The 52,989-nt window shown below is 71.9% G+C and carries 60 protein-coding genes (2 of these 60 cut by a window edge); 29 read left to right on the plus strand and 31 right to left on the minus strand.

What is annotated here, in order from left to right; all coding sequences use genetic code 11:
- From ACLJQZ_RS36480 to ACLJQZ_RS36490, 3 genes are all read right to left on the minus strand, one after another.
- The coding region (locus tag ACLJQZ_RS36480; protein WP_410624783.1) for a transposase domain-containing protein at positions 1-485 on the minus strand (485 nt) is incomplete at its 3' end.
- Positions 486-535: 50 nt separating this feature from the next.
- On the minus strand, positions 536-943 hold the full coding sequence (locus ACLJQZ_RS36485; protein ID WP_410624785.1) for a VOC family protein: 408 nt from the start codon (positions 941-943) through the stop codon (positions 536-538).
- A gap of 23 nt (positions 944-966) precedes the next feature.
- Positions 967-1,512 carry a CGNR zinc finger domain-containing protein gene (locus tag ACLJQZ_RS36490; protein ID WP_410624787.1) on the minus strand — a complete coding sequence of 182 codons (546 nt, stop codon included), beginning with the start codon at positions 1,510-1,512 and terminating at the stop codon, positions 967-969.
- A 101-nt stretch (positions 1,513-1,613) separates the two neighbouring features.
- Here ACLJQZ_RS36490 and ACLJQZ_RS36495 point away from each other — a divergent pair, with 101 nt between their 5' ends.
- Positions 1,614-2,465, plus strand: coding sequence for an alpha/beta fold hydrolase (locus tag ACLJQZ_RS36495; RefSeq protein ID WP_410624789.1), 852 nt, complete (start codon positions 1,614-1,616; stop codon positions 2,463-2,465).
- 120 nt (positions 2,466-2,585) lie between these two features.
- Here ACLJQZ_RS36495 and ACLJQZ_RS36500 read toward each other — a convergent pair whose 3' ends face one another.
- The 5 genes from ACLJQZ_RS36500 to ACLJQZ_RS36520 form a co-directional block, all read right to left on the minus strand.
- Positions 2,586-2,987 (minus strand): hypothetical protein, encoded by a 402-nt coding sequence (locus ACLJQZ_RS36500; protein WP_410624790.1) that lies wholly within the window; start codon positions 2,985-2,987, stop codon positions 2,586-2,588.
- Positions 2,987-3,805, minus strand: a complete 819-nt coding sequence (locus tag ACLJQZ_RS36505; protein WP_247061439.1) for a heavy metal-binding domain-containing protein — start codon at positions 3,803-3,805, stop codon at positions 2,987-2,989. Before ACLJQZ_RS36505 ends, ACLJQZ_RS36500 begins: the two co-directional genes overlap by 1 nt.
- Before the next feature lie 9 nt (positions 3,806-3,814).
- A complete protein-coding gene (locus ACLJQZ_RS36510) occupies positions 3,815-4,612 on the minus strand; it encodes a heavy metal-binding domain-containing protein (protein WP_326946551.1) in 798 nt (265 codons plus the stop codon).
- A gap of 74 nt (positions 4,613-4,686) precedes the next feature.
- Positions 4,687-5,445, minus strand: a complete 759-nt coding sequence (locus tag ACLJQZ_RS36515) for a heavy metal-binding domain-containing protein (protein ID WP_410624792.1) — start codon at positions 5,443-5,445, stop codon at positions 4,687-4,689.
- 2 nt (positions 5,446-5,447) lie between these two features.
- Entirely contained in the window at positions 5,448-6,473 is a 1,026-nt protein-coding gene (locus ACLJQZ_RS36520) for a carbohydrate kinase family protein (protein WP_410624794.1), read from the minus strand.
- 116 nt (positions 6,474-6,589) lie between these two features.
- Here ACLJQZ_RS36520 and ACLJQZ_RS36525 point away from each other — a divergent pair, with 116 nt between their 5' ends.
- Together ACLJQZ_RS36525 and ACLJQZ_RS36530 are read left to right on the plus strand one after the other, a co-directional pair.
- Entirely contained in the window at positions 6,590-7,339 is a 750-nt protein-coding gene (locus ACLJQZ_RS36525; protein WP_247061443.1) for a DeoR/GlpR family DNA-binding transcription regulator, read from the plus strand.
- Positions 7,336-8,628: a 6-phospho-beta-glucosidase gene (locus tag ACLJQZ_RS36530; protein WP_410624796.1), complete on the plus strand. Its 1,293-nt coding sequence runs from the start codon at positions 7,336-7,338 to the stop codon at positions 8,626-8,628. Before ACLJQZ_RS36525 ends, ACLJQZ_RS36530 begins: the two co-directional genes overlap by 4 nt.
- Before the next feature lie 39 nt (positions 8,629-8,667).
- Here ACLJQZ_RS36530 and ACLJQZ_RS36535 read toward each other — a convergent pair whose 3' ends face one another.
- Positions 8,668-9,375, minus strand: coding sequence for an SDR family NAD(P)-dependent oxidoreductase (locus tag ACLJQZ_RS36535; protein WP_410624989.1), 708 nt, complete (start codon positions 9,373-9,375; stop codon positions 8,668-8,670).
- 226 nt (positions 9,376-9,601) lie between these two features.
- Here ACLJQZ_RS36535 and kstD point away from each other — a divergent pair, with 226 nt between their 5' ends.
- Positions 9,602-11,335, plus strand: a complete 1,734-nt coding sequence (gene kstD, locus ACLJQZ_RS36540; protein ID WP_410624798.1) for a 3-oxosteroid 1-dehydrogenase — start codon at positions 9,602-9,604, stop codon at positions 11,333-11,335.
- On the opposite strand, the gene ACLJQZ_RS36545 is transcribed toward kstD, so the two are convergent.
- The 5 genes from ACLJQZ_RS36545 to ACLJQZ_RS36565 form a co-directional block, all read right to left on the minus strand.
- Positions 11,332-12,360: an LLM class flavin-dependent oxidoreductase gene (locus tag ACLJQZ_RS36545; RefSeq protein WP_410624799.1), complete on the minus strand. Its 1,029-nt coding sequence runs from the start codon at positions 12,358-12,360 to the stop codon at positions 11,332-11,334. The two genes, kstD and ACLJQZ_RS36545, sit on opposite strands and share 4 nt — an antisense overlap.
- Positions 12,361-12,404: 44 nt before the next feature.
- On the minus strand, positions 12,405-13,574 hold the full coding sequence (locus tag ACLJQZ_RS36550; RefSeq protein ID WP_410624801.1) for a Glu/Leu/Phe/Val dehydrogenase dimerization domain-containing protein: 1,170 nt from the start codon (positions 13,572-13,574) through the stop codon (positions 12,405-12,407).
- Positions 13,575-13,594: 20 nt separating this feature from the next.
- A complete protein-coding gene (locus ACLJQZ_RS36555; protein ID WP_326955664.1) occupies positions 13,595-14,182 on the minus strand; it encodes a TetR/AcrR family transcriptional regulator in 588 nt (195 codons plus the stop codon).
- Positions 14,183-14,214: 32 nt separating this feature from the next.
- Positions 14,215-15,042, minus strand: coding sequence for a hypothetical protein (locus ACLJQZ_RS36560; protein WP_410624803.1), 828 nt, complete (start codon positions 15,040-15,042; stop codon positions 14,215-14,217).
- Positions 15,043-15,534: 492 nt separating this feature from the next.
- Positions 15,535-17,235: a TIGR03086 family metal-binding protein gene (locus ACLJQZ_RS36565; protein WP_410624805.1), complete on the minus strand. Its 1,701-nt coding sequence runs from the start codon at positions 17,233-17,235 to the stop codon at positions 15,535-15,537.
- An 85-nt stretch (positions 17,236-17,320) separates the two neighbouring features.
- Between ACLJQZ_RS36565 and ACLJQZ_RS36570 the strand changes: the two genes are divergently transcribed.
- Positions 17,321-17,965, plus strand: coding sequence for a TetR/AcrR family transcriptional regulator (locus ACLJQZ_RS36570; protein WP_410624807.1), 645 nt, complete (start codon positions 17,321-17,323; stop codon positions 17,963-17,965).
- 71 nt (positions 17,966-18,036) lie between these two features.
- Here the strand turns inward: ACLJQZ_RS36570 and ACLJQZ_RS36575 are convergent, their stop codons facing one another.
- Positions 18,037-18,243, minus strand: coding sequence for a hypothetical protein (locus ACLJQZ_RS36575; protein WP_410625009.1), 207 nt, complete (start codon positions 18,241-18,243; stop codon positions 18,037-18,039).
- Here ACLJQZ_RS36575 and ACLJQZ_RS36580 point away from each other — a divergent pair.
- Entirely contained in the window at positions 18,146-18,943 is a 798-nt protein-coding gene (locus ACLJQZ_RS36580) for a hypothetical protein (RefSeq protein ID WP_410624990.1), read from the plus strand. The genes ACLJQZ_RS36575 and ACLJQZ_RS36580 overlap by 98 nt on opposite strands.
- 61 nt (positions 18,944-19,004) lie before the next feature.
- Here the strand turns inward: ACLJQZ_RS36580 and ACLJQZ_RS36585 are convergent, their stop codons facing one another.
- From ACLJQZ_RS36585 to ACLJQZ_RS36595, 3 genes are all read right to left on the minus strand, one after another.
- Positions 19,005-19,769, minus strand: a complete 765-nt coding sequence (locus ACLJQZ_RS36585) for a trypsin-like serine peptidase (RefSeq protein ID WP_410624809.1) — start codon at positions 19,767-19,769, stop codon at positions 19,005-19,007.
- A 137-nt stretch (positions 19,770-19,906) separates the two neighbouring features.
- Complete coding sequence (locus ACLJQZ_RS36590) at positions 19,907-20,527, minus strand: rhomboid family intramembrane serine protease (protein ID WP_410624992.1); 621 nt, start codon at positions 20,525-20,527, stop codon at positions 19,907-19,909.
- 140 nt (positions 20,528-20,667) lie between these two features.
- Complete coding sequence (locus ACLJQZ_RS36595; protein WP_410624994.1) at positions 20,668-21,723, minus strand: methyltransferase; 1,056 nt, start codon at positions 21,721-21,723, stop codon at positions 20,668-20,670.
- A 239-nt stretch (positions 21,724-21,962) separates the two neighbouring features.
- On the opposite strand from ACLJQZ_RS36595, the gene ACLJQZ_RS36600 reads away from it, so the two are divergent.
- From ACLJQZ_RS36600 to ACLJQZ_RS36610, 3 genes are read left to right on the plus strand one after another with little or no spacing between them, the layout of a single operon-like run.
- Positions 21,963-23,090, plus strand: coding sequence for a sigma-E factor regulatory protein RseB domain-containing protein (locus ACLJQZ_RS36600; protein WP_410624811.1), 1,128 nt, complete (start codon positions 21,963-21,965; stop codon positions 23,088-23,090).
- Positions 23,087-24,004, plus strand: coding sequence for an ABC transporter ATP-binding protein (locus ACLJQZ_RS36605; protein WP_410624812.1), 918 nt, complete (start codon positions 23,087-23,089; stop codon positions 24,002-24,004). The genes ACLJQZ_RS36600 and ACLJQZ_RS36605 overlap by 4 nt, the downstream gene beginning before the upstream one ends.
- Complete coding sequence (locus tag ACLJQZ_RS36610; RefSeq protein WP_410624814.1) at positions 24,001-24,843, plus strand: ABC transporter permease; 843 nt, start codon at positions 24,001-24,003, stop codon at positions 24,841-24,843. Before ACLJQZ_RS36605 ends, ACLJQZ_RS36610 begins: the two co-directional genes overlap by 4 nt.
- Here ACLJQZ_RS36610 and ACLJQZ_RS36615 read toward each other — a convergent pair.
- Positions 24,833-25,639, minus strand: coding sequence for an esterase/lipase family protein (locus tag ACLJQZ_RS36615; protein ID WP_410624815.1), 807 nt, complete (start codon positions 25,637-25,639; stop codon positions 24,833-24,835). The genes ACLJQZ_RS36610 and ACLJQZ_RS36615 overlap by 11 nt on opposite strands.
- 102 nt (positions 25,640-25,741) lie before the next feature.
- On the opposite strand from ACLJQZ_RS36615, the gene ACLJQZ_RS36620 reads away from it, so the two are divergent.
- Together ACLJQZ_RS36620 and ACLJQZ_RS36625 are read left to right on the plus strand one after the other, a co-directional pair.
- On the plus strand, positions 25,742-26,086 hold the full coding sequence (locus ACLJQZ_RS36620) for a VOC family protein (RefSeq protein ID WP_247061458.1): 345 nt from the start codon (positions 25,742-25,744) through the stop codon (positions 26,084-26,086).
- 47 nt (positions 26,087-26,133) lie between these two features.
- Positions 26,134-28,488, plus strand: a complete 2,355-nt coding sequence (locus ACLJQZ_RS36625; RefSeq protein WP_410624818.1) for an ATP-binding cassette domain-containing protein — start codon at positions 26,134-26,136, stop codon at positions 28,486-28,488.
- Between the two features lie 75 nt (positions 28,489-28,563).
- On the opposite strand, the gene ACLJQZ_RS36630 is transcribed toward ACLJQZ_RS36625, so the two are convergent.
- Entirely contained in the window at positions 28,564-29,760 is a 1,197-nt protein-coding gene (locus ACLJQZ_RS36630) for a glycoside hydrolase family 64 protein (protein ID WP_410624820.1), read from the minus strand.
- A 195-nt stretch (positions 29,761-29,955) separates the two neighbouring features.
- Here ACLJQZ_RS36630 and ACLJQZ_RS36635 point away from each other — a divergent pair, with 195 nt between their 5' ends.
- Positions 29,956-30,126 (plus strand): hypothetical protein, encoded by a 171-nt coding sequence (locus tag ACLJQZ_RS36635; protein WP_410624822.1) that lies wholly within the window; start codon positions 29,956-29,958, stop codon positions 30,124-30,126.
- Here ACLJQZ_RS36635 and ACLJQZ_RS36640 read toward each other — a convergent pair.
- Entirely contained in the window at positions 30,123-31,073 is a 951-nt protein-coding gene (locus tag ACLJQZ_RS36640; RefSeq protein ID WP_410624824.1) for an MBL fold metallo-hydrolase, read from the minus strand. The two genes, ACLJQZ_RS36635 and ACLJQZ_RS36640, sit on opposite strands and share 4 nt — an antisense overlap.
- Positions 31,074-31,842: 769 nt before the next feature.
- Here ACLJQZ_RS36640 and ACLJQZ_RS36645 point away from each other — a divergent pair.
- From ACLJQZ_RS36645 to ACLJQZ_RS36660, 4 genes are read left to right on the plus strand one after another with little or no spacing between them, the layout of a single operon-like run.
- Positions 31,843-32,319: a PTS system mannose/fructose/N-acetylgalactosamine-transporter subunit IIB gene (locus ACLJQZ_RS36645; protein WP_410624825.1), complete on the plus strand. Its 477-nt coding sequence runs from the start codon at positions 31,843-31,845 to the stop codon at positions 32,317-32,319.
- Positions 32,320-32,326: 7 nt separating this feature from the next.
- Positions 32,327-33,955: a PTS system mannose/fructose/sorbose family transporter subunit IID gene (locus tag ACLJQZ_RS36650; RefSeq protein ID WP_410624826.1), complete on the plus strand. Its 1,629-nt coding sequence runs from the start codon at positions 32,327-32,329 to the stop codon at positions 33,953-33,955.
- A 9-nt stretch (positions 33,956-33,964) separates the two neighbouring features.
- The gene (locus ACLJQZ_RS36655) at positions 33,965-34,357 is read left to right on the plus strand and encodes a PTS sugar transporter subunit IIA (RefSeq protein WP_410624828.1); all 393 of its coding nucleotides are present in this window, start codon (positions 33,965-33,967) and stop codon (positions 34,355-34,357) included.
- Complete coding sequence (locus ACLJQZ_RS36660) at positions 34,354-35,652, plus strand: hypothetical protein (RefSeq protein ID WP_410624829.1); 1,299 nt, start codon at positions 34,354-34,356, stop codon at positions 35,650-35,652. Before ACLJQZ_RS36655 ends, ACLJQZ_RS36660 begins: the two co-directional genes overlap by 4 nt.
- Before the next feature lie 183 nt (positions 35,653-35,835).
- Here ACLJQZ_RS36660 and ACLJQZ_RS36665 read toward each other — a convergent pair whose 3' ends face one another.
- Entirely contained in the window at positions 35,836-36,603 is a 768-nt protein-coding gene (locus ACLJQZ_RS36665; protein WP_410624831.1) for a GntR family transcriptional regulator, read from the minus strand.
- A 233-nt stretch (positions 36,604-36,836) separates the two neighbouring features.
- Here ACLJQZ_RS36665 and ACLJQZ_RS36670 point away from each other — a divergent pair, with 233 nt between their 5' ends.
- Positions 36,837-37,187, plus strand: a complete 351-nt coding sequence (locus ACLJQZ_RS36670; RefSeq protein WP_410624833.1) for a hypothetical protein — start codon at positions 36,837-36,839, stop codon at positions 37,185-37,187.
- A 12-nt stretch (positions 37,188-37,199) separates the two neighbouring features.
- The gene (locus ACLJQZ_RS36675; protein ID WP_247061473.1) at positions 37,200-37,478 is read left to right on the plus strand and encodes a hypothetical protein; all 279 of its coding nucleotides are present in this window, start codon (positions 37,200-37,202) and stop codon (positions 37,476-37,478) included.
- A 1-nt stretch (position 37,479) separates the two neighbouring features.
- Here the strand turns inward: ACLJQZ_RS36675 and ACLJQZ_RS36680 are convergent, their stop codons facing one another.
- The 4 genes from ACLJQZ_RS36680 to ACLJQZ_RS36695 form a co-directional block, all read right to left on the minus strand.
- Positions 37,480-38,370 (minus strand): Kelch repeat-containing protein, encoded by an 891-nt coding sequence (locus ACLJQZ_RS36680; protein ID WP_410624835.1) that lies wholly within the window; start codon positions 38,368-38,370, stop codon positions 37,480-37,482.
- 62 nt (positions 38,371-38,432) lie between these two features.
- The gene (locus ACLJQZ_RS36685) at positions 38,433-39,665 is read right to left on the minus strand and encodes an RNA polymerase sigma factor (protein ID WP_410624837.1); all 1,233 of its coding nucleotides are present in this window, start codon (positions 39,663-39,665) and stop codon (positions 38,433-38,435) included.
- Positions 39,662-39,976 (minus strand): YciI family protein, encoded by a 315-nt coding sequence (locus tag ACLJQZ_RS36690; protein WP_410624838.1) that lies wholly within the window; start codon positions 39,974-39,976, stop codon positions 39,662-39,664. The genes ACLJQZ_RS36685 and ACLJQZ_RS36690 overlap by 4 nt, the downstream gene beginning before the upstream one ends.
- Before the next feature lie 3 nt (positions 39,977-39,979).
- Positions 39,980-40,309, minus strand: a complete 330-nt coding sequence (locus ACLJQZ_RS36695) for a YciI family protein (protein WP_410624995.1) — start codon at positions 40,307-40,309, stop codon at positions 39,980-39,982.
- Between the two features lie 409 nt (positions 40,310-40,718).
- Between ACLJQZ_RS36695 and ACLJQZ_RS36700 the strand changes: the two genes are divergently transcribed.
- The 9 genes from ACLJQZ_RS36700 (at position 40,719) to ACLJQZ_RS36740 (ending at position 48,502) form a co-directional block, all read left to right on the plus strand.
- Positions 40,719-41,699, plus strand: a complete 981-nt coding sequence (locus tag ACLJQZ_RS36700; RefSeq protein WP_410624840.1) for an ABC transporter substrate-binding protein — start codon at positions 40,719-40,721, stop codon at positions 41,697-41,699.
- A gap of 234 nt (positions 41,700-41,933) precedes the next feature.
- Positions 41,934-42,725 (plus strand): ABC transporter ATP-binding protein, encoded by a 792-nt coding sequence (locus tag ACLJQZ_RS36705; protein WP_410624842.1) that lies wholly within the window; start codon positions 41,934-41,936, stop codon positions 42,723-42,725.
- The gene (locus ACLJQZ_RS36710; RefSeq protein ID WP_410624844.1) at positions 42,718-42,924 is read left to right on the plus strand and encodes a hypothetical protein; all 207 of its coding nucleotides are present in this window, start codon (positions 42,718-42,720) and stop codon (positions 42,922-42,924) included. Before ACLJQZ_RS36705 ends, ACLJQZ_RS36710 begins: the two co-directional genes overlap by 8 nt.
- Complete coding sequence (locus tag ACLJQZ_RS36715) at positions 42,917-43,624, plus strand: ABC transporter ATP-binding protein (protein WP_410624846.1); 708 nt, start codon at positions 42,917-42,919, stop codon at positions 43,622-43,624. The genes ACLJQZ_RS36710 and ACLJQZ_RS36715 overlap by 8 nt, the downstream gene beginning before the upstream one ends.
- 37 nt (positions 43,625-43,661) lie before the next feature.
- Positions 43,662-44,513: a branched-chain amino acid ABC transporter permease gene (locus ACLJQZ_RS36720; RefSeq protein ID WP_323332191.1), complete on the plus strand. Its 852-nt coding sequence runs from the start codon at positions 43,662-43,664 to the stop codon at positions 44,511-44,513.
- Positions 44,510-45,595: a branched-chain amino acid ABC transporter permease gene (locus ACLJQZ_RS36725; protein WP_410624848.1), complete on the plus strand. Its 1,086-nt coding sequence runs from the start codon at positions 44,510-44,512 to the stop codon at positions 45,593-45,595. Before ACLJQZ_RS36720 ends, ACLJQZ_RS36725 begins: the two co-directional genes overlap by 4 nt.
- A complete protein-coding gene (locus tag ACLJQZ_RS36730; protein WP_410624850.1) occupies positions 45,582-46,895 on the plus strand; it encodes an ABC transporter substrate-binding protein in 1,314 nt (437 codons plus the stop codon). The genes ACLJQZ_RS36725 and ACLJQZ_RS36730 overlap by 14 nt, the downstream gene beginning before the upstream one ends.
- 63 nt (positions 46,896-46,958) lie before the next feature.
- Positions 46,959-47,543: a TetR/AcrR family transcriptional regulator gene (locus tag ACLJQZ_RS36735; RefSeq protein WP_410624852.1), complete on the plus strand. Its 585-nt coding sequence runs from the start codon at positions 46,959-46,961 to the stop codon at positions 47,541-47,543.
- A gap of 20 nt (positions 47,544-47,563) precedes the next feature.
- On the plus strand, positions 47,564-48,502 hold the full coding sequence (locus tag ACLJQZ_RS36740) for a GlxA family transcriptional regulator (RefSeq protein WP_410624854.1): 939 nt from the start codon (positions 47,564-47,566) through the stop codon (positions 48,500-48,502).
- 54 nt (positions 48,503-48,556) lie between these two features.
- Here the strand turns inward: ACLJQZ_RS36740 and ACLJQZ_RS36745 are convergent, their stop codons facing one another.
- Complete coding sequence (locus ACLJQZ_RS36745) at positions 48,557-48,994, minus strand: hypothetical protein (protein ID WP_410624856.1); 438 nt, start codon at positions 48,992-48,994, stop codon at positions 48,557-48,559.
- 163 nt (positions 48,995-49,157) lie between these two features.
- On the opposite strand from ACLJQZ_RS36745, the gene ACLJQZ_RS36750 reads away from it, so the two are divergent.
- On the plus strand, positions 49,158-50,279 hold the full coding sequence (locus ACLJQZ_RS36750; protein ID WP_410624858.1) for a Cmx/CmrA family chloramphenicol efflux MFS transporter: 1,122 nt from the start codon (positions 49,158-49,160) through the stop codon (positions 50,277-50,279).
- Here the strand turns inward: ACLJQZ_RS36750 and ACLJQZ_RS36755 are convergent.
- Positions 50,210-51,331, minus strand: a complete 1,122-nt coding sequence (locus ACLJQZ_RS36755) for an erythromycin esterase family protein (RefSeq protein ID WP_410624860.1) — start codon at positions 51,329-51,331, stop codon at positions 50,210-50,212. The two genes, ACLJQZ_RS36750 and ACLJQZ_RS36755, sit on opposite strands and share 70 nt — an antisense overlap.
- A 71-nt stretch (positions 51,332-51,402) precedes the next feature.
- Between ACLJQZ_RS36755 and ACLJQZ_RS36760 the strand changes: the two genes are divergently transcribed.
- Positions 51,403-52,089, plus strand: a complete 687-nt coding sequence (locus ACLJQZ_RS36760; protein ID WP_410624861.1) for a TioE family transcriptional regulator — start codon at positions 51,403-51,405, stop codon at positions 52,087-52,089.
- Here ACLJQZ_RS36760 and ACLJQZ_RS36765 read toward each other — a convergent pair.
- Complete coding sequence (locus ACLJQZ_RS36765) at positions 52,062-52,259, minus strand: hypothetical protein (RefSeq protein ID WP_410624863.1); 198 nt, start codon at positions 52,257-52,259, stop codon at positions 52,062-52,064. The genes ACLJQZ_RS36760 and ACLJQZ_RS36765 overlap by 28 nt on opposite strands.
- Positions 52,260-52,343: 84 nt before the next feature.
- A protein-coding gene (locus ACLJQZ_RS36770; protein ID WP_247061497.1) for a response regulator crosses the window boundary here: on the minus strand, positions 52,344-52,989 show its 3' portion. It continues 5 nt past the right edge of the window; 646 of the gene's 651 nt are visible here — the last part of the coding sequence; its start codon lies off the right edge, out of view; it ends in the stop codon at positions 52,344-52,346.
- Positions 52,982-52,989: the final stretch of a sensor histidine kinase gene (locus ACLJQZ_RS36775; RefSeq protein ID WP_410624865.1), read on the minus strand. Its footprint extends 1,195 nt past the window's final position; 8 of the gene's 1,203 nt are visible here — the last part of the coding sequence; the start codon falls outside the window, past its right edge — the gene reads right to left on this strand; the stop codon is at positions 52,982-52,984. The genes ACLJQZ_RS36770 and ACLJQZ_RS36775 overlap by 13 nt, the downstream gene beginning before the upstream one ends.

Consider the following 52,989-nt stretch of genomic DNA (forward strand, 5'->3'; position numbering starts at 1 on the left):
TTGCCTTCGCCGCGCCCGGATCCGGGACGACCGAACGCGTGCTCGTTCTCGTCGGTGTCGGGCACTGTGAAGGTGGTTCCGTCGACGGCCGTCAACCGCCAGTGCTGATACCACGCACCGATCGTTCCTTCCTCTGCTGTGGGACGTAATACCGCACGGACCACGGTTTCCAGGGGTTCCGGGCCCAAACGGCGGCGAGCATTTCCAATCGACCCGGTCGTGGGCACTCGATAGCCCTGTGTGCCCCGACCGAAGGTGGACATGAGAATTTTCATCGTCGACCGGTAGGACTCGTGTGGAAACAGGCACAGGGCGAGCACAAAATAGAACACTAGTCGGGCGGGCAGGGCGCGCGTCCGCTGTTCCCGGCGCCAGAATTGATCGATAACCCGATCGACCAATTCTGGCGGGAACGTCCGGGTCAGCACGCCGATCGCCGCCTGGTCGGCCAGACTGGCGCCGGCACCACCTGTCTCAAAATCCACAAGTGGGCAGGTTACCGGCCATGCGGCGTTCTAAACGACCGGCATTGGGGCTAGCCGCGGGCGGTGATCTGCTGGATCGCCCACTCGTTGCCGTCGGGGTCGGCGAAGAACACGAAGCCGACGTTGTTCAGGTCGGCCTTGCCGTCCCAGGGACCCGCGCCGACGACCTGGATGTCACCGACGTCGACGCCGCGCTCGACGAGCGTCGCGTGGGCTTTCGGCAGGTCGCCGACGACCAGCTGGAGCCCCTTCATCGAGCCCGGCGGCATGTCCGGCACGGCGCCACAGCCGAACACGACCGAGCAGCCCGAACCCGGCGGGGTCACCTGGACGATCCGGACGCCTTCGACGGGTGCTGTGTCGTGGTCGAGGTGGAAGCCGAGCTTGTCCGTGTAGAAGGCCTTCGCCCGGTCCACATCGGACACCGGTACCACGACCACTTCGAGCGTCCAGTCCATGGTGCGTCCCTCCGTCGGCGGGCTCACACAGTACGCCGCTCGACCACCAGCTGCTGGTGCCGCGCCGCGCGGACGCGGTCGCCGCACGTCGTGGAGCACCAGCGGCGGCGGGCGTGCTCGCGCAGGTAGAACCGGACGCAGCCGTGGGCCTCGCACGGCCGCACCAACCGGCCCAGGTCGCCGCCGGCGACGTCGATCGCGTCGCGGGCCAGGGCCGCGACGGCTTCGTCGACGCTGCCCGGCCGGGTGCCGCGCCACTCGCGGCGCGGGCCGGCGGCCCAGGTGAGCTGCGGCGCGGCGGCGTCGGCGCGGGCGGCCGCGTTCACCGCGTCGACGGCGGCCGCATCCGGCGCCCGGTCCTCGGCCAGCGCGGCCAGCAGCTCGCGGACCGCCGCGCGGAGATCCGTGAGCGGGGTGACGTCGGCCACCGACGTCACCCGGAGCCCGTGCGCGTGCAGCCAGGGGAGCGGGTCTTCGAGGTCGTCGACATCACCGCCGCCGCCGACCCGCTGGGTGTTGACCAGTGCCAGCGCGAGCGAGAGCTCCTCGCCGGGTGCCGCAGTGACCACGTTCGCCTCCCGAGTCCGGACTCCAGTTTCCCCGACCCGTTGACAGCCTACCGCGTCTCATGGATAAATGAGAAAGTAAACATGAGACGCGAGGAGCAATCATGACCGCCGTGCACCACCGCCACGCCACCGTCGCCGGCCACCGGCTCTTCTACCGCGAGGCCGGGCCCGCCGAAGCGCCCACGATCGTGCTGCTCCACGGCTTCCCGACGAGCTCGCACATGTACCGGCACCTGATCCCGGCGCTGGCCGACCGCTACCACGTCATCGCGCCGGATTACCTGGGCGCGGGTGCCTCCGACGCGCCGCCGGTCGGCGAGTTCGGCTACACCTTCGACGCGCTCGCCGAGCTCACGCAGGGCCTGCTCGACCAGCTCGGCCTGACCCGGTTCGTGCTCTACATCCAGGACTTCGGCGCGCCGGTCGGCCTGCGGATCGCCACGGCGAACCCGGACCGCGTCACGGCGATCGTCACGCAGAACGGCAACGCCTACGTCGAGGGCCTCGGCGACGGCCTCCCGCAGAAGCTGGCCGCCGGCACGCTGACCGGCGAGGACCTGCGCGCGATGGTCACCCTCGAGGCGACCAAGGCGCAGTACCTCGACGGTTCGCCGGACGCGGAGCTGGTCAGCCCGGACGTCTGGATCCACGACCAGGCGCTGCTTGACCGGCCGGGCGCCGCGGAGATCCAGATGGCGCTGCTCGCGGACTACCACCACAACATCGGCCTGTACCCGGAGTTCCACGAGTACTTCCGCGCCAGCCAGGTGCCGGTGCTCGCGGTCTGGGGCGGCAACGACGAGATCTTCATCGCCGACGGCGCCCGCGCGTACGCCCGCGACCTGCCGGACGCGGAGATCCACCTGCTCGACGCGGGCCACTTCGCCCTGGAGACGCACTTGGACGCGATCTCCGGCTACATCCGCGGCTTCCTCGGCCGGGTGCTGAGCTGACGCCCGAGCGCTGACAGCCGGATGCTGACGTCCGGTTCTGTCGTACCCCGCGGCTAGGCTGTGTATCCGGGGGTGCTCATCCCGCCCCCGGTACAACTTCCGTTGCGCGACAAGGACTTCTCAGCCGCCGAGGAGGCGTGAGAGCGCGTCCCGGGCTTTCGCGTCCTTCTCGGCCAGCGTCGTCAGCTCCTGGGCCAGCGCCGCCAGCCAGTCGTCGACCGCGGCTTCCTTGCGGCTGATCACCACGCCGCGCACCACCTGGCGGATCTCCGCCGCGACCCCGCCGTGCTTGCCCGCGCTCAAGACCAGGACCCGGTCCGGGGTGGTCACCTGCACCGAAACGACCTGCCCGTCACGCCCCGCGACGCGGTCGGCGAACGTCTTCCGCCGCGCCACCTCGACCATGCCCGCCGGGAGCGCGTCGCCCAGCGTTTCCGACAGGACCCGGTGGTAGGACTCGACGTCCGCGCGGTCGGTGCGCAGTGCCGCCACCAGCAAGTGGAACTCCAGCTCGGCGCCCATCAGTCGGTGAGGGGCAGCACGAGCTGCGGCTTGGCGATGTGGTGGTCCTCGCGCAACGGCTTCACCGCGGTGCCGATGGCGAAGAACTCCGTCGTGTGCCCGCCCCAGCGGTGCGGCAGCGAGAGCAGCTGCACGCCGACGATCCCTTCCGCCTCAAGCTGTTCCGCCTCGGTCTGCATCCGCGACATCGCGAGCTCGCGCGCGTCGTAGAGCGCTTCGGTGTACTGCGGGATCTCGACGTTCTGGCCGATGTTGCCCATCATCTGCCGGAACCGCTGGTGCGCGATGTGGTAGACGCAGGTGCCCATCACCATGCCCAGCGGCGCGTACCCGGCCTGCACGAGCGTCCAGAAGTCCTGCCCGGACAGGTCCGAGGTGAACGGCTTCCCGGTGTTGTTGCGCCACTGCCCGGGTTCGTCGGCCTTCACCGCGGTGCCGACGGCGATGAACTCGGCGAGGTCGCTGCCGAACTCCTTGAACTCGATCTCGAGCCGGACCGCGACGATGCCGTCCGCGCCCAGCACGTCCGCCTCCGCCTCCATCCGGGACATCGCGAGCTCGCGGGCGTGGTACATCGCCTGGGAAAGCCGGTCCAGCTCCTGGTTCTTGCTCCACCGGCCCATCTGGAACCCGACGTGGTAGATGCTCGACCCGAGCACCAGCCCGAGCGGCCGGAACCCGGCTTCGCGCACGAGCAGGAACTCGTTGACGCTCAGGTCCGACGTGAACAGGCTGGTCTTCTGGCCCGGTCGCATCTCGGCGAGCCGGCGCATCGCATCCTCGGGGATGTGCTGCCCGGCGGGGTCCGCGGTGGTCACGAAGCCTCCTCAGGAACGGTTCAACGGAAGGATCTTGAGCGCGCTGGTCGGGGCGGCGCGCCCGGTGTGGAAGCGGGCGATCGCGGTGCCGGTGACGGACGCGATGCCGGCCATCGCGACCTCCTGCACGGGCCAGGTCCGCAGGGTCATGCCGGAGACGATGCCGCCGTCGGCGCCGGCGTCGCGGATCGCGCGGGCGAACTCGGCCCGCGCGGCGGCCCGGACTTCGGTGACGACCCGCGTGGGCGCGTCCACTTCGGTGTTCCCGGCCCAGGTGGTCGTCTGGTACTGCATGTTGTAGTCGTACTGGGCGCGCCCGGCGATGCCGACCGCGAGACGCACCGGCACCCAGCCCGCCTGCATCAGCTTCCCGACGTCCTGGCCGGGCAGGTCGGTGGTGAACAGCCGCCGCGGCCGCTGCTTCGTCTCCGCGCGCACGGCGGTGCCGAGGGCGACGAACTCCTCCATCACGCCGTCGAGCGAGGTGACGGTGAACCCGATGCCGAGCACGCCGTCGGCCCCCAGGGCGGTGGCCTCCTGGGCGAGCCGGTCGAGCGCGGTCGAGTAGCCCTGCCGCAGCATGCCGGAGATCAGCTTGACCTGGTCGTCGGCGAAGACAGCGGTGCCGGCCCAGCCGACCTGCTGCACGACGCAGCCCATGACCTCGCCGACCGCGGTGAAGCCGGCGATTTCGGCGCCCACCGCACTGGGCACGCTCATCAGCGACGTCTTGAGCCCGGACGCGGCGTAGCGCTCGACGCGGGCCCGCGCGACGGGAGGCAGGCCACGACCGTCCCACTCGGGCACTTCGGACCTCCCTCGGTCGGCTTCTCCCGCCATCGTGGCACGGATCCGCGCCGGGGGCGGCGGAGCCGGGGTGATCAGTCCGGATGCTCCCGGTTCTGGGGAAGGATCTTGCGTGCGCCGGGTCGGCCGCGGCGGTCCAGCGGCAGCACGGCCAGCGCGTCCCGGGGCGCCGGACCGGGACCACACCGGGCGATCGCGGTGCCGAACACGCCCGCCACCGCCGCCGCGCCGGTGCGGCCGAGGGGCCACGCGCTCAGCGTCGTCGCCGACACCAGGCCGCCGTCCGCGCCCGAAAGCCGGACCGCCTCCAGGAACTCCGCGCGGGCCGCCGCCCGCACCCGCGTCACCAGTTCCGTCGGCGCCGCGATCTCCCGGGCCGGGCGGTCCGGCATCGCGAGGTCGTAGACCGTGCCGCCGTCGAGGCCGATCGCCAGGGTCACCGGGACCCAGCCCGCCGGCAGGAGCTTCGCGACGTCCGGGCCGGACAGGCTCGTCGTGAAGACCCGGCTCGGCCGCTTGCCGCCGGTGGCGCGGACGGCCGTGCCCAGCACGACGAACTCCCGCGTCCGGCCGGCGCGGGTCACCGTGCACCGGATCGCGAGGACGCCGTCCGCGCCCAGGGCCCGGGCTTCCGCGCGCAGCCGGTCCAGCGCCGTGGCGTACCCGCGGCGCAGGCACGCGGCCGGGCCGCCCGCGCCGGCGTGCTCGACGACGCAGCCCATCACCTCGCCGATCGGCCGCAGCCCCACCGCCTCGGCGCCGACCGCGCCCGGCACCGTCAGCAACGACGTCCGCAGCCCGGACGCGGTGTAGCGAGCGGCGCGGTCCGGCACGGCTATCCCCAGCCGTCCTCGGTGCCGAAGCCGAGCGTCACCGGCCCGCGCCGGGACGTGCCGGTTTCCGTGTCGGCCGGCAGGACCTCGTCGAGGAACGCGTAGTCCGGCCGCCGGGTGCGGGCGTGCCACTGGGCGATCTCGTGCCAGCCGGGCGCGGCGAGCGCGCCACCGAAGTGCTGTACCGACAAGCTCGCGGTCAGGCACGCGAACCGCAGCCGGTCCGCCAGCGACCAGCCGGTCAGCGTCGCGGCGACGAACCCGGCGCCGAAGACGTCGCCCGCGCCGGTGGCGTCGAGGACGTCGACCGGCAGCGCGGGCACGTCGGCCGTCTCGCCGGTGGTGCTGTCGACGGCCAGCACACCCGCGCCGCCGCGGGTGATCACGGCGATCGGCACGAGGTCGGCGAGCGTCGACAGCGCCGCTTCGGGCGTGTCCGTGCGGGTGTAGCGCATGGCCTCGATGTCGTTGGGCAGGAACGCGTGGCAGCACGCCAGCTGGTCCAGCAGCGCCCGCGACCACGCCTCGGACGGGTCCCAGCCGACGTCGGCGAACACGAGGCTGCCGGACTGGTGGGCGGTGTGGACCCAGTCGGCGGTGTCGAGCCCGATGTGGGCGACGGTCGCGCGGCTCGGCGGCGGCGAACCGGCCAGCTCCGCGACGGGCACGGGCGGCGGGTGGCCGTGGGTGACCATCGCGCGGTCGCCGGCGTAGGCGAGCGAGACGGTGACGGGGGAGTGCCACTGCGGGAACCGCCGCGAGCGCGAGAGGTCGATGTTCTCCTGCCGCGAAAGGACGTCCCAGCAGTAGCGGCCGTAGACGTCGGTGCCGAACGCGGCCGCCAGCGACGTCCGCAGCCCGAGCCGGCTCAGCGCGACGGCGAAGTTCGCGATCCCGCCGGGCCCCGAGCCCATGCCGCCCGTCCACACCTCTTCGCCCGGTGCGGGCGGCTTTTCCAGACCGGTGAAGACCAGGTCGAAGAACAGCAGACCGGACAGGAAGACGTCGACGTCGGGTTCAGCCGTCACGGGCGCCTCCAGAGCTGCGCAAGCTTGCGCACGAGACTGCTTGAGTCACGCAGATTTCGCAAGACCTGCGCAAACTCGTCCGTGTGGTGAGCAGGTTTGACTGCTATCGTCGCCGGATGCTGCCCCAGCGCCGCTACGACCTGATCCTGCGGACCCTGCGCGTGGAGGGGCCGGCGCCGGTCGGCGTGCTGGCCGAGCGGCTCGGCGTCAGCCCGGCGACGGTGCGGCGCGACCTGGTGCACCTCGACCGCGAAGGCCGGCTGACCCGCGTCTACGGCGGCGCGGTGGCGTGCGCGGACGACGACGAGCCGTTCGCGCAGGTCGCGGCGGAACGCGCCGACGACAAGGAAGCTGTCGCCCGCCGCGCGGCCGCGCTGGTCGCCGACGGCGACACGGTGCTCCTCGACATCGGCACCACCGCGCACCGGCTGGCTCGGCACCTGCGCGACCGCGCGCTGACCGTGATCACCAGCAGCCTCGCCGTCTACGAAGAGCTGAAGGACGCCGAAGACGTCCAGCTCGTGCTGCTCGGCGGGGTGGTGCGCCGCAGTTACCACTCGATGGTCGGGTTCCTCACCGAGGACGCGCTGCGCCAGGTGCGTGCCGGCACCGTCTTCCTCGGCGCGAGTGGCGTTCGGTGCGACGGCCAGGTGATGGACTCGACCGTCGTCGAGGTGCCGGTCAAGCGGGCGATGGTCGCCGCGGCCGACCGCGTGGTGCTGCTGGCCGACGCGGGCAAGTTCCCCGGCACCGGGCTCGCCAAGGTCTGCGGGCCGGAGGCGCTCGACATCGTCGTCACCAGCGCGGGAGCCGACGAACCGACCTGCGCGGCGCTCGGCGAGGCCGGCGTCGAGGTGCTGCGATGAGGCTCGCGCTGCTCGGCGGCGGCGGGTTCCGCGTCCCGCTGGTGCACGGCGCGCTGCTGGCCGGGGGCGACATCACCGAGCTGGTCCTGCACGACGTCGACGCCGGTCGGCTCGCCGCGATCGAGCGCGTCCTCGCCGAGCAGGCGGCCGGTGTCCCGGGCGCGCCGCGGGTGCGCACGACGACCGACCTGCGCGCCGCACTGTCCGATGTGGACTTCGTGTTCTCCGCGATCCGGGTCGGCGGGATGCGCGGCCGGCGGCTCGACGAGCAGGTCGCGCTCGCGGAAGGCGTGCTGGGCCAGGAAACCGTGGGCGCGGGCGGGATCGCGTACGGCCTGCGGACGGTCCCGGTCGCCGTCGCGCTCGCCCGCACGATCGCCGAGGTGGCGCCGCGCGCGTGGGTCGTCAACTTCACGAACCCGGCCGGCCTGGTCACCGAGGCGATGGCCGGCGTGCTCGGCGGCCGGGTGATCGGCATCTGCGACTCGCCGGTCGGGCTCTGCCGCCGGGTGGCGCGCGCCCTCGGCGTCGACCCGGCGACCGCGCGGTTCGACTACGCGGGCCTGAACCACCTGGGCTGGCTCCGGGCCGTGCACGTCGGCGGCGAGGACGTCCTGCCGCGGTTGCTGTCCGATGTGGACGCACTGGAGTCGTTCGAGGAGGGGAAACTCTTCGGCGCCGGCTGGCTGCGCGCGCTGGGCGCCCTGCCGAACGAGTACCTGCACTATTACTACTTCACCCGCGAAGCCCTGGGTGTCGCGTCACGCGGAGCCTTCCTGCTGGAGCAGCAAAAGCCGTTCTACGCGGAACCGTCGCTGGCGTCGTGGGACCGGACGCGGCTGGAGCGCGAAGAGACGTACATGGCCGAGACGCGCGAAGGCGAACGCGAGGATCTCGAGGGTGGCGGCTACGAGAAGGTCGCGCTGGCGTTGATGCGCGCCCTCGCCGGCGGCGAGCGCGCCACGCTGATCCTCAACGTCGGCAACGGATCCGCGCTCCCGGGCGTCCCGGCCGACGCCGTCGTCGAGGTGCCGTGCCTGGTGGATGCCGAAGGTGCTCGGCCGATCGGCACGGGGCCGTTGCCGGACCACGCGCTGGGTCTGGTGACGGCGGTGAAAGCCGTCGAGTGGGCGACGATCGAGGCGGCGACGACGGGTTCGCGGGAAGCGGCGCTGCGGGCGTTCGCGCTGCACCCGCTGGTCGACTCGGTGTCCGTGGCGCGCCGGTTGCTCGACGGTTACGTCGCCGCGCACCCGGAACTCGCGTACCTGGGAAGCCGGCGCGCGTAGCAGCGGCGCCGGCGTCCCGGCCGGCTCGACGTCGACTCGCTAGACAGCCAGTGCGTTGAACTCCGCCTCGGCTTCGTCGCGTTCGGTGTGCAGGCGCCACGCCCGCTCGGCGATGTCGTCGGGATCCAGCGTTCCCGGCATGGAGCCGGGGGCCTGCTCGGTGAACATCCGGTGGATGTCGCCGCGTTCGATCACGCCGCCGATGGTGAGCGTTCCGGCGTAGACGCCCTTGTCGCGCACCGCCGCGTTGAGGGTCAGGACGTACATGCGCAGCGCCGCCGCCGCCGGGGCGAAGCTGCCCAGCAGCGGGATCGGGTACTTGCCGCTGATGCCGCCGGCGAACAGGAGCGAGCCCGCGCCGCGTTCCAGCATGCGCGGCAGCACGGCCTGGGTCAGCTGCGCCGCCGGGAGCACGATCGACTCGAACGGCACGCGCAGGTGGTCGGCGCCGGCTTCGGTGAGCGGTGCGATGGCCGAGCCGACGCCGAGGTCCGCCGGGCCGAAGTAGGCGGTGTCGATCTCGCCCGCCTCGGCCGTGATGCGGGCGAGGACGGCGTCGACCTGGGCTTTGTCGGTGACGTCGGCGGTGTAGGTGTGCGCGGTGATGCCGGCTTCGGCGAGCGACGCGCGGTAGGTCGCGTGCCGCGCGTCGGTGCGTGAGACCAGCGCCGTCGTGAAGCCTTCGCGGCCGAACCGGTGCGCGATCGACAGGCCGAGCCCGGGACCGACACCCAGGACGGCGAGCACTTTCGACAAGAGGACCTCCTCGGGAGAGAACTTGAGACTGCTCTCAAGTTAGCCAGAAAATGAGGGAGTCGTCAACTTAAGGACCGGTGCGCCGAATGTCGTCAACGGTTGGCGCCACCGGTCCATTCGAGACGGTGACGGCTGCTCCAAGCGGGTAGAACATGTTCCAGTTTCTGGCCGGTACCGACACCATGACGTTCGCCGTTTCGCGAGCGAGGAGTGCGCCATGGATGCCGACCTGACCCGCCGCCAGATCCTGCGTGGCACCGCCGCGGGCGTGGGTTTCGCCGTGACCGCCGGAATCGCGGGGGCGCCGGCCGCCGGGGCGGCGCCGCTCGTGGGGGAGTACGACGTCGTCGTGGTCGGCTCCGGCGCGGCCGGGATGACCGCCGCGCTGACGGCGGCCAAGCGCGGGCTGAGTGTCGTCGTGGTCGAGAAGGCGCCGACGTTCGGCGGGTCCGCCGCGCGGTCCGGCGCGGGCATCTGGATCCCGAACAACCCCGTGCTGCTCGCCGCCGGAGTGCCGGACACTCCGGCGAAAGCCGCGCAGTACCTCGCCGCCGTCGTCGGCCCGGACGTGCCGGCCGCGCGTCAGGAAGCGTTCCTGCGCAACGGACCCGCGATGATCGCGTCCGTCATGGCCAACAGCCCGCTGCGGTTCCGCTGGATGGAGGGCTACAGCGACTACTACCCGGAGCTGCCCGGCGGCCTGCCGAACGGGCGGTCCATCGAGCCGGACCAGTTCGACGGGAACCTGCTGGGCGCCGAGCTGGCGAACCTGAACCCCGCGTACCTCGCGACGCCGGCCGGGCTCGTCGTGTTCAGCGCCGACTACAAGTGGCTGAACCTCGCCGCGGTCAACGCGAAGGGCGCCGCCGTCGCCGCCACGTGCCTCGCGCGGGGGACGGCTGCGGCGCTGGCCGGGCAGAAGCCCCTGACCATGGGGCAGGCGCTGGCCGCCGGCCTGCGGGCCGGGCTGCTCGCCGCGAACGTCCCGGTGCTGCTGAACACCCCGCTCACCGACCTGAACGTCGAAAACGGCGCGGTCACCGGGGTTCTGGTGCCCCAGGGGCTGATTCGCGCGCGACGCGGCGTGATCGTCGGCTCGGGTGGCTTCGAGCACAACGCGGCCATGCGCGCGCAGTACCAGCGCCAGCCGATCGGCACGGCCTGGACGGTCGGCGCGAAGGAGAACACCGGTGACGGCCACCGCGCCGGTCAGCGGGCCGGCGCCGCGCTCGACCTGATGGACGACGCGTGGTGGGGCCCGGCGATCCCGACCCCCGGCGACCCGTACTTCTGCCTGGCCGAGCGAACCCTGCCCGGCGGCCTGATCGTCAACCAGGCCGGGCAGCGGTTCGTCAACGAAGCCGCGCCCTACAGCGACGTCGTGCACACGATGTACGACAAGAACCCGTCGGCGCCGGACATTCCCGCGTGGCTCATCGTCGACCAGAGCTACCGCAACAAGTACCTGTTCCGCGACATCCTGCCGCTGCTGCCGTTCCCGGACGCCTGGTACAGCGCGGGCGCGGTCTTCAAGGCGTCGAGCATCCAGGCACTCGGCTCGGCGATCGGCGTGCCGCCGGCCGCGTTGAAGTCCACAGTGGACCGGTTCAACGGCTTCGCGTGGGCGGGCGTCGACCGCGACTTCCGGCGCGGCGCGAGCGCGTACGACCACTACTACACGGACCCGCTGGTGCTGCCCAGCTCCTGCCTCGCGCCGCTGTGGGCACCGCCGTTCTACGCGCTCAAGCTCGTCCCCGGCGACCTGGGCACGAAGGGTGGCATGCGCACGGACGCCCGGGCGCGCGTGCTGCGCCCGGACGGCTCGGTGATCCCCGGTCTCTACGCCGCCGGCAACGCCAGCGCGGCCGTGATGGGCCACAGCTACGCGGGCGCGGGCTCGACCATCGGCCCGGCGATGACGTTCGGCTACATCGCCGCGAACGACGTCTAGAACTCCTTCTGCACCAACGGGAGTACCTCGGTGCCGAGGAGCTCGATGGCCTTCATGACGTCCTGGTGCGGCACGCCGGACCAGTCCATCTGCAGCGCGTACCGATCGGCGCCGGTGAGCTTGCCGACGGAGATCAGCCGCTCGGCGATCTCCTGCGGGCTGCCGACGAACAGCGCCTGCGCGCCTTGGGCGTACGTGTCGTACTCGGCGCGGGTCGGGATCGCCCAGCCGCGGGCCTTCGCGCCGTACTTCATCGTCTCGAGCCAGTACGGGTAGAACGTCTCCTTCGCGTCCTGCGAGTTCGGCGCGATGAGCCCGATGGCGCTCATCGTGACGTGCAGGTCCTCGCGCTGGTGCTCGCCCGCTTCGCCGGCTTGGCGGTAGAGGTCGACCAGCGGCGCGAAGCGCTCCGGACGGCCGCCGATCACGGCGTAGACCACGGGCAGGCCGAGCAGGCCCGCGCGGATCGACGACTCGGGGTTGCCGCCGGTGCCGACGGAGATCCGCAGCCGCCGGCCGTAGGGCCGGGGGAGGATCCGCACGTTGTCGAGCGGCGGCCGGAACTTGCCGGACCAGGTGAGCGGGTCCTCGCGGTCGATCCGCAGGAGCAGGGCGAGCTTCTCCTCGAAGAGCTCGTCGTAGTCGCCGAGGTCGTTACCGAACAGCGGGAACGACTCGGTGAACGACCCGCGCCCGGCCAGCAGCTCGGCGCGGCCGTGGCTGAGCTGGTCGAGGGTCGTGAACTGCTGGTAGACGCGCACCGGGTCCTCGGTGCTCAGCACGGTCACGGCGGAGCTCAGGGTGATCTGGTCCGTCACGCTCGCGGCCGCGGCCAGCACCGTGGCCGGGTTCGAGATGGCGTACTGGTCGAGGTGGTGTTCGCCGAGGCCGTAGAAGGACAGGCCCAGCTCGTCGGCGAGCTTGATCCGCTCGAGGGTGTTGGCCAGCTGCTGGGCCACGGAGACCTGGTCGCCGGTGCGGGGGTCCGGCGGCCGGTCGCCGAAGCTGTAGATACCGAGTTTCATAGAGCGTTCAACTATCTTTCGGTCCGATTCGTTCCCGGGGTGGGTCATCCGAACCTCGCCTGGATGGCTTCGAGGTTCTTCTCCGACAGCGCCAGGGCGGCGGCACGCAGGCCGAGGCCGTCGCGCGCTGCCTGCTCGGCCATGCCCGTCACCAGCTCGCGCATGCGGGTGCGGACCTTGGCGAAGGCCGCTTCGGCGCCTGCCTCGACGTCGCCGAAGAGCGTCCACCACCACCAGGAGTTGGTCGCCGAGTTGGCCACGAAGTCCGGCACGACCCGGATCCCGCGTGCGCCGAGCAGCTGCTCGGCCTCCGCCGTCACCGGCATGTTGGCCGCCTCGACGACGAGCTTCGCGCCGATCCGGGCCTGGTTGCCGGCGTCGACGCAGTAGGAGACGGCCGCGGGCACGAGCACCTCGGCCGGCACGTCCAGCCACGCTTCCGGCGGCAGCAGCTCGTCGCCGGGCTTCAGGTGGTCGCGGTCGATGCCGCCGAAGCGGTCCCGGTGCCGGAGCAGGTTCTCGACGTCGAGGCCGTTCGGGTTGGTGACGACACCGTGGACGTCCGCGACGCCGACGACGTCGAGCCCGGCTTCGGCGAGGAACCGCGCGGTGGCGCCGCCCATCGAGCCGAAGCCCTGGACGACCACCCGGTTCGGTCCGTCGAGGCCCAGCACTTCGAGACCGGTCAGCGTGGCCTGCGCGACGCCGAGGCCGCCGACCAGCTCGTCGAGGCCCAGCCCGCCGACCTCGATCTTGAACGCGGCCGCGAGCCGTTCGACCGCCTCGCCGCGGTCTTCGAGCAGCGGGTGGATCGCCTGGATCGAACTCCGCAGGCCGATCTCGGTGATGACGCTGTCGATGACGTCCTGGCGCAGGCCCAGGTCCTCGCCCAGGGTCCAGTACTGCTCGATCAGCGGCCGCATGGCGTGCAGGTAGCGGGCGACGACGTCGCGGGCCCGCTCGTCGTACGGGTCGAAGTCGATGCCGCCCTTCGCGCCGCCGAGCGGGACGTACCGGCCGGCCGGGTCGTAGTTGAGGCCTTCCTTGAGCGTCATGCCCCGGGCCAGGCCGCGGACCTCGGCCAGCGTGCAGCCGCGGCGCATCCGCAGCCCGCCACTGGCGACGCCGCGGACCAGCCGGTCGATCACCAGGTAGCCGCGGCACCCGGTGCCGGGGTCGGTCCACGTCACCTCGAGGAACGCGGGTTCGGTCATCACCCCTCCTGATCGGTGAGTCAGTTACGGCCCAGTTCGAGGGTCATGGCCTGCTCGATCCACCGGGCGCAGTCGTCGGCGGTGACGGTGCCTTCGCGGGCGACGACCTGCATGGCCAGCCCGTCGAGCAACGCGGTCAGCCGCCACGCGGCGCCATGCGGGTCGGGGCACCGGAACTCGCCGGCCCCGACGCCCTCGGCGATCAGCGCGACGACGGCGTCGCGCCACCGCAGGTCCAGCCGCTGCAGGACGGCGCGCAGCTGGGTGTCCCGCATCGCCGCGGCGCCCGCCTCGATCCACAGTTTCCAGCCGTGCGCGGGTTCGGTGGGGCCGTACAGTGCCAGGACGGCCCGCAGCCGTTCGCCGGCTGGGCCGCCGCGGTCGAGTTCGCCGCGCAGGACCGCGAGGTTGGTCTCGGCGGCCTGCCGGAAGGCCTCGATGATGAGGGTTTCGAGGGTGCCGAAGTGGTAGAAGATCAAGGCCGTGCTGACGTCGAGGGCTTTCGCGACGTCAGCCGCCCGCACCCCGGCGATGCCCCGCGCGCGGACCTGTTCGAGCGCGGCGAGGACGATCTCTTCCCGCCGCACCGACACCGACTTCCGCGCCATGCGGCTCACCGTACCGCCTGCTGACCGATCGGTCAGTACCGCAGTTCGGTGATCAGCGTCCGCAGCCACGACCCGGCCATCGCCGGCTCCCCGGTGACGGCCCGGACGAGCTGTTCCCTCGTCCGGGCCCGCCGGCCGGCGTCGACCAGCGCGAACGCTTCGGCCAGGGCGCTCCGGGTGGCTTTCCCGCGGTCGGGGGACCGGACGCTCTCGTCGGTCCACCGCTGCCGCGGGAACGACGGCGTGAGTTTCGGTTGGTGGTCGCCGAAGTAGTACCAGACGTCGCGGTCGAGCGAAACGTTCCGGACCGCGGCCGCCGGCAGCTCGGCCGGCCAGCCCGCGTCTTCCCGCCACCGCCAGGACAGGTTGCGGGGCGTGACGCCGAGGAACCGCAGCTTCCGCCGGATCACCGGCCAGGCCTCCCGGTCTTCGGCGATCCACCGGCGCAGCTGCCGGTAGAGCTCGGTGAAGGTCTCGCCTTCGTGGACGAGGTCGACGAACACCGTGGGCCGCGTGCCCCGCGCCAGCCGGTACGGCGTGATGCCGGCCGCCGCGAGGTGCTCCCGCAGCAGCGTGGTGTCGTGTTTCGTGAAGTCCCGCCGCGGTTTCAGGGACATCGGCAGCTGGTGGACGCGGTCGTGCCAGGAGGTGCGTTCGAGGGCCCCGCCGAGGAGGTCGTGCATGCTGTCGAGCGAGCGGCCCACGAAGTGGAGCTTGCCGTTTCCACAGCGCGCCAGGACTTTCCCGGTGGCTTCGGTGAGCTGGGAGAGGAACCAGAGGTGCGGTTCCCGGGCGTCGTCGAGGAGCGTCCCGACCTGGTCGGGACGCACGAGGTCCCAACGGAAGGGCCGGTTCGTCATAGCTCGAGGTTAGGATCGCCGTTCCTTGCGGGGCAACGGATTTTCGCGCGGCTTCGGTGGGTTCGTTCATGGCGCTCCCGGGTCGTGAGGGGTCCACTGTGGAATGTGCGGCGGCCGGTGGTGCATCGGCCGCGCGGCGGGTGGTCGCCGCCGCGAGCCGGTCGGGCCTGGGCTGCCCGAGGGGAGGCCGTGGCGGGTCGGTGGTGGGGTTGGCTGCCGGCCGAGTGGAGAGGTGCTGTGCAGGACGGTGTTACCGGGGTGGTCGCCGCCGCGAGCCGGTCGGGCCTGGGCTGCCCGAACGCAGCTTGCGGTGGGGCAGGCGATGGCTGCTGGCCGTCAGTTCGCGAGCTGGATGGCTTGTGCCGTCGGTTCGGCTGCTGCGGCCGGTGGCGCTGATGTTGCCGTCGGCCGGGGGAGGCGCCGCCGGGCGGGGCTGACTGAGGGGAGCTGTGGCGGGGGAGGTCCCGACCCCCGCAGCGATGAGATGGCGCCTCAGGCCGTCCAGTGGGGGTCGCGGCCCAGGTACCTCAGCAGCGCCGACACCGCGTCGTCCTCGGCCAGTGCCGGCAGGGCCGGGGCGTAGGCGAACCCTCGCAGTGGCTCGGCCAGTTCCTTGGCCACCGGCAGCAAGGCCTCCGCCAGTTCGTTTGTCAGTAACGACTTCCGGCCCGTCGCCGCCGCGATGTCCCAGGCGTGGACCGCGGCGTCGAGGGCTGCCGCGCCGACGGCCACCGGGGCCGGCAGTGCGCCTTGGGGGAGGGGCGTCGGGACCGCGGCGGCGTCGGGGGTGATCGTCGCGAACGCGGCCTCGGCCGCCGCCAGCTTGGGCTCCAGGAAGGCGCTCGCCGAGCCGGTGAGGGTGCCCGACGGGGCGAACGGGTTGAAGTCCGGGCCCGGTTCACCCGTGATGAACGCGGCGTACCCCAGCTGGTCGGCCGCCGCGTGTTGCAGGACCTGGGTGACGTTCCAGTCCGCGCACGGCGTCGGGGCCGACCAGTCCTCGACGCCTTCGATCGCCGAGCGCAAAGCCGCGTGGGCCTGGTCCAGGACCGGCCAGGGGCGGGAAAGGCCGGCGAAGAACCGGCGGATGTCGGCGACCAGGATCTCGGGGGCCTCGTGTGCTGCGTAGTGGCCGGCGGCGTCGCGCGGGCCGCCGCCTCCGGTGCCGGCGTCGTAGCTGTTCCAGCCGACGATGTTCGCGTGGTCGCGGTCGGCGAACCGGCGGATCGACTGGAAGTCGCCCTTGAACATCGCCAGCGCCGTCGGGACCGTGGTCGGCGCCGCGGGGTGCGCCGGCCTCTGCGCGTCCTCGTAGTAGAAGCGGATCGACGAGCCGCCGGTCCCCGTCAGCCAGTACAGCGCCACGTTCGCCAGGACGAAGTCGGCGTCCAGGCTTTTGCCGAACAGCTGCGCGTTCCACGCCAGCAGGGCCAGCGGCGAGTCGGCGAGCGCGAACGCCAGCGTGTGCGGCTGCTGGCTGTGCAGGGTGTTGAAGGAGAACATCGACTCGTAGAACCACTGCAAGTGCGCCAGCGCGGCCTGATCGGTCGCGCTCAGGTCCACCATCTCCGCCGGGTCGCCCGACGGGAACGAGAACAGCTGCGTGACGTGCACGCCGACGACCTTCTCCGGCGCGAGCCGGCCGATCTCCGGCGAGATCATCGAACCGGCGTCGTTGCCCACGGCGCCGTACGACTCGTAGTCCAGCCGGCTCATCAGCTCGGCCCACGCCGCCGCGGTGCGGTGCGTGCCCCAGCCCGCGGATTTCACCGGGCCCGAGAACCCGAAGCCCGGCAGCGACGGGATCACCAGGTGGAACGCCGGCGCCTCGGGCGACTCCGGCTCGGTCAGCGGGCCGATGACGTCGAGGTACTCGGCGGCCGATCCCGGCCAGCCGTGCGTCAGCACCAGCGGGGTGGCGTCCGCGCGGGACGACCGGACGTGCAGGAAGTGGATCGTCTCGCCGTCGATCTCGGTCGTGAACTGCGGATACGCGTTAAGCCGCGCCTCGAAGGCCCGCCAGTCGAACCGCTCCAGCCAGTGCTCGGCCAGCGCGCGGACCCGCTCGTTCGTGACGCCGTACCCGGCCGGCAGGTCGTCCGGCCAGAGGGCGCGCTGGAGCCGCGCCCGCAGGTCGTCGAGGGCGGACTGCGGGATCTCGGCGCGGACGGGGCGAAGGGCGGGGACCGTCATGACTGCTCCTCGTCGACTGGAACGGAATGCTTCGTTCCGTACGATAGCAGAGCGGAACGATCCGTTCCAGTGCTACCCTCGGGTCATGTCCGAGACCGCTCCGTCCGAGAACGCACTGCCCGGCCGCCGCGGCCAGGCCGCCCGCAACGACGTCGTGATCCTCGACGCCGCCCGCGACGTCTTCCTGCTGGACCCGAAGGCGCCGGTCTCGGCCGTCGCCGAGCGCGCCGGCGTCGGCATCAGCGCCCTCTACCGGCGGTACCCGAGCAAGGAGCTGCTGCTCTGCCGGCTCTGCCACGACGGCCTCCGCCGGTTCATCTCCGAGGCCGAGGTCTCGGTCGAGGAGCCGGACGCCTGGGCGGCCCTCACCGGCTTCCTCGGCCGGGTGGTCGACGCCGACGTGCACTCGCTGACCACGCACCTCGCGGGCACGTTCACGCCGACCCGGGAGATGGGCCTCGACGCCCAGCGCGCGAACGAGCTGGCCGCCGGGCTCGTCGCCCGCGCGCACGAGAGCGGGCGCCTGCGCCGCGACGCCGTCACCGAAGACGTCGGCATGATCCTCGAGTGCTGCGCGGCGATCCGCGTCGACGACCCGGTGCGCACCAGTGAGCTGCGGCAGCGGTACCTCGCGCTGCTCCTGGAAGGGCTGGCGGCGGGTGACGGCCCGGACCTGCCGGGTCCACCGCCGCGCCCGGGTGAGATGAACGGCCGCTGGCGTCACTCCTGAAGGCGGTGCCGAGGCGCCGCCGGATGGAGGTAACGAATTGTGGGGACGCGACGACTGAACAGCAGCATCTGTCAGAGCGGCATTCCTCGACTGAACGGCGAGAACACCACTATGCGAAGAAGCTGGCGACGGGCAACGATTCTGTCTTCGGTGGCGGCTTTGGCCACCGCGTTCATCGCGATGGCGCCCGCCGCGGACGCGGCCCCGCCCTCCAGTTCTGTCGAAGTCAGTCCCACAACGGTACTGCCGGGGCAGACATTCACCGTCTCGGAAACCATTTACAACGACCGCGATTTCACGGTGACGTTCGCGAAGGCGGCCATTTACGGCTCGCCGACCGCCATCACCGACGTCGCGGACCTCGTGTCCTGCACCGGCGTGACGGACCTGGGCTGCTTCCAGGCCGGCAGCAGCTACCGCGCGCCGTTCGGCGACCTCGAAGCCGGCGGCACCCGGACCGCGGTGTTCACGTTGCGCGCCAAGGAAACGATCACGCCGGGCCAGTTCACGCTGCAGCACCAGTTCGTCGGCGACAACTACGCCTTCGAGACCCTCGACGGCCCGGTCGTCACCATCGGTGCGGCGTCGAACCTGGCCGACGTCAAGGTCGCGCTCGCCGCGACCGGCCACGGCGGCCTGAACGCGCGCATCGACTACACGCTGACCGTGACGAACACCGGCCCGTCGGCCGCGTCCGGGATCCGGGTCGTCGCAACGTACGCGTCGGGTCTTTCGTACGCGAGCTCGACCGGTTGCGCCCACGTGGGCAGCACCCGGACGCTGAACTGCGACGTCGCCTCGCTGGCCTCCGGCGCGTCCACGACCGCGCAGTTCTCGGTCAACGGCGGCCTGCTGGCCCTCGGCTCCTACACCACCACGGTGCAGAAGACCACGAGCGCGCCGACCGATCCCACCAGCGCCAACGACAGCGCGTCGAAGACGTGCTCGGCGCTCACCGGGCTCATCGTGACCTGCTGAAGGTTCACGTGAGATGAGCCGGGCCCGTGTCCTCCGCCAGGGACGCGGGCCCGGTTCGCGTTCAGCCCGCGGCCGATGTGTAGAGCTTCTGGATGTCGTCGTCGAAATAGGCGCTGTAGGAGACGTCCGGGGTGTCGCCGCCGAGCTGGTAACCGCCGATCACGCCGACGACCACGCCGTTCGTGACCCACGGCCCGCCGCTGGTCCCGTCCGGAAAACCGGGGCACGCGATCCGTTGCTGATATGTGTCGGAACGGGTCGTCTCGCCGCTGCAGACGACCGGGGAATCGGTCGTGTCGGGGTAGCCCGTAAGAGTGATTTCGTGGTCGAATCCCTGGTCGATTCCGAGGGTGTTCGCGCCGGTCAGGCTTTCCAGGGAAGCGGGGTTCCCGGCCTGGTGAACGGTCAGGAAAGCGAAGTCGAGATCCGGATCCGCGGCCGACGTCCAGCCGGCCGCGACGGCCACGTCCGTCACGGTCCACATTCCGAGCGGCGCGACGCCGTCGCGATAACCGGGTGCGAAGGCCATCCCGTCCTTGACGCAGTGCGCGGCGGTCAGCACGAGGTCCCCGGCATCGGAGTGCACGACGCTGGCGCTGCAGAAGTGGCTCCCGTTCGCGAACAACGCGCCGACCGGTGAGGTGGTCGCGGGCGCCGCGGCTTCGGGTGTGGACGTGGACGTGACGGTGGGCGTGGGCGTGCTGACCGGGGCGGCCGCGGCGTAGGCGTCGTCGGCGGTCGAGTTCGCGCCGAGCGCGACGCCGGTCCCCAGGACCAGCGTCGACGCCGCCGCGAGGACCGCGGTCCGGAGGAAACTGTTCGCCACCGATCCAGATCACCACAGCCGCGCCGGGCCGGCATCTCGCGGAGCCGGATCCACAGCGTTCTCACAGCGGTTCACACCCCGCACCCAGGAATCCACTGTGGACGATGCGGCCCCGGCGGCCGGGCTCGGACAACGCCCTACGTGAGGTCCTTGGGGAGCAGCACGGTCGCCGGGTCGGTCGCGTCCGGGCCGGTGACGGCCTTGGGGCGGCGGTCGCGGAAGAGCCAGCCGCCGATGATGCCGCCCGCGAAGCCGAACATGTGGCCCTGCCAGCTGACCTGCTCGTCGGAGGGCAGCAGTGACGAGAACTGGTAGGCGAAGCACAACGCCATCACCAGGCCGATCACGATGTCGATCGGGTGGCGGTCGAACAGGCCGCGCACGATGATGTAGCCGAAGTAGCCGAACACCAGGCCGCTGGCGCCGGCGGTGACCGCGGTCGACGAGGAGATGAACCAGACGCCGAGGCCGCTCGCGATGATGATCAGCACGCTCACGCCCAGCCACTTCTTCACCCCCCGATAAGCCGCGAGGAAACCGAAGACGAACAGCGGGCCGGAGTTGGCTTCGATGTGGTCCCAGCCGAAGTGGAAGAACGGTGCGCTGAAGATCTCCGGCAGCGACGCGGGATCGCGTGCTTCGATGCCGAACTCGCGGCTCAGGCCGTTGTCGTCGAGGGCGTTGACGATCTGCAGCACCCACATCACGGCCAGCAGGCCCACCATCACCCACAAAGCCCGCTTGGCCTCGGCGATCATCGCCTCGGCGTTGCTCTGCGGTGTGCCCTCGCCGATCGTGCTCACTTCGTCCCCCATGGTCGGTTGCGCTGGCCCGAGAATAACCGGGGCACGGCCCGGATCCGGCATTCCGGACCGAGTCGTGACTCCGGCGGTGGTGCTCAGTCCGCGCGCAGGCGCCACAGCGACGTGACTTCCGCGGCGCGGGCCCGGTGCAGCGGGTCGTCGAGGTCGGCCGCGCGGGGATGCTGTGGTGCCGTTCCGGTCCGGCCGGCGACGTCGAGGTCGGCCGCGTCGATCCAGCCGAGCAGCTCGCCGCGGGTGCGCAGGCCGAGGTGTTCGGCCAGGTCGGACAGCACGAGCCAGGCCTCGCCGCCCGGCGTCAGGTGCCGGCGCAGCCGGTCGAGGAAGCCGCGGAGCATCCGGCTGCCCGGGTCGTACACGGCGTGGTCGAGCGACGTCCGGGGACGCCCCGGCAGCCACGGCGGGTTGCACACCACCAGCGAAGCGCGGCCGGGTGGGAACAGGTCCGCGCACACGACTTCGGTGCGCGCGGAGAACCCCAGCCGGGCCAGGTTGTCCGCCGCGCACGCGACGGCCCGGGGCTCGGCGTCCGTCGCGACCACCCGCGCCACCCCACGGTGGGCGAGCACGGCGGCGAGTACCCCGGTCCCGGTGCCGACGTCGAACGCGACATCCGTGGCGGGCAACGGCGTTTCCGCGACCAGCCGGACGTACTCCTGGCGCACCGGCGCGAAAACGCCGTAGTGCGGGTGGATCCGCGCGCCGAGCGCGGGGACGGCGATCCCGCTCCGGCGCCATCCGGCCGCGCCGAGGACGCCGAGCAGCTCCCGCAGCGGGACCGCGGCCGCGACGTCGAGCGAGCCGTAGACGCCGGTGCACGCCTCCCGGACGTCCGGCGCCCGGCGCAGCGGGACGACGTGACCGGGGTCGAGGGGCACGTACAGCAGCGAGAGCAGCCGTGCCCGGTGCGCGCGGTGCGCCCGGTGGGCCGGGTAGTCGTCCGGCGGCGGGGGCGGAAGCCGCCGGGACACGGCGTCGAGGAGCTGCCGCGCGGCCGGGTAGCCGCCGCGCCAGAGCAGCGCGACGCCGGCGGAGAAGCTGCGCAGCGCCGCGTCGGCCGAGAGGGCTTCGTCGGCGGGAACGGCGTGGTGGGAGGGCGGGGCGAAGAGCATGCGGCCGGGTTCGCCGGGCATGACGAGGTGAGGCACGGAGTTCCGTTCTGCTGCGGCCGCGCGCGTGGCGGAGTGCCCGCGCGCGGCGCGGGGTGAGGGGGTTCGGGACTGCCGGAGCAGCCGGAACTAGCTCAAGACAGCAGCATGAACGGGGGTCGTCACCGGGCGAGCGTACCGCCGCGATCCACAGGATTCGTAAGAACTCGGCGGCTGATCTTCCGGGTGCCATGGCGTACAAAGGACGACAGAGGTGATGCCGGATGACGCCCTCGGTGGTGCGGCACGAAACGCGGCGCCGGTGGGCGGTGGTCGCCGCGGTGATCCTTGTCCTCGTGTCGGTGCCCGCCGTCGTCGCCGCCCTGCCGTCCGCGGGGGAGTCGATCGACCCGGCGCGCCTGCGCACGCTGGTGCTGGCGTCCGCCGGCCGGCCGTACCAGGGGTACGCCGAGAGCTCCGGCTCGCTCGCCCTGCCGGAGCTGCCGAACCTCGCCGACGTCGCCGCGCTCTTCGCCGGGACGACGCGGATGCGCGCCTGGTACGCCGGGCCCGACCGCTACCGCGTCGACACCCTCGGCACCGCGGGCGAGCACGACGTCTACCGGCTGCCCGACGGCGAGTACACCTGGGACTACGGCACCAACACGCTGACCGAGCTGATCGGCGAACCGAGCGTCCGGCTGCCGCGAGCAGGGGATCTGCTGCCGCCGGAGCTCGCGCGGCGGGTGCTGCAGGCGGCTAAGAACGACTCGGTGAGCACGCTGCCCGCGCGGCGCGTCGCCGGTGTCGACGCGTCCGGGCTGCGGCTGGTCCCGGCCGACCCGGACACCACGATCGGCCAGGTGGACCTGTGGGCCGACCCGGCGACCGGGCTGCCGGTGCGCGTCGAAGTCACCGCGCGGGGCCAGCAGGCACCGATCCTGAGCACCGCGTTCCAGCAGGTCGAGCAGACGACGCCGGTGGTCGAGGCGCCGCGGCCGGTGCTCGGGTCCGGCTTCTCCGTCACGAGCGCCCCGGACGTCACCGACGCCCTCGGGGCGCTGGGCCAGGCCGTGCTGCCGGACACGCTCGGCGGGCGGCCGGTGGCGTCGTCGAACTTCGGCGGGGTCACCGGCGCCGCGCTCTACGGCACCGGGCTGGCGGCCTTCGCCGTCATCGCCGTGCCGCGCAACGTCGGGAACGCCGCGAGCGACGCGGCCGGGAAGGCAGGCGGCGTGGAGGTCAAGCTGACGGCCGGGAGCGTGGTGCAGCTGTCGCTCACGCCGTTGTCGCTGGCGATCGTGCGGTCGTCGTTCTCCCGGCGGTCGTACCTGCTGGCCGGGACGGTGACGCCGGACGTGCTGCGCACGGTCGCGGACGAGCTGTCGCGGCTGCGCCGGAGCGGCCGATGATCGTCACCCGCGGCCTGACCAAGCGCTACGGCCGGGTGCTCGCCGTCGACGCCGTCGACCTGGACGTGCGCGAAGGCGACCGCTACGGCTTCCTCGGCCCGAACGGCTCGGGCAAGACCACGCTGGTCCGGATGCTGCTCGGGCTCGTCTACGCGACCAGCGGCGAGATCGAGGTCCTCGGGAAGCCGGTGCCGAAACGGGTCGCCGAGGTGCTGCCGGAGGTCGGCGCGCTCGTCGAGGGCCCGGCCGCCTACCCGCACCTGTCCGGCCGCCGGAACCTCTCGCTGCTCGACGCCGCCGGGCGCGGCGGCGGCCGGCGCACCCGGCGGCGTCGCATCGACGACGCCCTGGAGCAGGTCGGGCTGGGCGCGGTCGACCAGCGGCCGATCAAGGCGTACTCGCTGGGCATGCGGCAGCGGCTCGGGCTGGCCGGCGCGCTGCTGCGCAAGCCGCGGCTGCTGATCCTCGACGAGCCGACCAACGGCCTCGACCCGCAGGGCATCAAGGAGATCCGCGAGCTGCTGGTCGAGCTGAACGCGGGCGGGACCACGGTGTTCCTGTCGAGTCACCTGCTGGCCGAGGTCGAGCAGCTGTGCACCCGCGTCGGCGTCGTCGACCGCGGCCGGCTGGTGCTGGAGGAAGACCTGACGTCGTTGCGCGCGCTGACCGGCCGGGTGCTCGTCGGCACGCCGGATCCGGCCGAGGCGGCCGCGGTCCTCGACGGGCAGCTCGTGTCCCGCGACGGTGACCGGCTGGTGATCCGGCACGAAGACCCGGCCGCCCTGAACGCGATGCTCGTCCGGGCCGGCGTGCGGGTGTCGTCCATCGACGCCGAGCGGCGGACCCTCGAACAGGTGGTCCTCGAGTTCACCGGTCCCGGTTCGGACCGCTTCGGGGAGGTGGCGGCCGGATGATCGGCGTCGAGCTGCGGAAACTCGTGCTGCGGCCGCGGATCTGGGTCAGCATCCTGCTGCTCTGCCTGCTGCCCGCGATCGTCGGGATCTTCCTGGCGACGGCCGACTTCGCGCCGCCGCCCGGGCAGGGCGGGGCGTTCCTGTCGGCCGTGGTGAACGACGGCGCGCTCTACCCGGCGGCCGCGCTCGCCCTGGTGCTGCCGCTGTTCCTGCCGATCGCGGTCGCCGTCGTCGCGGGCGACGCGATCGCGGGCGAGGCGTCCGGCGGCACCCTGCGGTACCTGCTGGTGCGCCCGGTCGGCCGGACGCGCCTGCTCAGCGCCAAGATGGTCGCCATCGCCGTCTACGTCACCGCGGCGATCGTGATCGTGGTGCTGACGTCGCTGGTGCTCGGCGTGATCCTGTTCGGCACCGGCGGCAACCCCGGCGTCGCGGGTCCCGGCGGCCAGCCCGCCGGGGTGACGTCGTTGTCGGGGCAGTCCCTCAGCTCGTCCGGGCTGGGCCTGCGGCTGCTCGGCGCGGTGTCCTACATCGTGGTGTCGATGCTGGGGTTCGCGGCGATCACGATGTTCCTGTCGACGGTCACCGTCTCCTCGCTCGGCGCCGCGCTGGGCGGGCTGGCCGTGCTGATCACCAGCTCGGCGCTGGAGACGCTGGACGCGGCCGCGTCGGTGAAGCCGTACCTGCCGACGCACTACTGGCTGTCGTGGATCGACTTCTTCCGCGATCCGGTGCTGTGGCGCAACATCGACCACGGCCTGCTGCTGCAGGCCGGCTACATCGTGGTGTTCTTCGGCGCGGCCTGGGCGAACTTCGCGACCAAGGACGTCACGAGCTGAGGCAGTCCGCGGGCGCTTCCAGCGGCGTGGTGCCCAGCGCCTGCAGGACCAGCTCCGTGACGGCGGGATCGGTGGGCAGGTCGCCGTGGCCGGCCTGGTTGCCGGGGCAGACCTGCTGCAACGCCACGTTGACCGCGCCGTCCACTCGGGCCGAGTCCGGGGGCGTGACCGTCTCGTCGCGCTCGGTCCACACCGACAGCCACGGCAGGGTCGACGGGATCGGGTCCTTCGCCATCTCCTGCAGCAGCGCGCTGCCCGGCGCCAGCTGGACGCACGCCGTCGGGCAGGCGCCCGGCACGAGCGCGCCGCCCGCCGCGGCCAGGCCGGTGCCGTGCATCGGCGCGCCGAGGGTCACCACCCGGCGGGCCTGGTGCTCGCCGCCCTCGCGGCCGACCCACAGCCGCGCCACGACGCCGCCCGCCGAGTAGCCGACGACGTCCACCGAAGGCGCGCCGGCCGCGTACGCGCGTTCGACGGCCGAGGAGAGCACGGCGACCTGTTCGAGCAGGTCACCGGTGCCGTCGCCGGCCAGGGTGAGCACCTCGGTCGTGCGTCCGGTGGTCTGCCGGATGTGCGCGGCCAGCTCGTTCAACGCGCCCTGGCCGCCGCCGTAGCCGGGCACGAGCAGCACCGGGCCCGGCTTGTCCTGGTCGGGCGTCCCGGCCTGCGGCGCGGCGCTGCCGCCGGAGGTGACGACGACGGCCGCGACGACCACGGCCACCACGGCGACCGCCACGCCGCTCAGCATCAGGCGCCGTCGCGGGCTGATGCCGCGCCACCAAGCCGTGATCCGCATACCTCCATCATGCACGCGCGAGACCGATCAGGAATCGAGAAGCGCAGGTCATCGCCCCGGTCGTAGCGTCGGTGGCACAGAAGACGACAACGAGGAGTGACCATGAGCACCCAGGGGATCAAGACCGTGCTGCACCCCGTCTCCGACCTGGAGAAGGCCAAGGCCGTCTACACCGCGCTGCTCGGCGCCGAGCCGACCGCCGACTCGGCCTACTACGTCGGCTACGACGTCGAGGGCCAGCACATCGGGCTGGTGCCGGGCGGCGCCGCACCGGGCACCGGCCCGGTGAGCTACTGGCACGTCGACGACATCGAGGCGAAGCTCGCCGAGGTCACCGCGGCCGGCGGCACCGTGAAGGACGCCCCGAAGGACGTCGGCGGCGGCCGGCTGGTGGCCACCTTCACCGACGCCGACGGCAACGTTCTGGGTGTGCTGCAGGACAGCTGACCTGGTTGGATCGCTCTCAGGCCCCGCCCGGACAAGATGGAGACACGATGAGCAAGGCCAGCCACGAAGCCGACAGCCACGACCTGATCCGGGTGCACGGCGCGCGCGTCAACAACCTCAAGGACGTCACGGTCGAGCTGCCGAAGCGCCGGCTGACCGTGTTCACCGGGGTCTCCGGTTCGGGCAAGAGCTCGCTGGTGTTCGGCACGATCGCCGCGGAGTCGCAGCGGCTGATCAACGAGACCTACAGCGCGTTCGTGCAGGGGTTCATGCCGACGCTGGCGCGCCCCGACGTCGACGTGCTCGACGGGCTGACGACGGCGATCATCGTCGACCAGGAACGGATGGGCAGCGACCCGCGCTCCACGGTCGGCACGGCGACCGACGCCAACGCGATGCTGCGGATCCTGTTCAGCCGGCTCGGGAAGCCGTACATCGGCTCGCCCCAGGCGTTCTCCTTCAACGTCGCGTCGATCAGCGGCGCCGGTGCGGTCACCCTCGAGAAGGGCGGCCGCACCACGAAGGAGCGGCGCAGCTTCAGCGTCCTCGGCGGCATGTGCCCGCGCTGCGAGGGCCGGGGCGCGGTCAACGACATGGACCTCACCCAGCTCTACGACGAGACGAAGTCGATCAACGAGGGCGCGATCACCATCCCCGGCTACAGCATGGAGGGCTGGCACGGCCGCATCTTCCGCGGCTGCGGCTTCTTCGACGCGGACAAGCCGATCAAGAAGTTCACCAAGCGCCAGCTCGACGACCTGCTCTACAAGGAGCCGACCAAGATCAAGGTCGAGGGCATCAACCTGACGTACACGGGCCTGGTGCCGTCGATCCAGAAGTCGATGCTCGCCAAGGACGTCGACGCGATGCAGCCGCACGTCCGCGCGTTCGTGGAGCGGGCGGTCACGTTCACCACCTGCCCGGAGTGCGACGGCACGCGGCTGGGCCCGGAGGCCCGGTCGTCGAAGATCGGGAAGGTGAACATCGCGGACGCGTGCGCGATGCAGATCAGCGACCTGGCCGGCTGGGTCCGCGGCCTGAAGGCGCCGTCGGTGGCGCCGCTGCTGGAGGCGCTGGGCCACACGCTCGACTCCTTTGTCGAGATCGGCCTCGGTTACCTCTCGCTGGATCGGCCGTCGGGCACGCTCTCGGGTGGTGAGGCGCAGCGGACCAAGATGATCCGGCACCTCGGGTCGTCGCTCACCGACGTCACCTACGTCTTCGACGAGCCGACGATCGGGCTGCACCCGCACGACATCCAGCGGATGAACGAACTGCTGCTGCAGCTGCGGAACAAGGGCAACACGGTGCTCGTCGTGGAGCACAAGCCGGAGGCGATCGCGATCGCCGACCACGTCGTCGACCTCGGGCCCAAGGCCGGTTCGGAAGGCGGCGAGGTCGTCTTCGAGGGCACCGTCGCGGGACTGCGGAAGAGCGACACGATGACCGGGCGCCACCTCGACGACCGGGCCGCACTCAAGGATGAAGTCCGGAAGTCCGAGGGGGCGCTGGAAGTTCGTGGCGCGTCGACGCACAACCTGCGGGACGTCGACGTCGACATCCCGCTCGGCGTGCTCGCCGTCATCACCGGCGTGGCGGGGTCCGGGAAGTCGTCGCTGATCCACGGCTCGGTCGCGGGCGCCGAGGGCGTCGTCTCGATCGACCAGGGCGCGATCCGCGGCTCGCGGCGCAGCAACCCGGCGACCTACACCGGGCTGCTCGAGCCGATCCGCAAGGCTTTCGCGAAGGAGAACGGCGTCAAGCCGGCGTTGTTCAGCGCCAACTCCGAAGGCGCCTGCCCCAACTGCAACGGCGCCGGCGTGATCTACAGCGACCTGGGCATGATGGCCGGCGTCGCGACGCCGTGCGAAGTGTGCGAGGGCAAGCGGTTCCAGGCCGAGGTGCTGGACTACAAGTTCGGCGGCAAGGACATCAGCGAGGTCCTGTCGATGTCGGTCGCCGCGGCGACGGAGTTCTTCGGTGACAAGCTGCCCGCGGCGCACAAGATCCTGCAGCGGCTCGGCGACGTCGGCCTCGGTTACCTGACCCTGGGCCAGCCGCTCACGACGTTGTCCGGCGGTGAGCGGCAGCGGATCAAGCTGGCCACGCACCTGGGTTCCGCGGGCGACGTCTACGTCCTGGACGAGCCGACGACCGGCCTGCACCTGGCCGACGTCGAGAACCTGCTCGGGCTGCTCGACCGGCTGGTGGACTCGGGCAAGTCGGTGATCGTGATCGAGCACCACCAGGCGGTGATGGCCCACGCGGACTGGCTGATCGACCTCGGCCCCGGCGCCGGCCACGACGGCGGCAAAGTCGTCTTCGAAGGCACACCGCGGGAGCTGGTGGAGGCGCGGTCCACGCTGACCGGCGAGCACCTGGCGGTTTACGTCGGGGCTTGAGGTCCTGCCGCGGCTTGTCGTGAGTGGTTAGGGCGGTTAGAACCGCCCTAACCACTCACGAGGGCCGTGGCGTCGTCAGTTGAAGGGGTCCAGCGTGAGGTAGGCCGTCGCCGGGTTGCCGTCGTTGACCAGGGACTCGTAGTTGCCGACGTCGTCGAAGGCGAACGCGTACGCCTTGCCGTCCGCCATCTGCGCGTGGATCTTGCGCGCGTAGTGGTTCGTGACGCTGTCCAGGTAGAAGCCCGCCGAGCTGGTGTCCGGCTGGTTGGCGTTCGTCAGCAGCGTCGAGCGGTTGAAGCCCGCGCAGAGCGTGCGCGAGATCTGGCCGCGGACGTCGTTCGGGGCGTCGAGGTTCTTGTAGCAGCCGAAAACGCTGTCGGAGTCCGGCTTCTGGAACGCCGTCACGAACCCGCCCGAGGTGTTCGTGAAGTTCATGACGTTGCCCGACACCCGGCCGGTGTACTTCACGCTCGGCTGGTCCGCCACCGGCGTCACCGTCAGCGCCGACGAGCTGTACTTCGTCCAGACGCGGTTGATGTAGTCCTGCAGCACGGTCGCGGGCAGCGCGCCGGCCTCGATGCCGTGGCTCGGCGCCAGCGCACGCAGCACCGTGCCGTCCGAGCGGGTCCGGATCAGGTTCGCCCAGCCGCCGGGCTGGCCGCGCAGTGCGGTGTAGAAACCGTTGTAGCCGCCCGCTTTCAGGTGCCCGGTGGTCTTCGTCGTGCCGCCGGCCGGCTGCACGCCGACCGCGTACGGCGCGGAGAACATGTCCACCTGGGTGCTGTTGATCCAGAGGCCGGCGTCGTTGAGCGTGTACTCCGACCAGTTGAACAGGATGTTGACGTTCGGGTCGGAGGGGTTCTGCACCGCGGGCTGCACCAGGCCGCCGGTCGTCAGCTTGAAGACCAGCTTCTGCCCGTAGGAGAAGTAGATCCGGCCGGAGAACTTCGGGATCCGGATGGTGCTCGAGCCGCCGTTCGCGGGCCCGGGGATCGACGCGTCCGGCGCCGGCGTCGGCGGGTTGCCGCCGGCCGGCCAGGCGTGGAACGTGCCGTTGGCGTCGGCCCAGCCCTGCTGCCCGGTCGCCAGGTTCGTGCCCAGGTCGTAGACGTAGACCTGGTCGCCGCGGCCGGAGTTGTTGGTGATCTTCAACGGGATGGTGGCCGGGACCGCGTCGGCGGCCGGGGCGACGGCGGTCGCGAGCCCGGCGGCGACGGCGAGCGTCGCGGCCAGAGCGGAAAACCGCCGTCGGAAAGGGGATCTCGGACGCACGGGGCGCCTCCTCGTCGAGGCCGGTGATCACGAGTTGTTCAGACCACTTCAGAGTCGGTGGCACGCGGAGACGTTGTCAAAGGCTGATAATTATTAGCAGCCGTCCGGCCCAGTGCCCGTCGCCGAGCGGTCACGACGGCGGCGAGCACGACCGCGCCGCGAGCGCGAGCACCAGTCCGCCCGCGACGAGCAGCAGTGCGAAGAACGCGCCGACCACGTGGACCGGGTGCTGGACAGTGGCACGCCGAGCGTCCCCCGGACCACGTCGCGACCGAACACCGCATCCTCGCCGCGCTCGAAGACGACGAGCGGGAGGACCTGGCGGAGATGCTGCGGAAACTCCTCGAAAGCCTCGGGCCCGCTTAGGAGATCCGGCGGACCGGTTCGGCGCCCAGCAGGTAGTCCAGGTCGATGCGGCCGCCCGCGGCGGCGATCACCGCGTCGACCGCGAGGTCCACGTCGAGCTTGAGGCCGTGCTGGTCGGCGTACGCGCGCATCAGGTTGCCGATGTGGCGTTCCGGGTTGGTCCACGTCGGCCAGCGCAGCGAAGCCTGGGTCGCGAGCTTCGAGAAGTCGCGGCTGCGCGCGGTCGCGTCCAGGAGCCACTCCAGGTAGACGCGCATCGCGTGCACGGCGCTGTGGCCCGGGTTCGCGACCGGCCCGTGGCCGGGCACGAGCGTCCGCGGGCGGAACGTGTCCTGCAGCCAGTCGAGCGCGTCGAGCCAGCCCGGGATCGAGCCGTGCACCGCCATCGGCGTGCTGCCGATGAACACCAGGTCGCCGGTGAACAGCGTGCCCGAACGCGGCTCGTGCACCACCAGGTCACCGGCCGTGTGCGCGGTGCCCGGCACGGCCACGACGTCGGCGACCGCGCCGCCGAGGTCGAGCCGCTTCCAGCCGGCGACCGGGCGGACCGCGGCGGGCTCCGGCGGCTCCAGCACGCCCCACTGGGTGCAGGTGAAGACGTTGCCGTAGGTCTGCGGCCCGGCCTTGACGAGCTCGACGCTCGCGGGCGCGGCGAGCACGGTCCCGCCGTCGCGCAGCGCGACCCCGACACCGTTGTGGTGCTCACCGTGCGCGTGCGTCACGACCACGGTGAGTCGCTGCGCGCTTTCGGGCGCGTACTTGCGGACGTCGCGGACCAGTTCCAAAGTGGCCTGCTCGGTGCCGCACGTGTCGATCAACGCGACGCCTTCGCTGCCCTGGATCCAGCCACTGTTGGCGACGAACCATTCGTCCGGGCTCTTCACGTACGCCACGACCCCCGGGCGCGCGTGCCGGAGCGGGACGATGTTCGCGGTAACGGCCGGCATTGCTTTCCCTCCCTGAGCGAAGCCGTAACGGCCCGGCTTCGCAGCGTGTCGGTCGCCCACGTGAGCGGGTTCTGACCGGCGTTGCGCTTAACGACGAGGGCGCGGCCAGGTTGCGCGCTTTCTGCCGGGATTTCGACGAGTTCTCGACGACATCTTGGTGGGGACGGAAACCGGCAGGTCATTCCGCATTCTGCCAGTTTCCGTCCGAATGGGAACCTCTTCGCGAGAAAATCACGGAAAGATCAGGCGGGCACGTGCCGTTGCGGTCCACGGCTGGATCGCGGTGCCGTTGGCCGCGTTGGTGATCGTGTCGACTCCTCCCATGCCGGCCTGCGCGATCGTCACGTTCGCGACGGTGGCGGGGCAGCTCGTGTCGGTACGCAGGCGGTCTAGACCACTCGGGATGATAGAAGCGGCCCCGATGGCTGTCACTGACAAGAGCGGACAGCTTGGGTGAACCGGGCACCGATCGACGACGGCCGGCCCGGCGGGCTCGGTCCGCTGAGCGGTACGGGTCTTGACAGTCGATCTAGACGGTCCATACTGGTATATACCTTTATGGGAGGGTCCGGGGATTCACGCCGGGATACGTAAAGAGGGCTTCGCGCGCTCGGGGCCGACGGGAGGTCTGAGGGGTCCTGCCGTCGGCCCGCGCGAGGCTGTCTCCTTGGTCGCGCGCACTTCTCGGGCACCCGCGGTCGGTCACCCGGAGTATTGACTTCGCTACTGCGACGAACCAGGATGTCTCCTGCCATCTGGGAGGAGAAACATGGCGGGGGCGCACGTTCGCATCGACAACCGGCTGGTCCACGGGCAGGTCACCGTCGCCTGGACCCGTCGTCTCGGCGTGCGCCGGCTGCTCGTCTGCAACGACGACGTCGCCGCCGACGACCTGCAGCGGATGCTGCTCCCGCAGGCCGCGCGCGGCCTGCCCACCGAGGTGCTGTCGGTGGCCGACACGCTGCTCGCGCCCGCCGCCGGCGACGTGATGATCATCGCCAAGCACCCGGACGACGTCTTCCGCCTCGTCGAGGGCGGGCTGCGGCCCGAGGTCGTCAACGTCGGCAACGCCGCGCCCCGGCCCGGCGACGGCTACACCATGGTCACCCGCTCGATCGCGGTCACCGCGGACGAGGCCGTCGGCTACCGGAAGCTGGCCGCGGCCGGCGTCCCGCTCGTCACCCAGCTCATGCCCCAGGACAAACCCGCCGACTTCGTCGCGCTGCTCGATCGAAAGGGGCTGTGAGCCCGGGATGCTCGTCGCGCTGGCCTTGACCGTCTGGGCCGTCTACTGCACCTACGACGGGCTCGGCCCGTTCCTCATCTACGCCCAGCGCCCGCTGATCGCCGGTTCGGTCGCCGGCCTGATCACCGGCAACCCGCTGCTCGGCCTGCTGATCGGCGCGACGCTGGAGCTGGCCGCGCTCGGCGTCTACACCTACGGCGGGGCGACGATCCCGGACTACCAGACCGGCGCGATCGTCGGCACCGCGCTGGCCGCGGGCGCCGCCGGGGGCACGTCCGCGCAGGTCGCGGTCGGGCTCGGCGTCGGGCTGCCGGCGGCGGTCCTGCTCTCCGCGCTGGACCCGGTCGGCAAGATGGTGACCACCGGGCTGGTGCACCGCGCCGACGCCTACGCCGCCGACGGCAACGCGCGCGGGATGGCGATGATCCACTGGGTGAGTCTCATCCCGTGGGTGGCGGTGCGCGCCATCCCGACATTCCTCGCCGCGCTCGCCGCGTCCGGCGGGCTGGTCAAGGACATCACGGCGGGCATCCCCGCCGGCTTCGTGAACGGCATGACGCTGGCCGGCTCGCTGCTGCCCGCGGTCGGGTTCGCGCTGCTGCTCGGCATGATGGAGCTGCGGAAGTACTGGTACCTGCTGCTCATCGGCTTCGTCGCGTTCGCCTACCTGCACCTGCCGGTGCTGGGCGTCGCGCTGGTCGGCGTCGCGGTCGCGATGCTGTTCGTGACGTTCAAGCGCGAAGAGCCGGCGGCCGTGCCGGAGACCGCTTCGGAAGCCGTCGCCGAAGAGTCCACTGTGGATCCTCGGCTGACGAAGCAGGACCTGCGCCGCGCCTACCGCCGGTACTTCTGGTCGAGCCAGATCTCCTGGAACTACGAGCGGATGCAGGCGCTCGGCTTCGCGTACTCGATGGAACCGGTGCTGCGCCGGCTCTACCCGGACAAGGCCGACTACACCGCCGGGCTGCAGCGGCACATGCAGTTCTTCAACACCTCGGTGCTCGTCGGCGGGCCGCTGATCCTCGGCTCCGCCGTCGCGCTGGAGGAAGCGGGCACCCCGACTTCCGCGGCCAGTACCAAGGTCGCGTTGATGGGCCCGCTCGCCGGCATCGGCGACACCCTCGTTTTCGCGCTGTACAACAGCATCATCTTCACGATGGGCGCGTCGTGGGCGCTGCAGGGCAACTGGCTCGGCCCGGCGTTCGCCGCCGTCATGGTGCTCGTGCCCTACGCGCTCATCCGGCGCTGGCAGTTCGGGTTCGCGTACCGTGAAGGCAAGCGGCTGGCCGGGCACCTCGCGGCCGGCGCGCTGGCCCGCGTCGCGCAGGGTGCGACGGTGCTCGGGTTCGTGGTGCTCGGCGGGTTCATCCCGTCGATCGTCAAGGTCGTCACCACGCTGACCTACCGGCAGACCACCACCGTGCAGGGGCAGGCGGTGACGCAGGCGGTGGCGATCCAGGACCGGCTCGACGAGCTGGTGCCGTTCCTGCTGCCGGTACTGGTCACGGCGGGGGTGTACCTGCTCGCGGCGAAGGCCCGGATGCGGCCGATCTGGATCATCGCGGTCGTCATGGTCGTCGGCGTCGCACTGGGGTGGCTCGGCTGGTTCGCACCCGCCGGGCCTGCGAAGAGTTAGGAGCCCGTCATGTCGATCCCGATCATCCTCGCGGGGCACGGCAGCTTGCCTTCGGGCGTCGGCGAAGCGGCCGAGATGATCCTCGGCCCGCAGGCGCGGCTGAAGGTCTGCGAGCTGAACCCGAGCGACCGCCCGGAGGACTTCGGCGCCCGGCTGCGGGAGCTGGCCGGCGCCGCCGCCGAGCTGCTCGTGCTCGCCGACCTGCACGGCGGCTCGCCGTTCAACGCCGTCCGCGCGCTCGCGGCCGAGGGGCCGGCCCGCGTCGAGCTGGTGTCCGGGCTGAACCTGCCGATGCTGCTGGAGGTCCTGCTGCACCCCGCCGCCGACGTCACCGAGCTGGCCGGGGTGGCACGCGCCGCCGGCCGGGACGGCGTCGTCGACGTCCTGGAATCCACCTGGTGACCGCCTCGCTCCTGCTCGCCGCGCAGGACGTGCGGATCACCCCGGGACCCGGGCACCCGCTGGGCGGCTACCTGGCCCGCAACGGCGTCGCGACCGGCACCCACGACGACCTCGAGGCGTCGCTGATCTGGCTGTCCACCGACGACGACCCCGGGGTGCTGTGGGTGGCGCTGGACGCGCTGGCCGTGGACGCCGGGCTCACCCGCACCCTGGCTGACGCCGTCGCGGACGCCGTCGGCATCGACGCCGAGCGCGTGCTCGTCTGCGCATCGCACACGCACTCCGGGCCCGAAGGCTGGACCGGTCCGCTGCACCCCGGGCTGCCGGGGCAGCGGGACACCGGCCTGGTCGAGCGCATGACGGAGAAGGTCACCGGCGCCGCGGCCCTGCTGCGCGCCTGCCGAAGACGGGTCCGGGCCCGGTGGCACGCGGGCGAGACGGAAGCGGTCGGCAGCAACCGCTACGACCCCGACGGCCCGCACGACACGTCGTTCGGCGTGCTCGAACTGCGGCGCGACGACGACACCCCCGCCGCGTTGCTGTTCGACTACGCGAGCCACCCCACGGTGCTGGGCCCGGAGAACCTGCGCTGGTCCGCGGACTGGCCGGGCGCGACCCGCCGCGAGCTGGCGGCGTTGATGGGCCGCCCGGTCGCGGCGTTCCTCCAGGGCGCGGCGGGCGACGCCAGCTCCCGCTTCGTCCGCCGCGGCCGCGACCACGACGAGGTCCGCACGCTGGGCGGCCACCTGGCGACGTCGATCGCCCGGACGCTCGCGGCCACGTCGTCGGCCCCGGCCACCGGCCCGGTCCGGCTGACCCGCTCGTCGCTGTACCTGCCCTACCGCGACGTACCGTCCATTGAGGACAGTCTGGAGCTGCGCGAGTCGGCCGAAGGCGAGTGGCAGCGCGAACTGTCCCGCCACGGCTCGGACCACCCGGCCGTCCGGATCGCCCAGACCCGCTACGAGGGCTGCGCGATGCTCGCCGTGATGGCGGCCAGCGACCGGCCCACGGGGTGCGCGGAGGTGCCGGTCAGCGTGGTGTCGCTCGGGGAGATCGCCTGGCTGCACACGCCGTTCGAGCTGTTCGCGTCACTGGGGTTGCGGATTCGCGAGGGCAGCCCGTTCCGGCACACGCGGGTGATCGGGTACACCGACGGTTACCTGGGGTACCTGCCGGACGCGAACGGGCACCGCGACGGGATCTACGAGTCGTACGTGACGCTCTTCGGCCCGGACGCGGCGGAGGTGCTGGTGGCGCACTGCGCGAAGGCACTCAAGAGCCACTACGTCTAGCGCCCGGTCCGACGTCCGTGTTGGCCGTTGCGGTCAGTGTGTTGGCCGTTCCGGGCACCGAGTTGGCCGTTGCCGAGCGGCTTGTCGTTCATGGGTGGCCAACATGGTGACCGGAGTGGCCAACACGGTGACCGGAGTGGCCAACACGGTGACTGGAGTGGCCAACACGGTGACTGGAGTGGCTTAGCCGCCGCTGCGGCGGGCCTGGGTGAAGACCGTGTAGCGGTCCGCGCGGTAGAGCGACCGGCCCGCCTCGATGACGCCGCCGCTCTGGTCGTGGAGCGTGCCCTCGATGATCAGGCACGGCTGGGTGGCTTCGATGCCCAGCAGGCCCGCGTCGTGGGTGTTCGGGAGGACCGCGGAGATCGCCGTGTCGTTCCAGTCCGCCCGGACGCCCCAGCGCTCCTCCAGCGTGCGGTGCAGGGACTGCGTCTCCCAGTCGAAAAGCTCGATGTCGGGGAACCGGTCGACCGACAGGTTGGTGCGCTCGACCGCGAACGGCTCGTCCTCGACATAGCGCAGCCGCTCCAGGCGGAACACCCGCGCGCCCGGGGGGACGTTCAGGCGGCCGGCGATGCGCGGGCCCGCGCTCTCGATCTCGGCGTGCAGCACCTTCGTCTTCGGGACGACGCCCCGGGCGCTCATGTCCTCGGTGAACGACGTCAGCATGTCGATGTGCGCGGCCTGGCGCTGGGCGGTGAAGGTCGCCGTGCCGTGCTGGCGGTAGAGGACGCCGTCGGCGACCAGGCGGTTGATCTCCTGGCGGACGGTGCCGCGGGCCACCTGGAAGTGCTCGGCGAGGAACCGCTCGGACGGCATCAGCCTGCCGGGGCCCGCCTCCGTCGCGACGCTTTCGATGATCTCGCGGAGCTGGTCGCCTTTCGGCCGCCCCGGCTCCAGTGCGTCCGGGAGCCGGAGATCGCTCGCGAGGACGTGCTTCGGACGGGGCATGGCACCAGTATGTCGTCCCGCCCCGGCGGGAGCACATCCGCCGGAGCCGGACCGGCCGCCGGTGCCCCGCCCGGCGGGCCGCGCCTGCCCGCCTTCGAGCCACGCTGACCTGGGCGGTTGCACGGTGAGACCCGAAGTGTGCACGCACGGTCACGACGTGGGCTTCCGCCGGGACGACCGACTCGGTAGTTCTTTTCCGAGCAGCGGAGAAACCGCTGAGGAAAGGACCGATGATGACGTTCACCAGCGTCAAACGCGCCTGCGCGGTGGTCGCACTGGCCGCGGCGGCGGGCGGCCTCGCCGTCGCCCCGGCGGAGGCCGGGACCACGACCGTCCAAAGTGGAAGCGGCACGATCGGCGACCCGTGGGTGCCGACGCGCGCCGCCCACATCACCTGCTCGTCCGCCACGCTCTTCGGCAACTACACCTCCGGGCAGGGCCACTCCGACCCGATCGACACGCTCGTGCAGGGCAACTACATCGGCGTCCGGTACATCACGTCGGACCACAACTCGGCCGACGTCTTCTGGCACGGCGCGAGCAAGTGGGGCTTCCTGCTCCGCAGCTGCTTCTCACTGGACTGACGGGAGAAAGACATGACCACAGCACGCATCGCCGGCGGTCTGGCGGCCGCGACGCTCGCCGTGTCCGCGGCGATCACCCTCGCCCCCGCCGCCTCGGCGGGGACCGTCCACGAAATCTGCGCCACGGACCTGTACGTCCGCACGCAGCCCGCCGGCGTCATCGTCGGCACGCTCTACCGCGGCGACCACTTCGAGCTGTCGCGGTACTCGCCCAGCGGCGACTGGGCCGAGGGTTACGCCATGGGCAACGTCAACAAGAGAGGCTGGGTCCAGTCCGGCTGGTTCTGCTGAGTCACAGCACCTTCAGCGAGAGCACGCCGGGCACCGTGATCCGCTGGCCGTAGGGGTTCGCGCGGCCGCCGATCGCCAGGACCCGGTGCGGTGCGCCGGCGGTGCAGACCACCGACGACCGGCCGTGGGGCAGCAGCGTGGCGAGCAGGTGCCACGCTCCCGTGCCCAGGTCGAGGACCTCGGTCGTGCGGTCGCGCGCGATCGGGTCCTCGGCCGCCGGTTCGCTGCCGACGACCACGATCCGGTCGCCGAGCAGCGCCACGCCGGGGAGCGCCCGCCGCTTGTGCATCGGGGCCACGGCTTCCCAGGTGTCCGTCTCGGCCGAGTACCGCTCCACCGAGTCGAGCATGTCCTGCGGCCCGCCGGCCAGCCCGCCGATGGCGTACAGGTGGGTTTCCGTAGCGAGCAGCCGGAACCGGGTCCGGGGGGTGCGCATCGGGGCCACCGGGTCCCAGCGCTTCTCCTCCGGGTCGAAGACGAGCACCGCGTCCGAGGCGCTGTCCCCGGCGCTGCCACCCGCGAGGTAGAGCAGGTCCCCGAGACCGGCGGCCGAAGCCATGGCGAGCGGCACGGGCAGGGGCGGTGCCGGGCTCCACTCGTCGAGCTGCGGGTCGTAGCGGTCGACGGCGTCGGTGGGGCGGTCGCCGACGGTGCCGCCGGTGACGTAGACCTGGCCGCGGGCCACGCCGACGGCGTGGTCGCGGCGCGGGGCCGGCAGCGGGCTGACGTGGTGCCATTCGCCGCGGCCCGTCACCTTGCGGGTCTCCACGGAGCTGTGGCCGGCGGTCCCGTCGGTGCCGCCGATGACGAAGATGTCGTCGCCGGCGCGCGCCACCTCGTGGCCGAACCTGGGAGACAGCAGCGGCGGCCGGTACTTCCAGGAGTCGTTCATCGTTCCCCACCCTCTTCGCGCGTCGCGATTCGCGGCCAGAGTCTCCGCGGCGGGGTGGTTTGTTACTGCAATTCGCCGATTCGCCGGGCCAGGTAACGGCGCTCCGCGTCGGTCGGCGCCAGCTCCAGCGCCGCCCGGTACGCCTCGGCCGCTTCGCCGGCCCGGCCCAGGCGACGCAGGAAGTCCGCGCGTGTGGCCGGGAGCAGGTGGTAGCCCGCCAGCTGCCCGCCGTCCGCGAGCGCGTCGACCAGGGTCAGGCCGGCGGACGGCCCGTCGGCCATGGCCACCGCCACCGCCCGGTTCAGCTCGACCACCGGGGACGGGTTCAGCTTCGCCACCAGCTCGTACAGCCGGGCGATCCGGGCCCAGTCCGTGTCCGCCGCGTGCCACGCCGTCGCGTGGCACGCCGCGATCGCCGCCTGGAGCTGGTACGGGCCCGGCCGGCCGAGCGCCAGCGCCTCGTCCAGGACGGCGACGCCCTCGTCGATCAGCGTGCGGTCCCAGCGGGTGCGGTCCTGGTCGGCGAGGGTGATCAGGTCGCCGTCGTCGTCGGTGCGGGTCGCGCGGCGGGCGTCGTGGAACAGCATCAACGCCAGCAGCCCGCCGGCCTCCGGCGCGTCCGGCAGCAGGCGGAGGACGACGCGCGCGAGCCGGATCGCCTCCGCCGTCAGGGCCTGGCGGACCAGGTCGGCGCCCGCGCTGGCCGAGTAGCCCTCGTTGAACAGCAGGTAGAGCACGCCGAGCACCCCCGCCGTCCGTTCGGGCAGCAGCTCGGCGGGCGGGACGCGGTAGGGGATCCGGGCGTTCCGGATCTTCCGCTTGGCCCGCACGATCCGCTGCGCCATCGCCGGTTCGGGCACCAGGAACGCGCGGGCGATCTCCGGGGTCGTCAGGCCGGCGAGGGTCCGCAGCGTGAGCGCGACCTGCGCTTCCAGCGGCAGCGCCGGGTGGCAGCAGGTGAACATCAGCCGCAGCCGGTCGTCGGGGACATCGTCGGGTTCCGGCGGCTCGTCGTCGACGGGTGCGGTGACGGCCAGCTCGCGCAGCCGGTTCGCCTCGGCGGTGCCGCGCCGCAGCTTGTCCAGGGCCCGGTTGCGGGCGGCCGTCGTCAGCCACGCCCCGGGACGGCGCGGCACGCCGTCCCGGGGCCAGGTGGCCAGCGCCTTGGCGAACGCCTCCTGGGCGCACTCCTCGGCCAGGTCCCAGTCGCCGGTGACCCGGATCAGGGTGGCGACGACGCGGCCCCACTCGGTGCGGAACGCGTCGTCGACCGCCGTGGCGACGGACTCGGTCACTCCCACACGGGCCGCAGCTCGATCGCGCCGAACTTCGCGACCGGGTGCGCCGCGGCGACGTCGATCGCCTCGGCCAGGTCGGCGCACTCGAGGATGTCGTACCCGGCGATCTGCTCCTTCGTCTCGGCGAACGGGCCGTCCGAGACGAACGTGCCGCCGTCGCGCGGCCACAGCGTCGTCGCGTCGCCGACCGGCCGCAGCCGGCTGCCTTCGAGCCGGCGCGCGCCGGCCTCGGCGACCCAGTCGCCCGGGTCCTCTTCCGCGGTGCCGACCAGCTCGGGGTCGACGCACACCCACATCAGGAACTTCATCGCTCAGTCCTCCCAGAACGGCCGGATCTCGATGGGGAACCGCCCGGCGGACGGATGGGCGGACGCGATCGCGATGGCCCCGTCGAGGTCCTCGCACTCGACGACCTCGCAGCCGGCGACCCATTCCTTCGTCTCGGCGAACGGGCCGTCCGACGTCAGCCGCTGCCCGTCCCGCACCCGCACGGTGACGGCTTCGGCGGGCGGCCGCAGCAGCGTCCCCACGTGGGTGGCGCCGCGGGCCTCGACGTCCCGCAGCCAGGCGACGAACTCCGGCCGGGCGTCGATCTCGGGCGGGCTGAACAGCTCCGCGCCGTCGTCGCAGATCATCAGCATGTACCGCAAGGCTCCTCCTGATCGTCCGGTGCACCTTCTCACCCACCCGACGCGGCGGCGGGCCGGAATCGACAGGTCCCCGGAAAGTTTCTCGGGACTCTGTCGATCCGGGCGACGCGCCGCCTGCGGCGGGCGCGGGTCAGCCGGTGACCGACCGCGCGCCCATCGGGACCGTCCTCGACGGGAAAACGCCGATTGCAATTTGCCGTTGCTCATTTCCGTGGCGGTGTATTGGTGGGTTGCTTGCGTGCTCCGCACTGAACGATGTCCGGTGATCCTTTTCCGGAAATAACGTGTTCTCTTTTGTCGGCAACACGTTTGCGACTGTGGAAAGCGTCATCTACAGTCCGGCAGATCACGGCCATACCGGCCGGTTTCCCTGCTCTGTCCAGTGTTTTCCGGGAGTGTCATGTTCCGACGCGCCTCGCTACGGCGGCTCGCTGTGCTCTTTTCCGCCGGGCTTTTGCTGGCCGGCTGCGACCAGGCGGGCGGAAGTGGTTCCGCGGGTGGCGACGTCGAGAAACCGGCCATCCGGGTCGCCATCTTCACCGCCGTCGACCTCGCGACGCTGTGGCTGGCCCAGCAAGGCGGCTACTTCAAGGCCGAAGGCCTCGACGTGCAGACCGACCTCGCCGCCAGCGGCCAGGAATCGCTGACGCGCATGACGAAGGGCCAGGACGACATCGCGTTGTCCACGTACACGTTGTTCTTCCTGGCGAAGAGCAACGGTTCCGCCGACGTCCGGCTGGTGGCCGACGCGACTTCGGCGAGCCCGCTCAGCAACGAGGTCGTCACCGTGCCGAACTCGCCGGTGAAGACCGTGAACGACCTGGGGGGCAAGCGGATCGCGATCAGCTCGAAGAACGCCGCGTCGGACATCCTGACCCGGTCGGTGATGCGCGACCACGGCATCGACTTCAGCAAGGTGCAGTGGGTCCCGATGCCGCTGCCGGAGATGGGCGCCGCGCTGGCCCAGGGCAAGGTCGACGCCGCTTATCAGCCGGAGCCGTTCCTCACCCAGGCCGCCAAGGTGGCCGGCGCGTACCCGGTCGTCGACGCCGCCAGCGGGAGCACCCAGTCGTTCCCGCTGACCGGGTTCGGCGCCACCGGCAAGTGGGTCCAGGAGCACCCCAGGACGATGGCGGCGTTCCAGCGCGCGATGCTCAAGGCCACCCGCGACTCGGTGGACCGCGGCCGGATCGAGCCGCTGGTCGTCCGCAACGCCCGGGTGGACCAGGACATCGCGAGCCTGATGGTGATGCCCACGTTCGGCTCCACGCTCGACGCCCGCCGCATCCAGCGCGTGCCGGACCTGCTCCAGCAGCTGGGCATCATCCAGACGAAGGTCGACGCCTCGGAGATGATCGCGCCGCAGTCCGGTACCGGCTGATCCCGGGCTTTCGACGGCCGAAGGCGGGTGCGCACTCTGCGCACCCGCCTTCGGTCGTTTCGCGGACGTCGCCGCTTCCCGTCGAGGACGTGCTTCGCGAAATTTTCGGACCAGCCCGGAAGATCCGGATGCTGCCGGTTCGCACCTTGACACGGCTGGCGCCGCGCCCCACCCTCTTCATACCGACCGCGCGGTACGGACTGGTCCACATGGTGAGAACTAGAGGGGTCATCGATGACACTTCCCGGCGAGGGCCTGCTCGTGGTCGACGGCCTCACCGTGCGGTTCGGTGGTCTCACCGCGCTGCGCGACGTCCGGCTGAGCGTCGACGAGGGCACGGTCGTCGGCGTCATCGGCCCCAACGGCGCCGGGAAGACGACGCTGTTCAACGTCATCTGCGGCTTCGTCCGCCCCCAGTCCGGGCGCGTCCTCTGGCGCGGGACGCCGCTGGTCCGGCACCGCCCCGAGCACCTCGCCGGGCTCGGGATCGTCCGCACGCTGCAGGGCCTCGGCCTCTTCGCCGGGCTGACCGTGCTGGAGAACGTGATGGCCGGCGCGGGCCGCCACGCTCGCTCCGGCGTGCTCCCGGCGCTCGCCGGTGCCGGCCGCTCGGCCCGCGACGAGGCCGACCTCGCCCACCGGGCCCGCGAGACGCTCGGGGAGCTCGGGATCGCCGAGCTCGCCGACCGGCTGCCCGGCGTCCTGCCCTACGGCGTCCGGAAACGCGTCGCGCTGGCCCGCGCGCTGGTCGCCGAACCGGACCTGCTGCTGCTCGACGAACCGGCGAGCGGGCTCTCGGCCGCCGAGCTGGTCGAGCTCACGACGTTGATCCTCTCGCTGCGCCGGCAGATGGCGGTGGTGCTGGTCGAGCACCACATGGACCTGGTGATGCAGGTCTGCGACCGCGTCGTGGTGCTCAACTTCGGCGAGGTGATCGCCGCGGGCAGCCCGGCCGAGATCCAGGCCGACCCCCGCGTGGCCGAGGCCTACCTCGGCGATCCCGCCGAGGAGGCGACCGGTGCTTGAGGTACAGAGCTTTTCCCTGGCGCACAACGCAGTCCCGAAAGGCGCGGCGGCTCGGCCGTGGAGCTGCCGGGTGCTCGACGGCCTGGCGGGCGGCCTGGCCGACCCCGGGTGGCCGCGAAGGGCCCCCGCGATCCGGCCGCGACGGCGCCCGGTGCTCGACGTCGAAGCGTTCTCCGCCGAGGAGGCGACCGGTGCTTGAGATCGAGGGCCTTTCCGTGGCCTACGGCGCCGTCCGCGCGCTCGACGGTGTCAGCCTGACCGTCGACCGCGGGGGCATCACCGCCGTGCTCGGCGCGAACGGGGCCGGCAAGACCACCTTGCTGCGCACGATCAGCGGCCTGCAGCCGGCCCGCGAAGGCCGGATCACCTGGGACGGCACGGAACTGCGGGGCCGGGCGCCGGACCGCATCGCGCGCGGCGGCGTCGCGCACGTGCCCGAAGGCGGTGGCGTGATCACCGAGCTGACCGTCGAGGAGAACCTCCGTCTCGGCGCGCTGTGGCGGCGGGACCGCGCCGACCGCGCGGCCGCCAAGCGTGAGGTGTACGAGCTCTTCCCGCCGCTGGAAGAACGTTCGGCGAAACTCGCCGCGACGCTCTCCGGGGGCGAGCGGCAGATGCTGGCCATCGGCCGGGCGCTGATGAGCCGGCCCCAGCTGCTGTTGCTGGACGAGCCGTCGCTCGGCCTCGCGCCGCTGATCACCGCGCGGATCATGCGGATCCTGCGTGACCTGCGGGCCTCGACCGGGCTCACCGTGGTGCTCGTCGAGCAGAACGCGCACAGCGCGCTGTCCATCGCGGACAACGGGTACGTCCTCGCGCTCGGCAGCGTCGTGGCGGTCGACACCGCGGCGGAGCTGCTGGCCGACGACGGCCTCCGCCACGCCTATCTCGGCTTCTGACGCTGCTGACCATCAAACGGGAGGTGAACGGTCCGGTATGCAGGAATTCCTCGACCTGACCCTCGGCGGGATCTCCGCCGGTGCGGTCTACGCGGCCCTCGGGCTCGCGCTGGTCATCATCTACCGGGCCACCCGGGTGGTGAACTTCGCGCAGCCCGCGCTCGCCCTCATCTCGACCTACCTCGCGTACTCGGTGACCAAGGGGACGGGCAGCTACTGGCTCGGTTTCGCCGTCGCGATCGTGGCCGGGACGCTGCTGGGCGTCGTGACCGAACGGCTGCTGATCCGGCCGCTGCGCCACCGCTCCGAACTGAGCTCGATCATCGTCACCCTCGGGTTGCTGCTGGTGCTGCAGGCGGTCGCCGGGATGATCTGGTCCAACGAGCCGCTGGCCTACCCGTACGCCTTCGACTTCGTCGGCCGGTTCTCCGCCAACGACCTGTTCGTGGTGCTGGTGGTGCTCGCCATCGCCGCGCTCGTGCTGGTGGTGTTCAAGTACACCCCGCTCGGCCTGCGGATGCGGGCGGCCGCGTTCGCCCCGGACGTCGCGCGCACCCTCGGCGTGCGGGTCGGGCTGATGCTCACCGTCGGCTGGGGGATGGCCGCGGCCGTCGGCTCGCTGGCCGGACTGCTGGCCACCCCGCCGTTCCTGTTCCCGAACGTCCTGGACGGCGTCTTCGTCTACGCGCTCACCGCGGCCGTGCTCGGCGGGCTCGACAACCCGCTGGGCACCATCGCCGGCGGGTTCGTGCTCGGCGTCGGACTGTCCTATGTGTCCGGCTACTTCGGACCGGAGACGGTGACGATCGCGGCGCTGGCCATCCTGGTGATCGTGCTGACGCTGCGGCCGGCCGGGTTGTTCGGGCGCGCGAAGGCGAGGCGGGTGTGAGCGTGCGCACGAGTCTCCCGGAGGCCCCGGCCGGTTCGCCCGCCCGCGCGGGGAAGCGCCGGCTGCCGCCCCTGGTCCTGCACATCCTGGCCGCGCTGGGCGCGCTCGCCGTCGTCGTGGTGCTCTCCCTGGTCACCGACGAGTTCACCAACCTGCGGATCGCGACCGTCGGCTACTACCTGATCGCGGTGGCCGGGCTGACGCTGCTGACCGGCCTCACCGGCCAGGTTTCCCTGGGGCACGGCGCGTTCATGTTCATCGGGGCGTACACCGTCGCGCTGCTGGTGCGCCGGGTCCCGGCGTTCCCGCTGTGGGCCGACCTGCTGCTCGCCGCGGCCGCAGGCGGTCTCGGCGGGCTGCTGGCCGGGGCCGCCGCGGCCCGGCTGCGCGGGCCGTACCTCGCCGGGGCGACGCTCGCGCTGGCCGTCGGCCTGCCCGCGCTGACCCGCCGGTTCCAGGACTTCCTGGGCGGCAGCAACGGGTTGAGCTTCACCGTCCACAGCAGACCGGCCGGCCTGGCCGGCGTGGTGCCGGAACTGCGCTGGCAGACCTGGATCGTCTGGCTCAGCGTGCTCATCGCGCTGGTGTTCGTGGCGAACATCGTGCGCGGCAAGCTCGGCCGGACCTTCCGCGCCGTCCGCGACGACGAGGTCGCCGCCGCGCTGAGCGGGATCCACGTCGGGCGCACGAAGATCCTGGCGTTCCTCGTCAGCGCGGTCTGCGGCGGGCTCGCCGGTGGCCTGCAGGCGTACCTGCTCGGCACCGCCGCGCCCGGCTCGTTCACGCCCGCGCTGTCGCTGAGCCTGCTGGCCGCGGTGGTCCTCGGCGGGCTCGGGTCGCTGTGGGGCGCGCTGTGGGGCGCGATCGCGCTCGTCTACTTCCAGGCGTGGGCCGAGGACCTCGCCGACGTGCTCCACCTGAACACCGACGTGGCCAACAACCTCCCGCTCGCGGTGTACGGCGTGATCCTCATCGTCGTCGTGCTCGCTTTCCCACGCGGCATCCAGGGCGGCTTCGAACGACTACGCGGCGGCCTCCGTCGTCGACCGCCGAGTGAGAAGGAGAACCATGAGAAGGACTAGAATCGGTGCGGGATTTCTCGCCGCCGCCCTCACGCTGAGCGCGTGCGGCGGCGCGGGGGAGAACGACAGCAGCGGCACCCAGGCCGCGGATTCGGCGGTCGGCGTCACCAAGGACACCGTGGTGATCGGCTCCCACCAGCCGCTCACCGGCCCGGCCGCGCCCGGGTACAGCAAGATCTCCGTCGGCGCCCGCGCGGTGTACTCGGCGATCAACGACGGCGGTGGCATCAACGGCCGCAAGATCGACTACCGCGTCGAGGACGACGGCTACAACCCGACCAAGACCGTCGAGGTCGTCAAGAAGCTCGTGCTGCAGGACAAGGTGTTCGCGATCGTCGGCGGGCTCGGCACGCCCACCCACTCCAAGGTGGTCGACTACCTGAACACCGAAGGCGTGCCGGACCTGCTGGTCTCCTCGGGCGCGCTCGCCTGGGACAACCCGCAGAAGGCGCCGATGACCTTCGGGTACCAGGTGGACTACACCCGTGAGGGCAAGATCCAGGGCAAGTACATAAAGGACAACCTGGCGGGCAAGAAGGTCGGGTACTTCACGCAGAACGACGACGTCGGCCGCGACACCCAGGCCGGGCTCGACCAGTTCGTCAAGGACCAGACCGTGGTCCGGCAGGGCTACGACAGCGCGAACACCGACGTCACCCCGCAGCTGTCCGCGCTCAAGGGGGCCGGCGCGGAGGTCGTGGTCTGCGAGTGCATCCCGGCGTTCACCGCGCTCGCCATCCTGGCCGCGGCGAAGATCGGCTACAAGCCGCAGTTCGTCGTCAGCAGCATCGGCGCCGACCCGGCGACGCTTTCCGGGCTGCTGCAGGACTTCGCCAAGCGCGGCGGCGCCAGCGTCTCCAGTGGACAGCTGCTCGCCGGGCTGATCGGGACCGGCTACCTGCCCGACGTCGCGCAGACGTCCGACCCGTGGGTCGCCTACTTCAAGGGCATCCACGACAAGTACATCCCGAAGGAGCCGCTCACCAACACGCTGTTCTACGGCATGGTGCAGGCGTACACGTTCGGCCAGGCGCTGAAGGCCGCCGGGCCGGACCCGACGCGCAAGAAGATCGTCGACGCGATGAGCTCCGGCTCGCTCAAGGGACCGGGCCTGACGCCGTTCGGGTTCTCGAAGGACTCGCACTCGGGCTACACCGGCGCGTACGTGTTCAAGATCAACCCGGACACGACCACGACGGTGATCCAGCAACCGGCCGTCACCGACCGGGGCACCGGCGCGATCACGCCGTACAGCGGCGAACGCGTCACCCCCGACCAGGTGAACCTGCTGGGTAAGTGAGAAGACGTGGGCCGGTTCGCGGCGCCGCGCGAGCCGGCCCACCCCCTCGCTTAAGGTGAAGACATGGCGGTCAGGGAAAAGGTCGTGCGGGCCGCGGTGCGGTTGTTCGCCGAGAAGGGGTTCGAGGCCACGACGGTCCGCGAGATCGTCGAGACGGCCGGGGTCACCAAAGGTGGCCTGTACCACTACTTCGAGTCCAAGGACGACCTGCTCTTCGAGATCTACACCGCGATGCTGCGGATGCAGACCCGGCGGATGCGCACCATCGCCGAGTCGGACATGCCGCTGCCGGAACGGTTGCACGCCATCATCGCCGACGTCGTGGTGACGTCCATTGCGGACCTCGACGCGGCGACCGTGTTCTTCCAGTCGTTCTCGCTGCTCGAAAAGTCCAAACAGGTCCAGGTGCGTGCCGAACGCCGGCGCTACCACGAGCGGGTGCGCGACCTCGTCGAGGAAGGCCAGCGGTCGGGCGTCTTCCGCGCCGACGTCCCGGCCGACCTGGTCATCAACTACCACTACGGCGCGATCCACCGCCTCGGCATGTGGTACCACGCCGACGGTGAGCTGACCGGTGAGCAGGTGGGCGAGCACTTCGCCAACCTGATGCTGCGCAGCCTCCGCCCGGAGCCGCCGACGGCCGGGTAGGCCGGGCCTATCGTGGTGCCATGCACATCGTGGCCGTCTTCGCGCCGGACCGGGTCGTTCCGTTCGACCTGGCGACGCCGATCGAGGTGTTCTCCCGGACGCTGCTGCCGAGCGGGCGGCCGGGGTACGAGGTCCGGATCTGCGGCGCGAGCCCCGAGGTCGACGCGGGCGCGTTCACCCTGCGGCCGCCGTTCGGCCTCGACGGGCTCGACGACGCGGACACGGTCATCGTGCCGGGCCGCGACGCGAACCCGCCGGTGGCTCTCGAAGTGCTCGACGCGCTGCGGCGGGCCGCCGCGCGGGGCGCGCGGATCGCGTCGATCTGCTCGGGCGCGTTCATCCTCGCCGAGACCGGCCTGCTCGACGGCCTCCGCGCGACCACGCACTGGGTCGGCGCGGCCGAGCTGGCTCGGCGGCACCCGGCGATCGACGTCGACCCGGACGTCCTCTACGTCGACAACGGCCGGTTCCTGACGTCGGCGGGCGCGGCGGCCGGCCTGGACCTGTGCCTGCACCTGATCCGCCGCGACCACGGCTCGGCGGTGGCGGCCGACGCGGCCCGGCTGTCGGTGATGCCCCTGGAACGCGAGGGTGGCCAGGCCCAGTTCATCGTCCACGACCAGCCCCCGACCCCGCGCGGCTCGGCGCTGGAGCCGGTGCTGACGTGGATGGAGGAGAACTGCGCGAAGGAGCTGACCCTCGAGGACGTCGCCGCGTACGCCGGGATGAGCACGAGGACGCTCAACCGCCGCTTCCGCGAGCAGACGGGCACGACGCCGCTGCAATGGCTGCTGCGGGTGCGCGTCCGGCGCGCGCAGCACCTGCTGGAGGCGACGGGCTACGCGGTGGACCGGATCGCGGGCGAGGTGGGCTTCGGCTCACCGACGGCGTTTCGGGAGCGGTTCAAGCGGGTCGTCGGGACAAGCCCGAACGCCTACCGGGCCAGCTTCCGGTCGTGAGTGGTTAGGGCGGTTCTAACCGCCCTGACCACTCACGACAAGCCGCGGCCGTAGCTAGTCTGCGCTGCGCAGGAGGAAGTCCCGGGTCGAGCCCATGCCGTACTTGTCCACCGGGCTCGACAGCGCCGCGACCTCCCGCAGTACCGGCCGGACGTCGACGCCGTCGGCGCGCGCCGCGGCGCAGAGGGCGTTGAGCGCCAGGAGTTCGTCGCGCGGATCGGCGCCCTGGTCGCAGGCCGAGAAGTGCAGCAGCCGGGTGCGGAAGTCCGCGTCGGGCAGGGACACCGCCCAGCGGAACGACGGGTACCGCTCGAACAACGCGCGGACCTCGGCCCGGGCGTCGTCGTCGCCGGTCGCGTAGTGGTCCAGCAGGGCGCGCAGGACTTCCCGTGCACCGGGCGGAAGGACCACCTCGAACGGCTCCCCGTCGTACGGGGCGTTCGCGATCGGTGCCAGGACGGCGTCCACGCGTGCGACTTCCTGCTCGAACATGGGCCCACGGTATCGTCGGACGCGTGTCGAGCCCCGAAGCGTCCAGGACCGGGCTGTCGGTCGCCCCGGCAGCCCGGTAGCTCGCTCCTTTCACCGCCCGCGTGCCCGGGTCCCCGGGTGACCACGAAGTCGTCTGCCGATCTCGTGATCCCTGGAGCCTGTCGTGCCCTTTCCTGTCTGCTTCCTCGCCCTGGCGGTGTTCGCCATGGGCACGTCCGAGTTCATGCTCGCCGGGCTGGTGCCCGATATCGCCGGCGCGCTGAGGATTTCCCCGGCGCAGGCCGGATTCCTGACGTCCGCGTTCGCCGTCGGCCTGGTCGTCGGCGCGCCGCTGATGGCCGCCGTGGCCCGTTCTTGGCGGCGTCGCACCGCGTTGCCGGTGTTCCTCGCGGTGTTCGTCGCGACGCACGTCGTCGGCGGACTCACCGGATCGTTCGCCGTACTCCTCGTGACGCGGGCGGTGGCCGCGGTGGCTTACGCGGGCTTTCTCGCCGTCGCCCTCACCGCGGCCGCGGGACTCGTGCCGCCGGAACGGACGGGCCGCGCGCTGGCCGTCCTGCTCGGCGGCACGACGCTCGCCTGCGTCGCCGGCATTCCCGGCGGCGCGCTGCTGAGCGCCGCGTTCGGCTGGCGCGCGGCGTTCTGGGCCGTCGCGCTGCTGTGCGTGCCCGCGGTCGCGGGAGTCGCGCGGATTCCCGGCACTCCCGCGACCGCGAAGCCGTCCGGGCTGCGTAAGGAACTCGCCCAGCTGCGACGACCGCCGCTCGCCGGGACGCTCTTGCTGGGCGCTCTGGTCAACGCGGCGACGTTCGGCGTCTTCACCGCCCTGGCGTCGCTGGCCACCGGGATCGCGCCGGTGCCGCTGGTCCTCGCGATCTTCGGCGTCGGCTGCTTCGCCGGCGTGACGGCGGCGGGCCGGCTCGCCGACCGGTGGCCCGGCCGGGTCGTCGCGATCGGCGGGCTCCTGCTGCTCGCGGGCTGGGTCGTGCTGGCGCTGGTCCCGGCCACGTTGCCCGTCCTGGCCTGCACGCAGGGCGCGTTGTCGTTCGCCGTCGGGAGCACGGTGATCGCCCGGATCCTGCGACTGGCCTCGGGCGCGCCGACGATGGCGGGCTCGTACGCGACGTCGGCGCTGAACGTCGGCGCCGCCGCCGGCCCGGTGCTCGGGGCGGTGGCGGCGCCGGTCTGGACGGCCGTCGCCCTGATCGCGATCGCTCAGGTCGTCGCGCTGATGTGCAGGACCGCGTCGGCGCCGTCGAGGACCTCGGGGGTGAGCGGGAAGTAGCCCGTCTCCGGGATGGCGTCCGTGCGCGTGCGGCCGGGCTCGACCGCGCGCACGAGGCCCCAGCCGTCGACGCGGTCCTGCAGCGACGCCTCGTAGGTCTCCGGCTCGGGCTCCCCGAGCCGGAGCGCCTCGCTGCGCCCGACGCTCCCGGCGACGAAGACGTACCGCTCGCCCAGCAACGACCCCACGATGGAGCCGGCGCCCGACCACACGAGGTTCGCCACCGCCGAACTCCAGGTGCTCGTGCTGCGCTGCAGGTGGCTGTTGTGGGCGAACACCAACGTCGGCCCCCGCCGGTCCTCGAGGTCGCGGATGTCGAGCAGGTTCTGCGCCATGATCGCGTCCCGGGTGCCGCTGAGCCGTGAATACCGTTCGGCGCCGTCGATCGCCGCTTGCTTGTGGTAGCGCAGCAGGCCGAGCCCGGCGGTGAGGTGCGTCCGCACGCGGACCCACTCGGCGCGCGAGGTCGCCGCGATCCGCTCCGGCGCGCGGCTGTAGAGCGTGGTCAGCAGGTCGTCGGCGAGCGCGCGCAGGGCGTCGGCTTCCGGCGTGGCGCCGGGGGAGGCCGCCGGGTCCATCACGGCTTCCGTGCGGCTCCACCGGTCGTCGTCGCCGGCGAGGCTCGCGACGTCGACGTCGAGGCCCAGGTAGTCACGGGCGTGTTCGAGGTAGCGTCGCGGGCCGGGTGCGCTCATCATCTCGGTGGACGCGTCGAAACCGTGGAACGCCAGGCGATCCGCGGCCGGGAGGGGCTCGTTGTGCTCGCGCATCCAGGCGACCAGGCGCCGGTTGGCTTCCAGCTCCCCGAAGCCGTGCGAGAAGCCTTCCTTCATCGCGGTGTCGAGGGTGCCGACGCCGTCGCGGACGAAGCCGTCCACGGCGAGCGCGGCCACCCGGTCGGTCTCGAGGGCGATCGAACGGAAGCCGTGGCCGGCCAGCTGGGCGAAGAGTGCGTTGCGCCGCAAGGGAAACGCGGGTTCCTGGTGCGACGGCTCGCCGTAACCCAGCAGGGTGCACGACGGAGGGGCGAAGTCTCGGATGTCCTGACTCATGAGGCTCAAGCGTATCGTTGAAAGAACAGTTGAGACTTCGCCGGAGCCGGACCCGGTAAAGTCTCAACTCGATGAGACCCGCCGACCTGGCCCGCGAGCACGGGCTCTCGACCCAGGCCGTCCGCAACTACGAAGCGGACGGCTTTCTCCCGCCCGCGGACCGCACGCCGAGCGGCTACCGGATCTACACCGGGACCCACGCGGCCGCGTTGCGCGCCTACCTGGCCCTGATCAAGGGATACGGCCACCCGGTGGCCGGTCGCGTGATGCTCGCGCTCCACGACGGCCACCTCGACGACGCCCTGCTGGCCATCGACCGCGGCCACGCCCGGCTGCTGCGCGACCGCGAAACCCTCGACTCGGTGCGCCGCGCCGTGGGCGACCTGACGGTGGAACCCGCGCCGGACCCCGGCGCCCGGACGATCGGCGAGCTGGCGCACCGGCTGCGCGTCACGCCGGCGACCCTGCGGAACTGGGAGCAGGCCGGCATCCTGACGCCCGCGCGCGACGCCGCGGGCTACCGCGTCTACCGCGCGGAGGACGTCCGCGACGCCGACGTCGCCCACCTCCTGCGCCGCGGCGGCTACCCGCTGGGGCACATCGCCACGGTGGTCGAGCAGATCCGGACGGCCGGCGGCACCGAGGAGCTGTCCCGTGCGCTGGCGGGCTGGCAGGCGCGGCTCACGGCCCAGGGCGTCGCCATGCTCGACGCGTCGGCGCGCCTCGGCGACTACCTGGCCTTGCGGCGGCGGACGTAGTGGGTGATCAGCAGGACGGTGCAGACCAGGGCGACCGAGCCGGCGACCGTGCGGAGGGTGAAATCCAGTCCCGTCACGGAACCGACGGCGTTGGTTCCGGCGCTGATGACCAGGACCAGCCAGAGGAGCGGGGCGAAGGTGCGGGCGGGGGCGATGGTGTTGTTTTCCATGACCGGAACGTTAGAAGCGGCCGCGGCGCGATTCACTGGCCCGCGCACCCGGAATCGGGGTAGCGCCTGCACTACCGGTGCGCGTCAGCTGTCGCGGCCGAGGTAGGCGAGCACGGCCAGCACACGCCGGTGGCCACCCTCGTCCGAGGGCAGGTCGAGCTTCTGGAAGATGTTGCGGATGTGCTTGAGCACCGCGCCGTCGCTGACGACGAGCAGTTCGGCGATGGTGCCGTTGTTGTAGCCCTCGGCCATCAGCGCCAGCACCTCGCGCTCGCGCGCGGTGAGCGCGTCCAGGGGATCCTTCGCGCGGCTGCGGGCCATCAGCTGGCCGATCACCTCAGGGTCCATCGCGGTGCCGCCCTTCGCGACGCGCTGCAGCGCGTCGAGGAACCGCTCGACCTTGCCGACGCGCTCCTTGAGCAGGTAGCCGACCCCGCCGACGCCGTCGGCCAGCAGCTCGACCGCGTAGCTCGTCTCGACGTGGGCCGAGAGCACCAGCACCGGCAGGCCCGGGTGGATCTCACGGGCCCGGACGGCGGCGCGCAACCCCTCGTCACGGTGCGTCGGCGGCATGCGCACGTCCATCACGACGGCGTCCGGCCGATCCTTCTCGACGAACTCGAGGAAGTCCTCGGCGTTGTCGAACGACGCGGCCACCTCGATGCCCGACGTCTTCAGCAGCAGCGACAGCCCTTCGCGCAACAGGGCGTCGTCCTCGGCGATCACGACC

This window comes from Amycolatopsis sp. cmx-8-4, assembly GCF_046548675.1.
Taxonomy (GTDB): Bacteria; Actinomycetota; Actinomycetes; order Mycobacteriales; family Pseudonocardiaceae; genus Amycolatopsis.

Excerpts from the sequence above, each read along its gene's own strand:
- ACLJQZ_RS36615 (WP_410624815.1), bottom strand. The coding sequence starts at position 25,639 with ATGCGGATCACGGCTTGGTGGCGCGGCATCAGCCCGCGACGGCGCCTG.
- ACLJQZ_RS36620 (WP_247061458.1), top strand. The coding sequence starts at position 25,742 with ATGAGCACCCAGGGGATCAAGACCGTGCTGCACCCCGTCTCCGACCTG.
- ACLJQZ_RS36690 (WP_410624838.1), bottom strand. The coding sequence starts at position 39,976 with ATGAAGTTCCTGATGTGGGTGTGCGTCGACCCCGAGCTGGTCGGCACC.
- ACLJQZ_RS36610 (WP_410624814.1), top strand. The coding sequence starts at position 24,001 with ATGATCGGCGTCGAGCTGCGGAAACTCGTGCTGCGGCCGCGGATCTGG.
- ACLJQZ_RS36545 (WP_410624799.1), bottom strand. The coding sequence starts at position 12,360 with ATGAAACTCGGTATCTACAGCTTCGGCGACCGGCCGCCGGACCCCCGC.
- ACLJQZ_RS36555 (WP_326955664.1), bottom strand. The coding sequence starts at position 14,182 with ATGGCGCGGAAGTCGGTGTCGGTGCGGCGGGAAGAGATCGTCCTCGCC.
- ACLJQZ_RS36575 (WP_410625009.1), bottom strand. The coding sequence starts at position 18,243 with ATGGTTTCCGAGACGGTGAATGTCTGCCCCGGCAGTACCGTTGTGGGA.
- ACLJQZ_RS36565 (WP_410624805.1), bottom strand. The coding sequence starts at position 17,235 with ATGACGGTCCCCGCCCTTCGCCCCGTCCGCGCCGAGATCCCGCAGTCC.
- ACLJQZ_RS36760 (WP_410624861.1), top strand. The coding sequence starts at position 51,403 with ATGAGACCCGCCGACCTGGCCCGCGAGCACGGGCTCTCGACCCAGGCC.
- kstD (WP_410624798.1), top strand. The coding sequence starts at position 9,602 with ATGGATGCCGACCTGACCCGCCGCCAGATCCTGCGTGGCACCGCCGCG.
- ACLJQZ_RS36525 (WP_247061443.1), top strand. The coding sequence starts at position 6,590 with ATGCTGCCCCAGCGCCGCTACGACCTGATCCTGCGGACCCTGCGCGTG.
- ACLJQZ_RS36740 (WP_410624854.1), top strand. The coding sequence starts at position 47,564 with ATGCACATCGTGGCCGTCTTCGCGCCGGACCGGGTCGTTCCGTTCGAC.
- ACLJQZ_RS36530 (WP_410624796.1), top strand. The coding sequence starts at position 7,336 with ATGAGGCTCGCGCTGCTCGGCGGCGGCGGGTTCCGCGTCCCGCTGGTG.
- ACLJQZ_RS36655 (WP_410624828.1), top strand. The coding sequence starts at position 33,965 with ATGTCGATCCCGATCATCCTCGCGGGGCACGGCAGCTTGCCTTCGGGC.
- ACLJQZ_RS36500 (WP_410624790.1), bottom strand. The coding sequence starts at position 2,987 with ATGGGCGCCGAGCTGGAGTTCCACTTGCTGGTGGCGGCACTGCGCACC.
- ACLJQZ_RS36645 (WP_410624825.1), top strand. The coding sequence starts at position 31,843 with ATGGCGGGGGCGCACGTTCGCATCGACAACCGGCTGGTCCACGGGCAG.
- ACLJQZ_RS36580 (WP_410624990.1), top strand. The coding sequence starts at position 18,146 with ATGGCGCCCGCCGCGGACGCGGCCCCGCCCTCCAGTTCTGTCGAAGTC.
- ACLJQZ_RS36590 (WP_410624992.1), bottom strand. The coding sequence starts at position 20,527 with ATGATCGCCGAGGCCAAGCGGGCTTTGTGGGTGATGGTGGGCCTGCTG.
- ACLJQZ_RS36605 (WP_410624812.1), top strand. The coding sequence starts at position 23,087 with ATGATCGTCACCCGCGGCCTGACCAAGCGCTACGGCCGGGTGCTCGCC.
- ACLJQZ_RS36755 (WP_410624860.1), bottom strand. The coding sequence starts at position 51,331 with ATGAGTCAGGACATCCGAGACTTCGCCCCTCCGTCGTGCACCCTGCTG.
- ACLJQZ_RS36705 (WP_410624842.1), top strand. The coding sequence starts at position 41,934 with ATGACACTTCCCGGCGAGGGCCTGCTCGTGGTCGACGGCCTCACCGTG.
- ACLJQZ_RS36600 (WP_410624811.1), top strand. The coding sequence starts at position 21,963 with ATGACGCCCTCGGTGGTGCGGCACGAAACGCGGCGCCGGTGGGCGGTG.
- ACLJQZ_RS36665 (WP_410624831.1), bottom strand. The coding sequence starts at position 36,603 with ATGCCCCGTCCGAAGCACGTCCTCGCGAGCGATCTCCGGCTCCCGGAC.
- ACLJQZ_RS36640 (WP_410624824.1), bottom strand. The coding sequence starts at position 31,073 with ATGCCGGCCGTTACCGCGAACATCGTCCCGCTCCGGCACGCGCGCCCG.
- ACLJQZ_RS36765 (WP_410624863.1), bottom strand. The coding sequence starts at position 52,259 with ATGGAAAACAACACCATCGCCCCCGCCCGCACCTTCGCCCCGCTCCTC.
- ACLJQZ_RS36730 (WP_410624850.1), top strand. The coding sequence starts at position 45,582 with ATGAGAAGGACTAGAATCGGTGCGGGATTTCTCGCCGCCGCCCTCACG.
- ACLJQZ_RS36700 (WP_410624840.1), top strand. The coding sequence starts at position 40,719 with ATGTTCCGACGCGCCTCGCTACGGCGGCTCGCTGTGCTCTTTTCCGCC.
- ACLJQZ_RS36745 (WP_410624856.1), bottom strand. The coding sequence starts at position 48,994 with ATGTTCGAGCAGGAAGTCGCACGCGTGGACGCCGTCCTGGCACCGATC.
- ACLJQZ_RS36595 (WP_410624994.1), bottom strand. The coding sequence starts at position 21,723 with ATGCCCGGCGAACCCGGCCGCATGCTCTTCGCCCCGCCCTCCCACCAC.
- ACLJQZ_RS36495 (WP_410624789.1), top strand. The coding sequence starts at position 1,614 with ATGACCGCCGTGCACCACCGCCACGCCACCGTCGCCGGCCACCGGCTC.
- ACLJQZ_RS36560 (WP_410624803.1), bottom strand. The coding sequence starts at position 15,042 with ATGACGAACCGGCCCTTCCGTTGGGACCTCGTGCGTCCCGACCAGGTC.
- ACLJQZ_RS36650 (WP_410624826.1), top strand. The coding sequence starts at position 32,327 with ATGCTCGTCGCGCTGGCCTTGACCGTCTGGGCCGTCTACTGCACCTAC.
- ACLJQZ_RS36675 (WP_247061473.1), top strand. The coding sequence starts at position 37,200 with ATGACCACAGCACGCATCGCCGGCGGTCTGGCGGCCGCGACGCTCGCC.
- ACLJQZ_RS36735 (WP_410624852.1), top strand. The coding sequence starts at position 46,959 with ATGGCGGTCAGGGAAAAGGTCGTGCGGGCCGCGGTGCGGTTGTTCGCC.
- ACLJQZ_RS36695 (WP_410624995.1), bottom strand. The coding sequence starts at position 40,309 with ATGCTGATGATCTGCGACGACGGCGCGGAGCTGTTCAGCCCGCCCGAG.
- ACLJQZ_RS36680 (WP_410624835.1), bottom strand. The coding sequence starts at position 38,370 with ATGAACGACTCCTGGAAGTACCGGCCGCCGCTGCTGTCTCCCAGGTTC.
- ACLJQZ_RS36550 (WP_410624801.1), bottom strand. The coding sequence starts at position 13,574 with ATGACCGAACCCGCGTTCCTCGAGGTGACGTGGACCGACCCCGGCACC.
- ACLJQZ_RS36485 (WP_410624785.1), bottom strand. The coding sequence starts at position 943 with ATGGACTGGACGCTCGAAGTGGTCGTGGTACCGGTGTCCGATGTGGAC.
- ACLJQZ_RS36625 (WP_410624818.1), top strand. The coding sequence starts at position 26,134 with ATGAGCAAGGCCAGCCACGAAGCCGACAGCCACGACCTGATCCGGGTG.
- ACLJQZ_RS36570 (WP_410624807.1), top strand. The coding sequence starts at position 17,321 with ATGTCCGAGACCGCTCCGTCCGAGAACGCACTGCCCGGCCGCCGCGGC.
- ACLJQZ_RS36670 (WP_410624833.1), top strand. The coding sequence starts at position 36,837 with ATGACGTTCACCAGCGTCAAACGCGCCTGCGCGGTGGTCGCACTGGCC.
- ACLJQZ_RS36720 (WP_323332191.1), top strand. The coding sequence starts at position 43,662 with ATGCAGGAATTCCTCGACCTGACCCTCGGCGGGATCTCCGCCGGTGCG.